Origin of the sequence: Paenarthrobacter sp. AB444 (assembly GCF_028736865.1) — a bacterium.
In the GTDB taxonomy this organism is placed as follows: Bacteria; Actinomycetota; Actinomycetes; order Actinomycetales; family Micrococcaceae; genus Arthrobacter; species Arthrobacter nicotinovorans_B.
The window spans coordinates 110327-166639 of record NZ_JAQZBY010000011.1 but is presented as its reverse complement, the minus strand read 5'-3'; the positions used below and the strand labels follow the sequence as shown (position 1 = coordinate 166639).

The 56313-nt window shown below is 63.5% G+C and carries 54 protein-coding genes (2 of these 54 only partly in view); 28 read left to right on the top strand and 26 right to left on the bottom strand.

What is annotated here, in order from left to right:
• Window positions 1-208: the final stretch of an FBP domain-containing protein gene (locus PQ627_RS14770; RefSeq protein ID WP_274262196.1), read on the top strand. 284 nt of this gene lie to the left of the window's left edge; the window shows 208 of its 492 coding nt (coding positions 285-492); the start codon falls outside the window, past its left edge; the stop codon is at window positions 206-208.
• Between the two features lie 73 nt (window positions 209-281).
• Here the strand turns inward: PQ627_RS14770 and PQ627_RS14765 are convergent, their stop codons facing one another.
• From PQ627_RS14765 to PQ627_RS14755, 3 genes are read right to left on the bottom strand one after another with little or no spacing between them, the layout of a single operon-like run.
• Window positions 282-3743 (bottom strand): ATP-binding protein, encoded by a 3462-nt coding sequence (locus PQ627_RS14765; protein WP_274262195.1) that lies wholly within the window; start codon window positions 3741-3743, stop codon window positions 282-284.
• Window positions 3740-4747: a DUF4194 domain-containing protein gene (locus PQ627_RS14760; RefSeq protein ID WP_274262193.1), complete on the bottom strand. Its 1008-nt coding sequence runs from the start codon at window positions 4745-4747 to the stop codon at window positions 3740-3742. The genes PQ627_RS14765 and PQ627_RS14760 overlap by 4 nt, the downstream gene beginning before the upstream one ends.
• Window positions 4740-6197, bottom strand: coding sequence for a DUF3375 family protein (locus tag PQ627_RS14755; RefSeq protein ID WP_274262192.1), 1458 nt, complete (start codon window positions 6195-6197; stop codon window positions 4740-4742). The genes PQ627_RS14760 and PQ627_RS14755 overlap by 8 nt, the downstream gene beginning before the upstream one ends.
• Window positions 6198-6488: 291 nt before the next feature.
• On the opposite strand from PQ627_RS14755, the gene PQ627_RS14750 reads away from it, so the two are divergent.
• Together PQ627_RS14750 and PQ627_RS14745 are read left to right on the top strand one after the other, a co-directional pair.
• On the top strand, window positions 6489-6791 hold the full coding sequence (locus PQ627_RS14750) for a hypothetical protein (protein WP_274262191.1): 303 nt from the start codon (window positions 6489-6491) through the stop codon (window positions 6789-6791).
• 64 nt (window positions 6792-6855) lie between these two features.
• Window positions 6856-8820 (top strand): acyl-CoA dehydrogenase family protein, encoded by a 1965-nt coding sequence (locus tag PQ627_RS14745; protein ID WP_274262189.1) that lies wholly within the window; start codon window positions 6856-6858, stop codon window positions 8818-8820.
• A 1-nt stretch (window position 8821) separates the two neighbouring features.
• On the opposite strand, the gene PQ627_RS14740 is transcribed toward PQ627_RS14745, so the two are convergent.
• A complete protein-coding gene (locus PQ627_RS14740; RefSeq protein WP_274262187.1) occupies window positions 8822-9229 on the bottom strand; it encodes a YchJ family protein in 408 nt (135 codons plus the stop codon).
• Window positions 9230-9413: 184 nt separating this feature from the next.
• On the opposite strand from PQ627_RS14740, the gene PQ627_RS14735 reads away from it, so the two are divergent.
• Window positions 9414-10307 (top strand): hypothetical protein, encoded by an 894-nt coding sequence (locus PQ627_RS14735; RefSeq protein WP_274262185.1) that lies wholly within the window; start codon window positions 9414-9416, stop codon window positions 10305-10307.
• A gap of 33 nt (window positions 10308-10340) precedes the next feature.
• Here PQ627_RS14735 and PQ627_RS14730 read toward each other — a convergent pair whose 3' ends face one another.
• The gene (locus tag PQ627_RS14730) at window positions 10341-10832 is read right to left on the bottom strand and encodes a flavin reductase family protein (protein WP_144662274.1); all 492 of its coding nucleotides are present in this window, start codon (window positions 10830-10832) and stop codon (window positions 10341-10343) included.
• A gap of 280 nt (window positions 10833-11112) precedes the next feature.
• Between PQ627_RS14730 and PQ627_RS14725 the strand changes: the two genes are divergently transcribed.
• From PQ627_RS14725 to PQ627_RS14705, 5 genes are all read left to right on the top strand, one after another.
• Window positions 11113-12147: an aldo/keto reductase gene (locus PQ627_RS14725; protein ID WP_144662273.1), complete on the top strand. Its 1035-nt coding sequence runs from the start codon at window positions 11113-11115 to the stop codon at window positions 12145-12147.
• Window positions 12148-12310: 163 nt separating this feature from the next.
• Complete coding sequence (locus PQ627_RS14720; RefSeq protein ID WP_274262182.1) at window positions 12311-13414, top strand: sulfite oxidase; 1104 nt, start codon at window positions 12311-12313, stop codon at window positions 13412-13414.
• A gap of 151 nt (window positions 13415-13565) precedes the next feature.
• The gene (locus PQ627_RS14715) at window positions 13566-13943 is read left to right on the top strand and encodes an RNA-binding S4 domain-containing protein (RefSeq protein ID WP_017198775.1); all 378 of its coding nucleotides are present in this window, start codon (window positions 13566-13568) and stop codon (window positions 13941-13943) included.
• A gap of 364 nt (window positions 13944-14307) precedes the next feature.
• Window positions 14308-14820 (top strand): DUF6318 family protein, encoded by a 513-nt coding sequence (locus tag PQ627_RS14710; RefSeq protein ID WP_274262179.1) that lies wholly within the window; start codon window positions 14308-14310, stop codon window positions 14818-14820.
• Between the two features lie 313 nt (window positions 14821-15133).
• Window positions 15134-15772, top strand: a complete 639-nt coding sequence (locus PQ627_RS14705; protein WP_274262177.1) for a PKD domain-containing protein — start codon at window positions 15134-15136, stop codon at window positions 15770-15772.
• A 290-nt stretch (window positions 15773-16062) separates the two neighbouring features.
• Here the strand turns inward: PQ627_RS14705 and PQ627_RS14700 are convergent, their stop codons facing one another.
• From PQ627_RS14700 to PQ627_RS14690, 3 genes are read right to left on the bottom strand one after another with little or no spacing between them, the layout of a single operon-like run.
• On the bottom strand, window positions 16063-16554 hold the full coding sequence (locus PQ627_RS14700; RefSeq protein ID WP_274262175.1) for a DUF3817 domain-containing protein: 492 nt from the start codon (window positions 16552-16554) through the stop codon (window positions 16063-16065).
• A gap of 28 nt (window positions 16555-16582) precedes the next feature.
• Entirely contained in the window at window positions 16583-17047 is a 465-nt protein-coding gene (locus PQ627_RS14695; protein ID WP_274262173.1) for a hypothetical protein, read from the bottom strand.
• Complete coding sequence (locus PQ627_RS14690) at window positions 17044-17178, bottom strand: hypothetical protein (RefSeq protein ID WP_274262171.1); 135 nt, start codon at window positions 17176-17178, stop codon at window positions 17044-17046. Before PQ627_RS14690 ends, PQ627_RS14695 begins: the two co-directional genes overlap by 4 nt.
• Before the next feature lie 192 nt (window positions 17179-17370).
• Between PQ627_RS14690 and PQ627_RS14685 the strand changes: the two genes are divergently transcribed.
• The 5 genes from PQ627_RS14685 to PQ627_RS14665 all read left to right on the top strand — a co-directional run bounded on the left by PQ627_RS14685 (window position 17371) and on the right by PQ627_RS14665 (window position 23130).
• The gene (locus PQ627_RS14685) at window positions 17371-18099 is read left to right on the top strand and encodes a FadR/GntR family transcriptional regulator (protein ID WP_274262169.1); all 729 of its coding nucleotides are present in this window, start codon (window positions 17371-17373) and stop codon (window positions 18097-18099) included.
• The gene (locus tag PQ627_RS14680) at window positions 18096-19196 is read left to right on the top strand and encodes an asparaginase (RefSeq protein ID WP_274262167.1); all 1101 of its coding nucleotides are present in this window, start codon (window positions 18096-18098) and stop codon (window positions 19194-19196) included. The genes PQ627_RS14685 and PQ627_RS14680 overlap by 4 nt, the downstream gene beginning before the upstream one ends.
• Window positions 19193-20608, top strand: a complete 1416-nt coding sequence (gene aspA / locus PQ627_RS14675) for an aspartate ammonia-lyase (RefSeq protein ID WP_274262165.1) — start codon at window positions 19193-19195, stop codon at window positions 20606-20608. Before PQ627_RS14680 ends, aspA begins: the two co-directional genes overlap by 4 nt.
• A gap of 144 nt (window positions 20609-20752) precedes the next feature.
• Window positions 20753-22264, top strand: a complete 1512-nt coding sequence (locus PQ627_RS14670) for an amino acid permease (protein WP_274262163.1) — start codon at window positions 20753-20755, stop codon at window positions 22262-22264.
• A gap of 194 nt (window positions 22265-22458) precedes the next feature.
• Window positions 22459-23130 carry a FadR/GntR family transcriptional regulator gene (locus PQ627_RS14665; RefSeq protein ID WP_144662255.1) on the top strand — a complete coding sequence of 224 codons (672 nt, stop codon included), beginning with the start codon at window positions 22459-22461 and terminating at the stop codon, window positions 23128-23130.
• Between the two features lie 13 nt (window positions 23131-23143).
• Here the strand turns inward: PQ627_RS14665 and PQ627_RS14660 are convergent, their stop codons facing one another.
• The 5 genes from PQ627_RS14660 to PQ627_RS14640 are packed head-to-tail and all read right to left on the bottom strand — an operon-like array spanning window position 23144 to window position 27862.
• Window positions 23144-24013, bottom strand: a complete 870-nt coding sequence (locus tag PQ627_RS14660; protein WP_274262161.1) for an amidohydrolase family protein — start codon at window positions 24011-24013, stop codon at window positions 23144-23146.
• Window positions 24006-24965, bottom strand: coding sequence for an aldo/keto reductase (locus PQ627_RS14655; RefSeq protein ID WP_274262159.1), 960 nt, complete (start codon window positions 24963-24965; stop codon window positions 24006-24008). Before PQ627_RS14655 ends, PQ627_RS14660 begins: the two co-directional genes overlap by 8 nt.
• On the bottom strand, window positions 24950-25264 hold the full coding sequence (locus PQ627_RS14650) for an L-rhamnose mutarotase (protein WP_274262157.1): 315 nt from the start codon (window positions 25262-25264) through the stop codon (window positions 24950-24952). Before PQ627_RS14650 ends, PQ627_RS14655 begins: the two co-directional genes overlap by 16 nt.
• Complete coding sequence (locus PQ627_RS14645; RefSeq protein ID WP_274262155.1) at window positions 25257-26561, bottom strand: alpha-L-fucosidase; 1305 nt, start codon at window positions 26559-26561, stop codon at window positions 25257-25259. The genes PQ627_RS14650 and PQ627_RS14645 overlap by 8 nt, the downstream gene beginning before the upstream one ends.
• Window positions 26558-27862, bottom strand: a complete 1305-nt coding sequence (locus tag PQ627_RS14640) for an L-fuconate dehydratase (RefSeq protein ID WP_274262153.1) — start codon at window positions 27860-27862, stop codon at window positions 26558-26560. Before PQ627_RS14640 ends, PQ627_RS14645 begins: the two co-directional genes overlap by 4 nt.
• Window positions 27863-28002: 140 nt before the next feature.
• Here PQ627_RS14640 and PQ627_RS14635 point away from each other — a divergent pair, with 140 nt between their 5' ends.
• From PQ627_RS14635 to PQ627_RS14620, 4 genes are all read left to right on the top strand, one after another.
• The gene (locus tag PQ627_RS14635; RefSeq protein ID WP_274262151.1) at window positions 28003-28914 is read left to right on the top strand and encodes a fumarylacetoacetate hydrolase family protein; all 912 of its coding nucleotides are present in this window, start codon (window positions 28003-28005) and stop codon (window positions 28912-28914) included.
• Between the two features lie 9 nt (window positions 28915-28923).
• Window positions 28924-29676, top strand: a complete 753-nt coding sequence (locus PQ627_RS14630) for an SDR family NAD(P)-dependent oxidoreductase (RefSeq protein ID WP_274262149.1) — start codon at window positions 28924-28926, stop codon at window positions 29674-29676.
• A 123-nt stretch (window positions 29677-29799) separates the two neighbouring features.
• On the top strand, window positions 29800-31110 hold the full coding sequence (locus PQ627_RS14625) for an ATP-binding protein (RefSeq protein ID WP_274262147.1): 1311 nt from the start codon (window positions 29800-29802) through the stop codon (window positions 31108-31110).
• 117 nt (window positions 31111-31227) lie between these two features.
• Window positions 31228-32472 (top strand): low temperature requirement protein A, encoded by a 1245-nt coding sequence (locus PQ627_RS14620; protein WP_274262145.1) that lies wholly within the window; start codon window positions 31228-31230, stop codon window positions 32470-32472.
• Between the two features lie 17 nt (window positions 32473-32489).
• Here the strand turns inward: PQ627_RS14620 and PQ627_RS14615 are convergent, their stop codons facing one another.
• From PQ627_RS14615 to gluQRS, 4 genes are all read right to left on the bottom strand, one after another.
• Complete coding sequence (locus tag PQ627_RS14615; protein WP_144662235.1) at window positions 32490-33026, bottom strand: HD domain-containing protein; 537 nt, start codon at window positions 33024-33026, stop codon at window positions 32490-32492.
• An 81-nt stretch (window positions 33027-33107) separates the two neighbouring features.
• The gene (locus tag PQ627_RS14610; protein WP_274262143.1) at window positions 33108-33899 is read right to left on the bottom strand and encodes an SDR family NAD(P)-dependent oxidoreductase; all 792 of its coding nucleotides are present in this window, start codon (window positions 33897-33899) and stop codon (window positions 33108-33110) included.
• A gap of 42 nt (window positions 33900-33941) precedes the next feature.
• Complete coding sequence (locus tag PQ627_RS14605) at window positions 33942-35066, bottom strand: serine hydrolase domain-containing protein (RefSeq protein ID WP_274262141.1); 1125 nt, start codon at window positions 35064-35066, stop codon at window positions 33942-33944.
• A 24-nt stretch (window positions 35067-35090) separates the two neighbouring features.
• On the bottom strand, window positions 35091-35978 hold the full coding sequence (gene gluQRS / locus PQ627_RS14600; RefSeq protein WP_274262139.1) for a tRNA glutamyl-Q(34) synthetase GluQRS: 888 nt from the start codon (window positions 35976-35978) through the stop codon (window positions 35091-35093).
• 378 nt (window positions 35979-36356) lie between these two features.
• Here gluQRS and PQ627_RS14595 point away from each other — a divergent pair, with 378 nt between their 5' ends.
• The 3 genes from PQ627_RS14595 to PQ627_RS14585 all read left to right on the top strand — a co-directional run bounded on the left by PQ627_RS14595 (window position 36357) and on the right by PQ627_RS14585 (window position 39011).
• On the top strand, window positions 36357-36815 hold the full coding sequence (locus tag PQ627_RS14595; RefSeq protein WP_186313642.1) for an Lrp/AsnC family transcriptional regulator: 459 nt from the start codon (window positions 36357-36359) through the stop codon (window positions 36813-36815).
• Window positions 36816-36909: 94 nt separating this feature from the next.
• A complete protein-coding gene (locus PQ627_RS14590; RefSeq protein ID WP_274262137.1) occupies window positions 36910-38388 on the top strand; it encodes a WXG100 family type VII secretion target in 1479 nt (492 codons plus the stop codon).
• Complete coding sequence (locus PQ627_RS14585) at window positions 38385-39011, top strand: hypothetical protein (protein ID WP_274262135.1); 627 nt, start codon at window positions 38385-38387, stop codon at window positions 39009-39011. The genes PQ627_RS14590 and PQ627_RS14585 overlap by 4 nt, the downstream gene beginning before the upstream one ends.
• Here PQ627_RS14585 and PQ627_RS14580 read toward each other — a convergent pair.
• A complete protein-coding gene (locus PQ627_RS14580) occupies window positions 39008-39463 on the bottom strand; it encodes an Lrp/AsnC family transcriptional regulator (protein ID WP_144662223.1) in 456 nt (151 codons plus the stop codon). The two genes, PQ627_RS14585 and PQ627_RS14580, sit on opposite strands and share 4 nt — an antisense overlap.
• 102 nt (window positions 39464-39565) lie before the next feature.
• Here PQ627_RS14580 and PQ627_RS14575 point away from each other — a divergent pair, with 102 nt between their 5' ends.
• Window positions 39566-40207 carry a LysE family translocator gene (locus PQ627_RS14575; protein ID WP_274262133.1) on the top strand — a complete coding sequence of 214 codons (642 nt, stop codon included), beginning with the start codon at window positions 39566-39568 and terminating at the stop codon, window positions 40205-40207.
• Here PQ627_RS14575 and PQ627_RS14570 read toward each other — a convergent pair.
• The 3 genes from PQ627_RS14570 to PQ627_RS14560 form a co-directional block, all read right to left on the bottom strand.
• Window positions 40204-40671: an SRPBCC family protein gene (locus tag PQ627_RS14570; RefSeq protein ID WP_274262131.1), complete on the bottom strand. Its 468-nt coding sequence runs from the start codon at window positions 40669-40671 to the stop codon at window positions 40204-40206. The genes PQ627_RS14575 and PQ627_RS14570 overlap by 4 nt on opposite strands.
• Window positions 40668-41033 (bottom strand): ArsR/SmtB family transcription factor, encoded by a 366-nt coding sequence (locus tag PQ627_RS14565; RefSeq protein ID WP_274262129.1) that lies wholly within the window; start codon window positions 41031-41033, stop codon window positions 40668-40670. The genes PQ627_RS14570 and PQ627_RS14565 overlap by 4 nt, the downstream gene beginning before the upstream one ends.
• Window positions 41034-41126: 93 nt before the next feature.
• Entirely contained in the window at window positions 41127-42098 is a 972-nt protein-coding gene (locus PQ627_RS14560) for a hypothetical protein (RefSeq protein WP_274262128.1), read from the bottom strand.
• 156 nt (window positions 42099-42254) lie between these two features.
• Here PQ627_RS14560 and PQ627_RS14555 point away from each other — a divergent pair, with 156 nt between their 5' ends.
• On the top strand, window positions 42255-42734 hold the full coding sequence (locus tag PQ627_RS14555) for a DUF4383 domain-containing protein (RefSeq protein ID WP_144662213.1): 480 nt from the start codon (window positions 42255-42257) through the stop codon (window positions 42732-42734).
• Between the two features lie 138 nt (window positions 42735-42872).
• On the opposite strand, the gene PQ627_RS14550 is transcribed toward PQ627_RS14555, so the two are convergent.
• From PQ627_RS14550 to PQ627_RS14530, 5 genes are all read right to left on the bottom strand, one after another.
• The gene (locus PQ627_RS14550; RefSeq protein WP_274262125.1) at window positions 42873-44921 is read right to left on the bottom strand and encodes a glycoside hydrolase family 28 protein; all 2049 of its coding nucleotides are present in this window, start codon (window positions 44919-44921) and stop codon (window positions 42873-42875) included.
• A 215-nt stretch (window positions 44922-45136) separates the two neighbouring features.
• Window positions 45137-45949: an IclR family transcriptional regulator gene (locus tag PQ627_RS14545; RefSeq protein WP_274262123.1), complete on the bottom strand. Its 813-nt coding sequence runs from the start codon at window positions 45947-45949 to the stop codon at window positions 45137-45139.
• Window positions 45950-46035: 86 nt separating this feature from the next.
• Window positions 46036-47292 (bottom strand): aminopeptidase P family protein, encoded by a 1257-nt coding sequence (locus tag PQ627_RS14540; RefSeq protein WP_144662207.1) that lies wholly within the window; start codon window positions 47290-47292, stop codon window positions 46036-46038.
• 31 nt (window positions 47293-47323) lie between these two features.
• Complete coding sequence (locus tag PQ627_RS14535; protein WP_144662205.1) at window positions 47324-48682, bottom strand: MFS transporter; 1359 nt, start codon at window positions 48680-48682, stop codon at window positions 47324-47326.
• A gap of 778 nt (window positions 48683-49460) precedes the next feature.
• Entirely contained in the window at window positions 49461-50132 is a 672-nt protein-coding gene (locus PQ627_RS14530; protein ID WP_144662203.1) for a GntR family transcriptional regulator, read from the bottom strand.
• A gap of 152 nt (window positions 50133-50284) precedes the next feature.
• On the opposite strand from PQ627_RS14530, the gene glyA reads away from it, so the two are divergent.
• The 5 genes in view from glyA to PQ627_RS14505 are tightly spaced (at most 17 nt apart) and all read left to right on the top strand, a layout consistent with a single transcriptional unit that may run on beyond the window.
• Window positions 50285-51625 (top strand): serine hydroxymethyltransferase, encoded by a 1341-nt coding sequence (gene glyA / locus PQ627_RS14525; RefSeq protein ID WP_274262119.1) that lies wholly within the window; start codon window positions 50285-50287, stop codon window positions 51623-51625.
• Window positions 51622-52842 (top strand): sarcosine oxidase subunit beta family protein, encoded by a 1221-nt coding sequence (locus PQ627_RS14520; RefSeq protein WP_262276374.1) that lies wholly within the window; start codon window positions 51622-51624, stop codon window positions 52840-52842. Before glyA ends, PQ627_RS14520 begins: the two co-directional genes overlap by 4 nt.
• Window positions 52843-52859: 17 nt before the next feature.
• Window positions 52860-53225: a sarcosine oxidase subunit delta gene (locus PQ627_RS14515; protein ID WP_274262115.1), complete on the top strand. Its 366-nt coding sequence runs from the start codon at window positions 52860-52862 to the stop codon at window positions 53223-53225.
• Window positions 53222-56167: a sarcosine oxidase subunit alpha family protein gene (locus PQ627_RS14510; RefSeq protein ID WP_274262114.1), complete on the top strand. Its 2946-nt coding sequence runs from the start codon at window positions 53222-53224 to the stop codon at window positions 56165-56167. Before PQ627_RS14515 ends, PQ627_RS14510 begins: the two co-directional genes overlap by 4 nt.
• Window positions 56160-56313 carry the beginning of a sarcosine oxidase subunit gamma gene (locus PQ627_RS14505; RefSeq protein WP_274262111.1) on the top strand. Its footprint extends 485 nt past the window's final position, so only the first 154 of its 639 coding nucleotides appear in the window; it begins with the start codon at window positions 56160-56162; the stop codon falls past the right edge of the window. The genes PQ627_RS14510 and PQ627_RS14505 overlap by 8 nt, the downstream gene beginning before the upstream one ends.

Genomic DNA, 56313 nt, shown 5'->3' with positions numbered 1-56313 from the left:
CCTCTGGGTTGCGAGGAAGGCCGGGCAATCCGGCAAGGACGGCAACACTGTGGGCACCCTGATCTGCGCCGAGTTCGGTTGCAGCGCCAATGTGCGCAAAGAACCGCCGGTCAATGAGATCAATCCGGACCCTGCAGCCGTGGTCCTGAAGCAGATCGCGGGACTGGAGTCCCGGACCGTGCAGTTCCTGGACCGGGTCCGCAGCTAGAGCAAAGCAACGCGGGGTCACTTATGGCCCATAAAGGGGCTCCCAAAGGGCCATAAGTGACCCCGCGTTGCTCCTAGCGGAGGACGATATCGACCGGGTTGGCTTCGGAGCGCCAGGCTCCGGGCTCACCCTGCCCGGAAATGACCGGTGCCGTGAGAACGCCGGAACGGTTGGTGCGCTTATCCCGCAGGATCTCCGTGACTGAGCCCAGGTGCCGGGAGAGGTCGATCACGTTCTCCGGGGCGGCCAGCAGCAACTGGAAGCCAAACTCGTGAAGCGCCTTGATGCCTGCGCCCGCGAATTCCTCGGACGCCAGCACAAAAGCCTCGTCCATCATCACTGTGCCGTACGTGGTGAAGCCTTGCTCGGCGATGCCCAACTGGTAGCTCAATGCCGCCGCCATGATGAACGCGGTAAACCGTTGACGCTCACCGCCGGACATCGAGCCGGTATCGGCATGCATGAACACTTCGGTCTTCTTCTTGCCTGCTTTGCTGTTCTTGCCCGGTGCCACCTCGCGGTGTTCCTTGCACTGGATGAAGACGTGCCCACGAACATCCAACACTTCAGCACGCCAGCGTCGGTCCTCGGGTGTCTGGGATCCGAGCCGCTTCACCAGGGTTTCCAAGGACTTGTAGCGGGCGGTGAGCTCGGCGTCGTCGTCGGTTTCAGTCGAACCGGCGGCGGCGCCGCGGGACGGCCGCGTGTGCTTGGTCTTCAAGGCGTTCTGGATGGCGTCCTTGAACACCTTGGCCGTTGCGGGCAGTGTCTGTTTGATGTCCAATTCCAGGAAGCTGCCCTCGTGGAAATTGACCTCCGACAAGATGCCGTTGAGGGGAAGGATGCGGCTGGTGATGCTGCGCCGCTCCTCATCCAGCAAGTGCAGGAGGGTGCTGAAGGACTCGTGCGTGCGCTGGTTAAAGAACAGCCGGAACTCGGCCTCCTGCGCGGGCAGGCCATCGCTGACGATTGCGTGGTAGCGGGCCTCGAAGTCCCCGGCCGCGGCGATCGAAGTGCCGTGGTCGGCGCTGATGGCGCTCCCCCAGTCGCGGACGAAGGCCTCGAACATGCGGGTCAGCCGTTCGGCGGTGGCCTGGCCCCGGGATTCCGCAGCGTGCAGCTCGTCAAGGAGCTTGTTGCGGACACTGTTGGCCAAGTTGTCCAGCTCGTGCAGTTCGGAAACGTCCGCGGCGCCGGCAAAGTACGGTTCCAGCGCCGTAACGGTGGAGGCCGACGGCGGTGACTGCTCAAGCTTGAGCCTCGCCGCGTCGAGGAGGCCGTCAGCTGTGGTCATCTGATGATCGAGCGTTTTGTATTCGCTCTGCAGCACAGCCGCCACACCTGTGGAGGACTGGTGCTTTTCGCGGACCGCCTCAATGTTGGCACGCAACGGTTCAAGGTCGGCCTGGGCTGCCAGGGCATCGACCAAGCGTTGCTCAATCCGGGCCAGCTCCTCGGCTGCAACATCGGCGGAAACCTGCTCCCACGGCCGCTCATCTTCAGCCACGCGACGCAGGGCCTCCAGCTGGCGTGCCATACCCTGGTGCGAATCCTCGCGGCTTTGCGCCAACTCCGCGGCCTTTGCAAGCTCGTTTTCCAGCTCGCCAACGCGGGCCGCCACCAGCTCCAGCTTGGAGGCGTTGTCAAAGCCCAGAACGTAGTCCTGCCGGCTGGTGAAGCGATCGTCCTTCTCCACCGTGTGCCGGTTCCGCTTGACCACGCCGCCCAGGCTCAGGCCCTTGTCCATCGCAGCGAGCTCGTCCGGGTTTTCGACGCACGGGTAGGCGAAGTCGAGGGCGATCCGCTCACGGATCCATTCACCGGCGTCGGCGTTCGCGCCCGAGGTGAGGATGCTCAGCTTGGTCAAGAGCTCGCCGTCGGACACGTCCTCCACAGCCAGCGCGCCACCGGCGAGCGGCTTGGAAACATCCACCGCGCGCAGCGCGCCGCGGACAGTGTTGTCATTCAAATACCGTGTCACGGCGGCGAAGTGCTCCCCGGGAACCAGCAACGTGGTGGCAAGGTTCCGCAGGGCCCTTTCGGCGGCAGGGCGCCACTGGTCCTGCCCCTCGGCGAGGTCGATCAGCTCGCCACCGAACGGCATCCGCTCTTCGGGAACGCCCGTGGCGGCCGCAATGGCGGCCCGGTTCTCAATGCTCGACGGCGGCAGCAAAGACTTGCGCGACCGCAGGGACAACAGCTCCTGCTGGGCCGCCGCAAGTTCCCGCTTCTTGGTTGCGTGGCCATCGAAAGCCTCGAAGCGGAGCTCCTTCAAGGCCTCAGAATCGTCCTTCAACTCGATCGAGCGGGCCGCCGCCTGCTCATGAGCCTGGTCCCAGCCCTCGGCCGACCATTCCAGGTTCAACCCGGCGTCCGTCAACGCCTTCTTTGCCGAATCTTCAACCTGCTTGCGCAGCTTCAGGCCCATTTTGGCGTTTTCCAGAGCCTGCTCAATGGCCGAAATGGCGTTGCCGCCCCGGTTGTTGTAATCCAGCTCGAGGTCGCGCAACTCCTTGGCCAAGGCGTCACGAACCACGCGCTCCGCTGCAAGCTCCTGCGCCTTGGACTGCGCCAGCTCCTTGAAACGGGCCAGTGTCTTGGCATGGACCGTGACGGCGAGCTGCTGCCTGTAAGCCTCGAACTCCTCGCCGGCCAGCTCGCGGAGGCGGTTCGCGTCCAGCAATGCCTGCGCGTACTCCTTGTTGAGGGCCGGCACGGGCGCCAACTGGTCGCGCTGCAGCCGGACATCCTCCAGCCGTTGCCGGATGGACATCAGGTTGCTGAATTCCTCCACCACATCGTCCGCAGCGGCCAAGGTAGCCGGGGCGTCCAGGACCTGGTCACGGAAGAACGTGTTGACGCTGCCACCCAAGCCCTTGCCCGCCTGGATCACGCGCAACAACGGGAGTGCTTGGTCGGAGTTGATACCGAGCAAGCGACGGAACCGTTCAGCAAACGCCTTGTGGACATCGAAGACCTGGCCGTCAGGGAAAATCCCCTCCAGAGCGCCCTTGGTAAACCTCTTCTGCGCGATCCCCTCGATCGCCTCGAGATCCAGCGGCTTGCTGTCAATCACATAGAAACGCCCGACGCTGGACTCCGTCCCGTTCTTTGGCAGGTCGAACAGCGCCGAAATCGTCACCTTCGTGCCGGCGGCGTTATCAAACGTCAGGGCGACGGCGGACCACGTGGCACCGGGGCGCTGGAAGGCACTGGCGGAGCTGTCCCCTACCGCCTTATCACCAACCTTGCCGCGCATGTAGGTAAAGGTGGTTCTCTTGTCCTCCACAGCCCCGCCGGCACGCTGGGCAGCGGCCTCATTGGAGCGCGGACGGGCATCGAAAACGCGAAGCATCGCATCAAAGAGCGTCGACTTGCCCACGCCCGAGTTACCGGTCAGCAGCGTCCCCTTGCGGTCCACGTGCATAGTGTGGGCGCCATGGAACGTACCCCAGTTGACCACCTGGACCAGTGCCAGGCGCATCTGGCCGGGGTTGGTCAGTTCGCCGAGCGGGAGCATGGTTGCGATCGTCACTTGTGTGTCCCGTCAGTCGTGGTTGCGTCCGCCTGCGCGATGGATGCCGGCCCCGCCCCTTCGCCGCGCAGCTGATCTTCGATCAGCTCTGCGCGCGGCTTCGACAGGCCCGATGCCACTCCCGGTCCGGCATCCATCGCTCCGGCTTCGGCTCGCACGTCACCGTCACCGTCGTCGTCCGTGTCCTCGTTCGCATCGGAGAGCTCCAGCAGCGGCTCCGTGCCGGATTCGTCTGTTCCCACTGCAACCAGGGCTTCGATGTGGGCCGGGATGTCGCCAATGTTTTCGAACGGGAGGGCCAGGGGGAGGGCGTTGCTGATCGTGTAGCTGTCGTCCAACGGGGTGGGGAGGAGAAGTTGGCGCGCGAGGAGTTTGGTGATCGTGCGGGTCACGACGTCGGAGTCGCGCAGGGCATCTTGCTGGCCGGCCGGGGTGTAGTTGGCTACGAGGTCGGAGATCTCCTCGCGGGTGATCGTGGGGTCGGTCTGGGCTGTGACATGGCGGTCAAGGAGGAGGCGCAGGCGGAGCAGCACGATGGTTTCCACACGGCTGAGGGCCCGTTGCTGGCGGAGGATGCTGGAGCGGGAGCTGGCCCCGATGATGTCCGGATCAACCGGCCGAAGCACGGCGATCTTGCGGTCGTGGTCCAGTTGCAGGGTAAGGAAGAGCTCGGACAGGCGACTGCGGAGGATCAACTGGTTGTCCAGAAGGGTGGTCCACAGTTTTTCGTCACGGCCACCGTCAATGTAGGGACCCTTGAGGAGCTTCACCAGGGCATGGCGGACCTTCATGGGGAGCACGCCGGTATCGCCCGGGAAGAGGGCGGCGCCGTCCACGAAGGTGTCCCGCGGCGTGATGCGGAAGGGGTCGGCGTGCGTGCCCCCGGTCCCGGCTTCAACGACGTCGGCCGACTCTTCGGTGACCTCATCCTGGCCGGCGACCTCATCCGGGCCGGCGACGTCCTCCTCAAAGGTGACGTCCGTCGTCGTGATGTCCTCAGTCATTGGAATCCTCATTCAGCGTGACGACCGGCAGGTATGCCGTGCGGATGCTGCCGTCGATTTGTTCGAAGTCGATGTGTTCCCATGCGGCGCGGTCGAAGGCTGCGCCGCCCTGAAGCGCCAGGGACAGGAGGGTCCGGACGCTGTTGATGTGCCGCTCTTCGGCCGGCAGGTTTTCCCACGCCTCACCAATGGTCGTCGAACCCGCCATGGCGGCACGCACGACGGCGGGCCTCGCCTTGCCGGTGCGGGCGGAACGAACCCGGTCCGAGTCGCTGAAGGCGATGGGGTCGGCCAGCCGTGGGGGTGTTGCGAATTCGTCCGGGTCAAAGAGCTTGACCATGGCAAGCGATTCAAAACCCGCGTTGAACAGCACAGGTCCGGGAACCAGACCTGGCCTGTCACGCTCGTAGGGCAGGGAACGGATGGCTTGCTCGGCCTCGGCCAGGACCTTGCGGAGGCTGACCGACTGCCGGATGTCGTCGCTCTGGATGTAGGTGTTGAGGCTCTCGGAGAGCTTGCCGTAAATCCGCTGGATCTGACTGTGCTGGTAACGCAGTTCGGCCACGAGGTTCTTCAGCGTTTCGCGGTCCTCGTGCGACAGATCATCCGCGAACTGCCGGCTGAGGACCTCGCCGATGGCCGAGCGGAAACGAAGCTGTTGCTGCGGGTCCTCCAGGAAAGCGGTGAAGGAACGGAACGTGCGCCCTTCGGGACTCTGCCGCAGCCGTTTGTCCGCTTCCAGGACCTGTGCCATGGTGGCACCCTTGCTAAGGGACTCCTCGATGATCTGGTTGCGGAGTTCACCCACCAGTTCCTCGATGCGGTCGCGCATCTTCTTGTAGTCCGCGGGAAGGCTTGCGGCCAGGTCGAGGATGTTGCCGGCGGCTTCCACGGCTTCTTCGTCATCCAGCAGGCCGTCGAATTCGCCGGAGCTGATGTCCTCCACAAGCTGCTGGCGCTCCTGGATTTCCTCTTTCAGGGCTTCCAGGCGGGCGCTCTGGTCCGGGTTGGTTTCGTTGGCGAGCTTCTCAACATCGCCCAGCAGGGTGCCCAACCGGGAGCCGTTGAGCGTGGAACGTTCGCTCGAAAGGCTGTCGAGGAACGCAAGCACGCGGGCCGCCGGCTCCGTGACTTCGTAGACGATCTGGCCTGACTGGTTGCGTCTCGTCAGGAACTGCTTGCGCGTCCATTCATCGCCGAAAGCCTTGCCGTTTTGCTGCCCGCCGAGCGCGGGATCCTGGCGACGGAGCTGCTCAAGGAAAGCGTCGACGTCGGCATGGAACTCTTCGAGCGGAAGCTGCGGCCTGGTGCGGGTGAAGGAGGCCTGGAGAACGGCGATGACCCACGGCGCCGATCGCGTCAGTGCCCATGCCGGGCCCTTCGTCAGCTGTTCGAGGTCGCGGAGCCTCGCGCCTATGGCATCGGCCGAGGACATGGCTGAACGGGACAACTACTCTCCTTCAGCTGCTGCGAAACCTGGCTGGCAGCGGAAACTGCCCCGTACAAGGTTAACGCAGAGCGTCGAGGCGGCGTCGAGCGGCCCGGAAGTGCCGCCGTCGGGCGTCTTCCGCAAGGGGGGCCGCAACCATTCCGTGACTTACCCTTCGGTACTGTTTCGATCGCATATCAACGCCCGAATGGCGCGCGTCAGCGCTGGTCGGAAAGCACCCCCGCCCCTAATGTCAGATCATCGACGCAACGACGCCGCGTCGAACCACGCAACGTCGCTCCGGGGGGAACCATGGATTTCGATGTCACTACGCTTGAAACAGGCACGTACGTAGTTATTGGAACGCTGTTCTTCGCTGTCATTCTGGCTGCTTTCATTGCGGCCGCGGCGATGGCAACGATTGTTCTTATCGGCGCCATGGGCATGGTCTGGTACACCGTCAAAGGTGTCTTGGGCGGCCTTGTCCACGGCATCAACTTTGCGTGGGACCGCTTGGTTCACCACGCCGGACAAGTGGAGATTCCGGCAGAATTCCAGCCGCAGGTTTCCTCTGGCACGGGTAGCTACCCGCGGGTAGCATTGAGGGACAGCTGAAGGGTTCCCACCCACGGCGGACCCTGGCTCCATCACCGGCACAACCGGTTAAAGGAGTTGTCCCATGACGTCCGCTACTGACAACAGCCTCACCGCTGCCAGCGTCAACGCCACAGCAGAGGAAGCCCGCGCCGTCGCCGAAGCCGCGCGCGACACCGAATGGAACCGGCCCAGCTTCGCCAAAGGCTTGTATCTAGGCAGTTTCGACCTCAGCCTGATCCACCCTTGGCCGCAAGCCAAACCTGACGACGTGGAGCGCGGCGAAGAGTTCATGACCCGCTTGCTCGCGTTCGCCAAGACGCTGTCCGGCCGGGTCATTGAACGCGACGCCCGGATTCCGGACGAGTACCTGGCAGGACTGGCCGAACTTGGCGTGTTCGGGATGAAAATCCCGCGCGAATACGGCGGCCTGGGCCTTTCCCTGGTCTATTACGGCCGGGCGCTTGCCCTCTTGGGTTCGGTCCATCCAAGCCTGGGAGCGTTGATTTCGGCCCACCAATCCATCGGCGTTCCGGAGCCGGTCAAGGAGTTCGGCACGCCGGAACAGAAGAAGGAATACCTCCCCCGCTGCGCCGCCGGCGCCATCACGGCGTTCCTCCTGACAGAGCCCGACGTCGGCAGCGACCCCGCGCGTATGGGCGCCACTGCCGTACTGTCCGACGACGGCGGTTCTTACGTTTTGGACGGCGTGAAACTTTGGACCACAAACGGCGTCATCGCCGAACTCGTGGTGGTCATGGCCCGCGTTCCCGCTCACACCGACGCCGACGGAACCGAGCACAAGGGCGGGATCTCGGCGTTCGTTGTGGAGATGGACTCGCCCGGCATCACGGTGGAGAACCGCAACGCCTTCATGGGGCTGCGCGGCATTGAGAACGGTGTGACACGTTTCCACCAGGTGCGTGTGCCTGCCGCCAACCGGTTGGGCCGCGAGGGCCAAGGGCTCAAGATCGCCCTGACCACGCTCAACACCGGGCGCCTGTCCATCCCCGGCCTGTGCGTAGCCGCCGGGAAGTGGAGCCTGAAAATCGCCCGCGAATGGTCCAACGCCCGCACGCAGTGGGGCCGGCCGGTGGGCAAGCACGAGGCTGTCGGCAAGAAAATCGCGTTCATCGCTGCCACCACTTTTGCTTTGGAAGCCGTATTCGAGCTCTCTGCCGAGATGGCCGACGCCGGACAGAAGGACGTCCGCATCGAGGCCGCCTTGGCCAAGCTGTGGTCGACCGAACTGAGCTGCCGGATTGCCGATGAGCTGGTGCAGATCCGTGGTGGCCGGGGTTTCGAAACAGCCGACTCGCTGGAGGCTCGTGGCGAGCGGGCAGTCCCGGCCGAGCAGCTGCTCCGCGATCTTCGTATCAACAGGATTTTCGAGGGCTCCAGCGAGATCATGAAACTGCTGATCGCCCGCGAGGCCGTGGACGCCCACCTTGCCGCAGCCGGTGACTTGGCTTCGGTGGATGCGAGCCTGCAGGACAAGGCGCGGGCCGCCGTCGGGGCTTCAGGGTTTTACGCGAGGTGGCTGCCGAAGCTTGTGGCCGGCGCCGGCATGGACCCGCGGTCCTACGCCGAGTTCGGGCGACTGGGCAAGCAGCTGCGGTTCGTTGAGCGGTCCTCGCGGCGGTTGGCGCGGCAAACGTTCTATGGGATGGGCCGTTGGCAAGCCAAGCTCGAGTACAAGCAGGCGTTCCTGGGCAGGATCGTGGACATCGGGGCGGAGCTGTTCGCCATGGCGGCGTGCTGCTCACGCGCCGAGGCACTGCTGCGGACCCATCCTGAACAAGGCGCGGCCGCTTTTGAGTTGGCCGAGGCCTTCTGTGAACAGGCCCGCGTGCGGGTTGACGAATACTTCGACCAGCTGTGGAGGAATACCGACGACGGCGACCACGACCTCTCGCGCAAGGTCCTGGCCGGCGACTACACCTGGTTGGAGGCCGGGATACTCGATCAGTCCGAAGGAACCGGTCCTTGGATCGGCGATGCCGCACCCGGGGCATCAACGAAGGAGAATCTCCACCGCAAGTATCGGTGAACTACTGCCGGACGTCCCCGTCCACGTAGTACCAACGCTTGTCTTCCCGCACAAAACGGCTGATTTCGCGCTGGACTCCGCGTTCGCCGTCGGACCTGTAGTGGGCTGCGAACTCAACGGTCCCCGCGGAGTCCAGTGGTCCGCCGTCGCTCGTGCCGAGGATGTCCAACCGGCGCCATTCAAGGTCCGGGTCGAGGTCCATGGAGGCAGGTCGGGTACTCGAATGCCACGTGCGGATCAGGTACTCGGGGTCAAGAACCACGAATGCTGAGTACCGGGAGCGCATGAGCTGCTCAGCGGTGGGCGCCTCAGCGTCACCACGATGGAAACGGCCACAGCAATCGATGTACTGCTCGCCGGAAAGGCAGGGGCATGCGCCGTTGCGGAGCCGGGTGGTATCAGGAGTCACGACGGGCCAATCCGGGTTGGAAATGAGAGCTGGGCAACATATTTTCCCATGGCAGATAACAGCTTCGAAACAACCCTGTCGGAGCGGGCCTCGACGCGTGATTCCGTCGGTGCCGGACCTTAGGCTGGATAAGCAAGTTGGTGGGCACTGCGCGCATCGCAAAACGACGGCCAGGGGAGGCTAAGTGGAGGATCCGACAACACTCGCCATCAACCTGACGTATTTGGGGACGCTGGGCCTGGCAGTGCTGATGTTCCTGGGCCTCGGGCTGATCATCATCATCACCTTGGTGGTTGCCGGAGTGGGTCGGCTGATATCCGTCATTCTCCTGGCGTTGATCGGGATCTTCCCCAAGAAGGACAACACGCCCATCGTGCACCTTCCTCCGCGGCCGGGTTACGCCCCGGATCCCTCCTTCGACGAGGCCGGAGATTTGGAACCGGAGGCGGCGCCTGTCGCTGTACCGGCCGGCGTTGCTGCGCCGGCCGTCGCGGAGCCTGTGGCTACTGCCGCCACCGCTGCGGCTCCCGCGGCCACCGCTCCCACCGCTCCCACCGCTCCCACCGCTCCCAAGCGGGACCTGCTCGGAGGGGCCCGCCGCAAGATCTCCGGTGCTTCTGCAGCCGTCAAGGACGGTGAATGGAAGAGCAAAGTGGATCCGCGAAAGCTGCCCAAACCGGCGGAGGTCAAGTCAGCGGTCGAGCACCAGACTGCGCACCACCCCATCGTCGTGGCAGCAACCAAGGAACCGCCCGTACTCGCCAAGGATTGGGCCGACGCCGTTGCTGAAGCAGACCGCCGCGAAGCCGAGCGCGCCAAGGCCCAACAGCCGCCGCCCATCAAGGTGACGGTCCGCGACCTCGACGAGCCCGCGCCGTCGTCGAACGGCCAGAAGCCAGCGGACGCAGCCGGTGGCGGGAACCCCGCAAAGCAAGCCAGCCCGGCGAACCCCGCGAAAACAGCCAGCCCGGCGAAAAAGCAGGGCCCCGGCGCTTCCGCACAAGGAAAGCCCCAGGGTCCTGCCCAAAAAAATCCCGGCCAAAAAGGTTCGCTCAGCGGCGTCGCCCGCAACTCCTAGCGGACCCGCAACTCCTAGCGGCAGCGGCTGGTTTTAGGCAGCCAGCTGACGGAACGCGGCGCCGTGGTAGATCAGGGGCTTGGACTCGAGGTTGACGTTGATTGCCTTGACTTCGAGAACCACGATCGCGTGATCACCGGCAGGTGCTTCAGAGACGATTTCGCATTCGAAGCCCAGCACCGCGCCGTCGATAAGCACAGCGCCTGAGTCGCTGACGCTGGTATCGAGACCGGCGAAGCGGTCCCGTGTCTTCGATGCCAGCTGGAGTGCGTGGGCCTCCTGTCCCTCTGCGAGGACAGAAACGCCAAGCCGCTGGGCCTGCCGAAGCTTGGGCCAGGTGGTGGAGGAGTTCTGTACCGCGAACATGACCAGCGGCGGCTCGAGCGAAACACCCACGGTAAAGGACGACGCCACCAGGGCTTCCGGCGTGAAGTCCACCATCGCACTGAAGGCTGCCACTCCCGACGGGAACTGCGCAAAGGCCGCCTTGATGGCCGCCGTTTCTTCCACTGTGGTCTGTGTCATCCCGCTGTCCCTTTCGTGCGTTTCGTAAGTTCCTTTCCCATAATTCACGTGCTTGGAGGAACAGCAATATTTGTTGATTCGCAAGTCATTTGTGTTGCCGTGTGTCAAGAAATGTCGCGAAGTGTGGCCCCTTCCGTTACTCCGCAAGACGAAAAACGAAGAACTTCTACCATTTGCGTTTCTGCCCCACCCCGCCGTGTGTAGCCTCGATTGAACATCCTGTCCATGGCCAACGCCCCCGGCTTGGACAGCAAGCACTATCCCTCCACAGGAAGCCGACATGAGCCTCAACGAGCTACGAACGCTTGGACGCACTGGCGCCCTGATCAGCCCGCTCACGCTGGGTACCCTGAACTTCGGCACCGGCGCCGCGCCCACGGGACCGGCAGAAAGCATCCGGATCATCAAGGCGGCCCTTGATGCAGGTATCACCAGCATCGACACTGCCGACATCTACTCCCAAGGCGAGTCCGAAACCGTCGTTGGCCAGGCCATTCACAGCCGGCGCGACGACGTCTTCCTCGCCACCAAATTCCACGGCCAAATGGGTTCCAACCCGGCGCACGCCGGCAACTCCCGGCGCTGGATCGTCCGTGCCGTGGAGGACAGTCTGCGACGACTGAACACCGACAGGATCGACCTCTACCAGGCGCACCGTCCGGACTACAACACCGACCTGCTGGAAACCATTACTGCCCTCAACGACCTCATCCGCCAGGGCAAGATCCTGTACTACGGCACTTCCGTGTTCAGCCCTGCCCAGTTGGTCGAAGCCCAATGGATCGCCAACACCAACCACCTGACCCCGCCGGTAGTGGACCAGGTTCCCTATTCCCTCCTGGTCCGCGCCAACGAACGCGACGTCCTGCCCATCACCCAGCAGTACGGCGTCGGGGTCTTGAGCTACGGTCCGCTCGACGGCGGCTGGCTCGCCGGCGGCTACCGGGTTGGCGCCGGGCAGCCCGAGAGTTCGCGCTTCTCGGCACTTCCCGGACGCTTCGACGTGACCGCACCCTTCAACCAAGGAAAGTTGCATGCGGCCGAAGCCTTGGCCCAGCTCGCGACGCGGCACGGGTTGACCCTCATCCAGCTGGCGGTTGCTTTTGCGTTGAACCACCCTGCGGTGACCAGCGTGATCATCGGGCCACGGACCGAGGACCACCTGACGGATTACCTGAAGGCGGCCGATGTGGTGCTCAGCGAGGCAATCCTCGACGAGATCGACGACATCGTTGCCCCGGCCGTCAACTTCCTGGAACGCGACGCCGGCACGGTTGCCCCTCACCTTGAGTACCCGGAACTACGACGCCGGTAGCCACCTTCCGTTGTGAGGCCGCCTTTGCGCCCTAAACCCACGCTTTGGCGCGCAAAGCAGGCCTCACAACGAGCTATTGACGGGTCTCTGCCGTGGCGTGATCCTTGAGCTAAGTGCTGCGGCACTCCGCAGCGTTTCGCTTCCAGTAGAACGCCGCCGTCCCATGTCCAAGAATCACACGAAACAAAAGGCTGCACAGGCCGCCACGTCAGGGCAACCCACCGAAGGCCCCCTCACCCACGAGGAACTCCAACTCTCCGGGCGCAACCACTCCATGCCATTGGAAGCCTTGCACGAGGACATCACTCCTGCGGGCCTGCATTACCTTTTGATCCACTTCGACATCCCGCTCGTGTCCGCCGAATCCTGGCGGTTGAGGTTGGGCGGGGCCGTGCACCGCAGCCTGGAGCTGAGCCTCGACGACATCAAGGCCCGGCCCGCCGTCACCATGCCCGTAACTCTTGAATGTGCCGGTAATGGGCGCTCACTGCTCCAACCTCGGCCCCTGAGCCAGCCCTGGGTACTCGGCGCAGTGGGCACGGCCGAGTGGACCGGGACGCCGTTGGCACCCCTGCTGGAGGAGGCAGGTTTGGCGAGTGACGCCGTCGAACTCGTTTTTACAGGTGCCGACAGCGGCATCCAAGGCGGGGTTGAAGAGCCGTATGCCCGGAGCCTTTCGATCGAAGAGGCCATGCATCCCGAAGTCATGCTGGCCTACGCCATGAACGGCCAACCCTTGCCGCCGCAGCACGGCTTTCCCCTGAGGCTGCTGGTGCCAGGGTGGTACGGCATGGCCAGTGTGAAGTGGCTGGCTTCCATCGAGGCAGTGAGGTCGAGGTTCACAGGTTGGCAGCAGTCCGTGGCTTACCACTACCTGCAGGGGCCAGATGGACCGGGCCTGCCCGTTTCCCACATCCGGGTTCGTTCACTGATGGTGCCGCCGGGAATACCCGACTTTTTCACGCGCCGCCGCGTCGTGGACGCCGGTCCGGTGATGCTGGAAGGGCGCGCATGGTCCGGTCACGGCGAAGTGGAACGGGTGGAAGTGGGAATCGACGGGGAATGGATGCCCGCGCACCTCGAACCGGCGCTGGGCGACTTCGCATGGCGGCGGTGGTCCATGGTGTGGGTGGCCAGTCCGGGCGAGCATGTGCTGCGGTGCCGGGCGATGGATACGTCGGGCGCATTGCAGTCGACCGAGCAGGTGTGGAACTACCAAGGACTGGGGAACAACATGGCCCAGCGGGTAGAGGTGACGGTGCGGTAGCTTGCTTGCGGTGGTTGCGCGGGCCGGTTGCGCCGAGTTGGTTGCGCCGAGTTCGCTGGAACACTGCGAGTAAGCCGGAACTTTCCAGCGAATTCGACGCTTTCCCGCGTCCTCGCAGTGCGCTTGCCGCCCCGTTAGACTCGATCCAATCATGAGTATCCCGTCATCATCCCCAGCAAGCGTCCGCGTTGATGCCTGGTTGTGGGCCATCCGCGCCTACAAGACGCGCTCCGCGGCTACTGCTGCCTGCCGCGCCGGGCATATCCGGATCAATGGAAACCCCGTGAAGGCCTCCCAAAGCGTGATCATCGGCGACACCATCCGCGTCCGCGAGTCCGGCTGGGAACGGATCCTCGAAGTCCGGCGACTTATCGCAAAACGCGTTGGTGCCGAGGCCGCATCGCACTGCTTCACCGACCACACTCCCCCGCGCCCCGTGGCACCCAAGCTCGGCCTTCCCCAGCGCGACCGCGGCGCCGGACGACCCACCAAAAAGGATCGCCGCGACATGGAGAAGCTCCGCGGCTGATCTTGCGGTGTTCAGCGTAGATTTTGCTGGATCATCAGGCTGGGCGCCAGCCGGAAACCGCGGAATCCCAAGCTTTTGCGACATCGACGTCCCGATCATCCAGCAGAAATTACCCGGCACTTATCCACAGGAGCATTTTTCTGACGTGAATCCCCTCGCGCCCGCTGCTTAGACTGGCCGGCACACCGCCGGAACAGCTTTGGGGAGCCTTATGTCACGCGTTACGTTTGCCGCTTTGTTGTCTTTACGAGGGCCGGCGGTGGTGCTCACCGTTGGGGCCGCTGTGCTTCTCAGTGGCTGCCAGGGCTCCGCAACACCCAGCGGCTCCCCTTCCGAGACAGGCTCGACGACGGCGTCACCCACCGTGAGCGTTTCGGTTCCGGCTGCTTCGCCTACTTCGTCCTCGTCCGGTGCCTACAAACCCGCTGATGCGCAGGGGAAGGCACAGAACGTTCCGGTTCCGGTGATGCCTGAGCTGGCGAAGGAGAACTCGAAGGCGGGGTTGGAGGCGTTCATTGGGTACTGGTATGCCGTCGGAAATTACGCTGATGAGACCGGCGATGTTTCTGGCCTGATCGCTCTCAGCACCCCCGAATGTAAAGCCTGCGCCCAATTCCAGAAGGCTGCCGTAGATGGCTCTAAATATGGCCGGTGGATTGTAGGCGGGAAAGTGAGCACCCCAAGGATTGAGGTTTCTTGGAACGCTGAGGAGACCACCCACCAAGCCAGAGTCCAAGTTATCCAGGAGGCAGCTACCTACTACAACGCAGACGGCACGGAAGGACGCCCGGCAGACGCGGCAACGAATGACGCGTTTATTATCGTCGCTAGTTTCGATTCGGCGTGGAAAGTTGTGGACACCGGTGTTATTCGTTAACCGGGCCCATCGCGGAATACTAGGCCTTGGTTTATCCGCTGCCCTGCTCGTCATCCCGATGTCAGTTCAAGTCGCTCAGGCAGATGAAGAGTGGGCAACTGCGAACAAAGCAGCCGGAACTATCGATGTGGGAGCTCGCTGGGTTCTCGATTCATCCACCGGAACATCCAGTCCCAGCCTCGGGGGCGCTGGCACTTCAGCAAGTGATCCCTACCAATACAAGCCGGACTTTCGCTGCACTCTCGGTGGCCCCGGGGCACGTGAAATGGGCTGTCTGACCCTTGAATGCCCACCTACAACACCCGGAGGGAAAGTGGGTTCACCGGTTATCTGGTTGAAAGCACCGAAAGCCGTCACTAACCCGACATTCACCGATTGGCAGCCTGTGGACGGTAAACCTGCGTGCCTCTATGACGCAGAGCCGCAGGACGTCCTGGCCGATATCGCTGCCCGGATCCTCACCGACTTCCGGCAACTCCCCGTCAACCCCGGAACACTTCAAGCCCAGCCGTTCCCCCACACCCTCAAAGGCGCACCCACCAACTTCTACACCAGCACAACCGCACAAACCTTCGACGTCACCATCCTCGGCCAAACAGTCCACCTCACCGCCACCCCGACCAGCTACACCTACAACTTCGGCGACGGCACCACCCTCGGCCCCACACCAGCCACCGGATACCCCATCCCCCAAACCGAATGGCTCACCACCGACACCCGCACCAGCCACACCTACACAAACACCGGCAACTACCCAGCCACCGCCACCACCACTTTCACCGGCACCTACTCGGTCAACAACGGCCCACCCCTGCCCATCAACGGAACCCTGAACCTCACCACCCCGCCCATCACCATCCAAGTCTGGAAAACAGAACGAGCCCTCGTCGCCGACACCTGCGAACAAGACCCCCAATCCTGGGGCTGCCCCGGCACCGAACCAACCCACTAAGGCCTCCGCAACGCCGCTTCCTGACCCGTTTTGAACCCGAAACAGCTCGAACCCGCCGGAAAATCACGCCATCCGGCCTCAAATAAGGGCAGGAAGCCACACAAGACCCAGCCGCCGGCCGCCACCACCCACTTTGATCACGAAACCTCCGGTGACACTCCACTCCAACGGCGCGTCCAGGCCATCACAGTTCCAAAATGGGTGGTGGCGGCACACGCAAAGACGGGAACCACGGCTTAAGAGAAGAAAAGCACCAGTTCCGAAGAACTGATGCTTCCCGGCGGCAAACATTAAGAGAACCAGGTCCCTGGAGGGCCCATGAACAGCAGGAAGCTGAACACAACCCCCACGGCAACCAAAGTCACAACAACAGCGAGAACCGGGTTTCGAAGGACCCAGGCCTGGGCCCTTTCAAAGCCCCCACGCGGCGTATCACCACCGGCGGCCAAGCGCCACCCGCCGGCAAGGAGGCCTCGGCGATCGAGCGACTTTTCCATGGGAATAGTGGCATAAGGAATCACAGCCGAGCAGATGGCAAGGATGCCCGTGCGCAGGGACCACTTCTGGTTGATCCAGGTGAAGGCGGCCGTCGCTGCGTAGCAAAGGAACACGAATCCATGGATGCCTCCGGCGATGCTCACCCCAACATCGGTAGTCCGGGTGACGTACTTAAGGAACAACCCGATCAGCAACAACGTCCAGGTCACGGCCTCGGCAAAAGCGACGGTACGGAACAAGGCGCGGGGTTGCATGGGAGTCCTCAGGTAGGAAACGGGAGACACTTCCAAACCTACCGTGACCGGCCAGCCCCTAAGAATCAGCAGCCGGCAGCGACTCACGGTGACGGATCCGCGAATCGCCGAACTCAAGTGCCACCGGCGCAATCTCCGTGGGTGGTTCGTGCCGTGACTTCGCCTTTCCCACAGCAATGTGCGGCAACCACCGCGGCGACCTGTACCCCAAGGCGGGCGAGCCCAGAATGAAGTCGTCAATGTTGTCGAGGCCCAGCTCATCGAGCAGCACATGCAAACCCTGAACCAGGAGGGCTTGATAGTCATGAACCTCTTGGGGAACATCCACCTCAAGCCCCATCAGACGGCCGCCACCCAGTGGCACCAGCTTGTCGGACTTCCCCAGAAAGCCCTGCAAAACAGGCAGTTCGGTCAACCAACTACTGATCTCAGGCAGCACCTTCCCGGGCTCTGCCCTTCCGTTTGTCCACGCTGCGATGTCCACGGCGAGCTCGTCCAGAATTCCCACGTGCAGCAAAGTCATATGCAGCCCTTGCGGCTTGCGCAGTGAATCAACGAACCGCTCAAGGCCCTGGTAGTCGGCGGGTCCGGCACGACGCGAAGAACCGGCACCTCCACGGTGACGCGCGGCTTGTCCGGGTTGCTGGCCGTCATGAACGCCATTATGCGCCGATCACGCACGCAACGGGAGGCCGACGGCGGAACCCGCCTGCCGCCGTCGGGCGCCGTGACGTCACCGGGCACAAAACCTCACCACCCGCCGTCGGGCGCTTCTACCAGTCGCCAAACCGTGAAGCAAGCCTTTCAGCGTTGACAGCGTCTTGTGACCCGTGCCATATTCGAAACGTGAACCTGTCAGACAGCCGGACAGCCGGACAGCAAGAGTCCCAGAGCGGCCACTCAGCGCATATGCCTATTTCGCGGATTTCCGCGGCTGAGGCCGTCTTTGCCGCACTCCGCCGGGCCATCGAAGGCGGACAGTTCGACATCGGCACCAAGCTGAGTTCTGAAGCGACCCTGGCTGCCCAGTATGGCGTCAGCCGTTCAGTGATCCGGGAGGCTCTGAGGTCGTGCAATACCTTGGGCCTCACTGTCACCAAAACCGGCAAGGGCACTTTCATTGTGGCCAACAAGGTTGCTAATGACCTTACCTTGGGCCAGTACAGCGCGCGCGATCTTAACGAAGCACGTCCTCACATCGAGATCCCGGCTGCCGGCCTGGCGGCTGAGAGAAGGACGCAAGAAGAGCTTGAGCACCTGAAGGACATCATCCAGGAAATGCTCAACGAGAACGACCCCGAAGCCTGGGTAAACCTTGATGCCAGCTTCCACTCGGCCGTTGCGCGGGCCAGTGGGAACCGGGTGTTCGCGAGCGTGGTGTCGGACATCCGCGAAGCGTTGGCACACCAGTCCGAAACCTTGAACCTCGTCGCTGACCGGCAACACCGTTCGGACCAGGAACACGTCGCCATCCTCGACGCCATCGAGGCGGGCGACTCCCACGCCGCAAGCAAGGCGATGGCCGCCCACCTGCAGGCCGTCAGCGTGGCACTGGACACAATCCTCAGCAAATGACACTCCCAAAGGACACCGACACCATGCCCGCCCCCAAAGCACCGGCACACGAAGCACGGGCACACGAAGCCGCCGCACACGCCACCCAGGCGCCCGCCCCGGCACCTGCCGCCCACAAAGCGACGGCCCCCAACCACGTCCCCCTGGTCGAAGTGACCCGGGACGGACTGCTGGAAAGCGTCCACTACGGTTCACTGATCGCGCTTGCCGCAGATGACAGCAGCATCGTCGAGGCCGGCCAGCCCGACGCCCCCATGTACCCGCGCTCAAGCCTGAAGCCATTGCAGGCTGTCGCGCTGCTCAAGGCCGGCCTGGACATCCCCGAAAACCTCCTGGCCCTCACGGCTGCCAGCCATTCCGGCGCGAAAATGCACCGCGACGGCGCTACCGAAATCCTGAAGCTCCACGGCCTCACCGACGCGGCCCTGGCAAACAGCACGGACATCCCCTACGGCGTGGCCGAGCGCGAGGAGTGGCTCCGTGCAGGAAACGGCCCCACCCACATCACGCAGAACTGCTCCGGCAAGCACGCCTCGATGACCGCAGTGTGCGTCATCAACGGCTGGCCTGTGGAGGGATACTTGCACCCCGAGCACCCGCTGCAGGTGCTGGTCCGCGACACCATCACCGAGCTGACCGGCGAGGAAGCCGCCGCCGTCAGCACTGATGGCTGCGGCACTCCGCTGTTCGCCCACTCCCTGCACGGCATGGCCCGCGCTTATGGCCGTCTGGCCGCCGCGGACGAGGACACCCTCGAAGGCAAGGTGGCCCACGCCATGCGCCGCTTCCCGGAGATGGTGGCCGGCGAAGGCCGCGACGTCACAGCCCTCATGCGAGCCGTACCGGGCCTGCTCGCGAAGGACGGCTTCGAAGGGCTGCAACTTGTCGGCCTCCCGGACGGCACCGGACTGGCAGTCAAGATTTCCGACGGCGGCGACCGCGCCCGCATGCCCGTCACCGTTGAGGTCCTCCGCCGTCTGGGTGTCGACGGCGGCAGCCTGGACACGCTTCAAAGCCCCCCTGTGCTGGGCGGCGGCCTTCCGGTCGGCGAACTCCGCGCATCAGATTTTTCAGCAACCAACCAAGGACAGCTATGACCACCGTCGATCAGGCGATCCCCCTCCGTTCCGAACACGACCTCCTGGGCGACCGCGATGTACCCGCGGACGCCTACTGGGGCGTCCACACACTGCGTGCCATCGAGAACTTCCCCATCACCGGGCAGCCGCTCTCCACCAACAAGCACCTGGTCCGCGGGCTGGCTGCAGTGAAGCAGGCAGCCGCCCGGACCAACCACGAGCTCGGCCTCCTGGACTCAGAACGTGCCAACGCCATTGAGCAGGCCTGCCAGGACATCCTGGACGGCAAGCTGCAGGAACAGTTCATGGTGGATGTGATCCAGGGCGGAGCCGGCACCAGCTCCAACATGAACGCCAACGAGGTCATCGCCAACCGTGCGCTGGAGATCCTGGGACACCCCAAGGGCGACTACTCCAAGCTGCACCCGAACGACCACGTGAACCTGAGCCAGTCCACCAACGACGTCTACCCGACGGCGGTCAACCTCGCCACGATCTTCTCCGTCAAGGAACTCCTGACAGCGCTGGAAGAACTCGAAGAGGCCTTCGCCGAAAAGGGCCGCGAGTTCCGCACCGTCGTGAAGATGGGCCGTACGCAGTTGCAGGACGCTGTTCCGATGACCTTGGGCCAGGAGTTCGGGGGCTACGCCGTCACCATTGGCGAGGACCGCGCACGCCTGGACGAGTCCCACATGCTCATCCACGAGATCAACCTTGGCGCTACGGCGATCGGCACCGGCTTGAATGCCCCGGTCGGTTACGCCGAGGCCGCCTGCCGCCACCTGGCCGATATCACAGGCCTGCCGCTGCTCACTGCCGCCGACCTCATCGAGGCCACCCAGGATGTGGGAGCGTTTGTTCACCTCTCCGGTGTACTGAAGCGTGTGGCAGTGAAGCTTTCCAAGATTTGCAACGACCTCCGCCTGCTGTCCTCCGGACCGCGCGCGGGATTGGGTGAGATCAACCTTCCGGCCGTGCAGTCCGGTTCGTCGATCATGCCCGGCAAGATCAATCCGGTGATCCCGGAAGTGGTCAGCCAAGTGGCGTACGAAGTCATCGGCAACGATGTCACAGTCACCATGGCCGCGGAGGCAGGCCAGCTTCAGCTGAATGCCTTCGAACCGATCATTGTGCACAGCCTGCACAAGAGCATCTCCCACCTGGAAGCAGCGTGCCGCACCCTTACGGCACGCTGCGTCCGGGGCATCACCGCAAACACCGAACGGCTACGGCTTACCGTGGAGCAGTCGATCGGTCTCGTCACGGCATTGAACCCCCACATCGGTTACGCCTCCGCCACCGCCATTGCCCAGGAGGCGCTGGCAACGGGCAAGGGTGTGGCAGAACTTGTTTTGGAGCACGGCCTTTTGACCGCTGCCCAGCTCGAAGAATTGCTCAGTCCAGAACGTCTGGCCAACCTGAGCAAATAGGCCCACAACGGCCAAAAGCCCAGCGGCTTAATTCAGCCGTCCCGCCCGATGAGGCATACCCCAATCGAGGCGCTGTCTTGTGTGCCCGGAACCCCGACCGGCTGCGCCCAAGACAACCCCAACAGGACACTCCTAAGGATTCCAATGACCAATCCCATCACTGACCACACGGTTCCGGCCCAAGCGCACGCCAGTGAGAAAGCCCTCCACAAAGAGGACACTGGCTACCACAAGGACCTCAAGCCCCGTCAGATCCAGATGATCGCTATCGGTGGCGCCATCGGCACCGGCCTGTTCCTTGGCGCAGGTGGCCGCCTCAACGCCGCCGGCCCCTCCCTGGTGATCGCGTACGCCGTCTGTGGCTTCTTCGCTTTCCTGATCCTCCGCGCACTGGGCGAACTGGTGCTGCACCGCCCTTCGTCGGGATCGTTCGTCTCCTACGCCCGTGAGTTCTACGGCGAGAAGGCGGCCTTCGTCTCGGGCTGGTTCTACTGGATCAACTGGGCCACCACCACCATCGTGGACATCACGGCCGCAGCCCTCTACATGAACTTCTTCGGCAAATACGTGCCGTGGATGGGCGCCGTGCCGCAATGGGCGTGGGCCCTCATCGCCTTGGTAGTGGTGCTGAGCCTGAACCTGGTCTCCGTCAAGGTCTTCGGCGAGATGGAGTTCTGGTTCGCGCTGATCAAGGTTGCTGCCCTGGTGGCCTTCCTGCTCGTGGGCACCTACTTCGTCATCTTCGGCACCCCGGTTGATGGCCAAACAGTCGGCTTCAGCCTAATCTCGGACAACGGCGGCATTTTCCCGAACGGCATCCTCCCCATGATCATCCTCATGCAGGGTGTCCTGTTCGCGTACGCTTCCATCGAACTCGTGGGTACCGCGGCGGGCGAGACCAAGGAACCCGAGAAGATCATGCCCAAGGCGATCAACTCCGTGGTCTTCCGTATCGCAGTTTTCTACGTCGGCTCGGTCATCCTGCTGGCGCTGCTGCTCCCGTACACCTCGTACCAGAAGGGCGTCAGCCCGTTCGTGACGTTCTTCGGATCCATCGGTGTCCAGGGCGTTGACGTGATCATGAATCTCGTTGTCCTCACCGCCGCACTGTCCTCCTTGAACGCCGGCCTGTACTCCACGGGCCGTATCCTCCGCTCCATGTCCGTGGCCGGTTCCGCTCCGAAGTTCGCACAGCGCATGAACAAGGCCGGTGTGCCCTACGGCGGCATCGCCATCACCGCCGGTGTTTCCCTGCTCGGTGTTCCGCTGAACTACCTCGTCCCGTCCGACGCTTTCGAGATCGTCTTGAACGTCGCCTCCGTAGGCATCATCGTCACCTGGGCCACCATCGTCCTGTGCCAGATGCAGCTCAAGCGCTGGGCGGACAAGGGTTGGGTCAAGCGCCCGTCCTTCCGCCTGTTCGGTGCCCCGTACACCGGCTGGTTGTCGCTGCTCTTCCTTGCCGGCGTCCTGGTGATGGTGTTCATCGAGTCGCCGCTCACCATGCTGGTCACGGCAGTCGCCTGCGCGCTGATGGTCTGGGGCTGGTTCATGTGCCGCAAGCAGATCCACGAACTTGCGGCCACCCGCGATGGCTACACCGGCAGCGCTCCGGTGATCGCCAACCGTCCGCTGCCTGGCGGCGGCGACAAGTAAAGCAACGCCTGACTCACGACGGCGGCACCCGGGTTCCGTAACAGCGGAACGTGGGTGCCGCCGTCGTCCGTTAACGCCCCAACTGGGGGACAGCACATGTCGCAATGACGCCCCAATACGACATTTGCTGTCCCCCAGTTGGGTGGGGACGCGGCGGAGACAGACATCCGATCATTCGTGGCTACTATTGGTCCATGGCTGTGACAGACGAGGCGATCAGCAAGATCAAGGACATGCTGATCCGGGGCGAACTCAAGGCCGGCGATCGGCTTCCGCCGGAGAAGGAACTGAGCGAACGGCTCGGCCTGTCCAGAAGCTCGCTGCGCGAAGCGGTAAAGGCCCTGGAGCTGATCCGGGTGCTGGATGTGCGCCGCGGTGACGGAACCTACGTGACCAGCCTCGACGCCAAACTGCTCAACGAGGCCGTAGCGTTCGTGGTGGATCTGCACCAGGACCGCTCCATCCTGGAGCTCTTCGAGGTCCGACGAATCCTTGAACCCGCCACGGCCCACCTCGCGGCGGCGAAGATCACCCCGGAAAAACTCTTGGCCCTGCGCGCAACGATGGACGGAATCGACGAGAACACGGACGTTGAGGAACTCGTCGCCCACGACCTCGAATTCCACAGCATCATCACCGAAGCCGCCGGGAACGACTACTTGGGCAGCCTCCTCGAAGCCCTGTCCAGCAGCACTGTCCGGGCGCGGATCTGGCGTGGGCTGACCCAGGAAAAGGCTGTGTCACACACCTTGGCGGAGCATCGGGCCATCGCCGACGCACTGGAACGCGGGGACGCGGAGCTGGTGCGCGCGCTGGTCACTGTGCACATCAGCGGCGTGGAGAACTGGCTGCGCCAAGCTCTCTAGGCATCCAAGCTCTCTAGGCATCCACCATCGGGTTGGCTGCCAGCCCATAGGTACGGATCGCGGTCCCCTCCAAAACCGCGTCCTGCTCAGCCGGGCTCAGCGCGGAGACGAGTTCCAGCAGCACATCGAGCGTCCGGCCATACGGTGCCCCGAGGGTGCTCACCGGCCAGTCGCCGCCGATCATCAAACGCCCGGCCCCGAAAGCCTCCATGGCGGTTTCGAAGAGCGGCCGCAACGCCTCGCTGGTGTACGGCTGCCCCGCGACGTGAAGCCCGGAGAGTTTCGCCACGGTGTTCGGCTCACGTCCCAAAGCGAGGAAATCCTTGCGCCACGAGTCCATGAGCACCGGGTCGGCCAAAGGTGGCTTGCCCAGGTGGTCAAGGACAACGATCAATTCTGGAAGCTCCCGGGCCAGCCGGACCGTCGCACCCAAATGCCGCGGGAAAGCATCGGGAACGTCGAATGTGAGGCCACGGCGCGCCACCAAAGCCAACGATTCCCGCACGGAGGGAAGGTCCAGGAAATCCGGCCGGGGATCGTTATGCACCAGATGCCGCACGCCCCGGAACACCGGGTTCGCTGCGAAGCGGTCCAGCTGGAAAGCCGCCTCGGCCGGAGCATCCAGCCGGATCCAGCCAACCACCCCCACAACCCAGGGGTTCCGGGAAGCCACGGCCAGCATGCTCTCGGTATCGGCAACGGTGTCATCAGCCTGGACCAGCACCGCTCCCCTGACACCAGCGGCATCGAGTGTCTCCCATGCTTCGTCCTCGCCAAAGCTGCGGAACAGCGCCCCATGGTGAGGGCCGAGCCAGGAGTAGGGCCGCTCACCGCCCGTGACGAAGGTGTCCAAGGCCCACAGATGCAAGTGCGAATCAATCACTGCCCAGTCCCTCCAGCGCCGCCCACAGCTCCTCGGGAACCGGCTGGTCCATCCGTTCCGCGTTGGTGACCATCTGTTCAGGGGAGGTTGCCCCAGCCGTCACGTTCACGACTGCCGGATGCCGCAGCGGGAACTGGAGTGCCGCCGTCGGAAGTTCCACGCCGAAATCGCGGCAAAGGGCCGCGAGCGCCCGGGCCCTCTCCAGCACAGCCTGCGGTGCTTGCCCGTAGTTGTAGTGCGCATCATCAGGGACCTCGGGACGGGCCAGGAGACCAGAGTTATAGGCGCCAACGCTTATGACGCCGGTGCGGCGCTGCCTGCAGCGTTCAAGCAGGGGAACGTCGGGCTGCTCCAGCAGGGTGTAGCGTCCAGCGAGCATCACGAGGTCAAGGTCGGCCGCTTCGATGCACTCCAGGGCGGCTTCGGCGGAGTTCGTGCCGACCCCGATGGCCGAGACAAGGCCCTCGGACCGGAGTTTTTCCAGCGCGGGCAGCCCCTGCGTGATTCCGGCGTGAAGGTCATGGACGTCGGGATCGTGCAGGTAAACGATGTCCACGTAGCTCAGCCCAAGCCGCTCCAACGATTCTTCGATGCTGCGCCGGATGCCTGCCTCGCTGAAGTCCCAGACGCGTCGAGTTGTAGCCGGGACGTCGAAGCCCTCGGAGTCGCGCCCGCCGGCGGGGTTGGGTTCCAGCAAACGGCCAACCTTGGTGGAGACGACGAACTCATCACGCGGCTTGTCCCGCAGGACGGCGCCGAGTCTCTGCTCCGACAGGCCAAGGCCGTAGTGCGGCGCGGTGTCGAAGTATCGGACTCCTGCGTCCCAGGCGGCCAGCACCGTGGCAAGGGCTTCACCGTCCGGGATGGCGCGGTAAAGGTTACCGATCCCGGCCCCGCCGAAGCCGAGCCTGCCCAGCCTGTGGAGGTCGAGTGAGTTCACGGCAGTTCCCATACTTTCGGGATACCCGTATCCGTCCCTGAGTAATCGTCCTGGACGTCCAAAAGTTCAGCCATCCGGGTTTGCCACGGCACATTGGCTGGATGGTCGGCGAGGGCATGCCGCATCGCCTGGTAGTCGTCCACGTCCACTACATGGAAGAGGTCGAGTCCGCTGCGCCAGATCCGCCAGTTCCGAACGCCGGCTTCCTTCAGCGCGGACACGAGTTCCGGAGGGATGTGCGCGTGGGCGTCGGCGTACTCATCTTCCGTGCCCGGTTTGAGCCTGGTGTGCAGGGCGATGCTCTCAACCATGGCTGACCGTCGGTTCCACGGAGGGCTTGAGGAAAAGTTCCAGCACCGGGACTGCCGCGTCGGGCCTTTGCACCGGCAGCTTGATGGTCAGTGTTCCTGGCGGTTGGCCTCCCGGGGTCATGTTCATGGCCTGCTGGTCCGGGTCCACCTCGCGAAGGAACACTTCCGACGCGTCATTGAGCAGCTGGGCGTACTCCACCTTCCCGGCCAAGCCGGGCAGGTGCACGTATTCGAACGGCCAGGCGAACAAATGCACATAGAGCCGGTCCCCGCGTTGGGTGTACCGGACGTCCGAGGGAGCGGTGAACGGGGAAACACCCGCGCCGTAAATGGAGCGGGAATGCAGTTTCATCCACTCCCCTATTTCCTCCAGCGACTCCAGCGCCCGCGGATCAATGGTTCCCCTCCCCGTTGGGCCCACGTTGAGCAGCAGGTTTCCGCCCTTGGACACCCCGTCGATCAGCATCCGGATGAGCAGGTCCACTGACTTGTAGTTTTGATTGTCCCGGTCGTACCCCCAGCTGCCGTTCAGCGTCTGGCAAGCCTCCCAGGTGACGGGTTCGCCGTCGAGCATCATGGGGCCGGCGGGCTGGTACTGCTCCGGCGTGACAAAGTCTCCCGGGATGTCCAGGCGGTCATTGACCACGATGCCCGGCTGAAGCTCGCGCACCATCGTCAGCAGCTCTTCCGAGTCCCAGTCCTTCCGGCCCTTGCCACCCCAGAACTGCCCGTGGCCGTCGCCGGCATAGGAGAAATCGAAGAACAGATAGTCAATGGTGCCGTAGTTGCTCAAGAGTTCGCGCACCTGCCCGTGGAGGTACTCACGGTAGCGGTCCATGTCGCGGCCACTGTTCAAACGTTCGACGTCGGCCGCGTTGCGTTGCGGATGTACCCCGTCGATGGTGAAGTCGGGGTGGTGCCAGTCAACGAGCGAGTGGTAAAAACCGACCTTCAGCCCCTCGGCGCGGAGTGCTTCCACATACGGCCGGATGAGGTCCCTGCCGGCGGGGGTATTGGTGGCCTTGTAGTCGGTGAGGGCCGAATCCCACAGGCAGAATCCGTCGTGGTGCTTGGTGGTGAGGACGACGTACTTCATCCCGGCGGCGCGGGCGGCTCTGGCCCATTCGCGGGGGTCGTACAGGTCAGGATCGAAGCGCCGGAAGTACTTCGAGTACTCCTCCACGGTGATCTCTTCCCTGTTCATGACCCATTCGTGCCGTGCGGGCAGGGCGTAGATGCCCCAATGCACGAACATCCCGAAGCGTGCTTCCTCGAACCAGGGGGCATGCTGGATCACTGGTCTTCCTTCCATACCGGGCCGTCAGGAAAGCTGTACGCGGCCAGTGTTTCACGGAGCATTTCGTTTCCGGCACCTGGACTCGACGGCGGCCAGTACGCGCCGCTGTGGACCTCCACCGGGCTGATGAAGTGTTCGTGGAGGTGGTCAACGAACTCGATGGTCCGTCCCTCCTTGGTTCCGGACACCGCGACGTAGTCGAACATGGACAAGTGCTGCACGGCTTCGCACAATCCCACCCCGCCTGCATGCGGGCAGACACGGACACCAAATTTGGCGGCCAAGAGCAGAATGGCAATGTTCTCGTTGACGCCGGCCACGCGGGCCGCGTCGATCTGGAGCACCTGCAGGGAACCTGCCTGCAGCATCTGCTTGAACACCACCCGGTTCTGCACGTGCTCCCCTGTTGCCACCGGAATCGGCGCAACAGCCCGGGCGATCGCGGCGTGGCCGAGGATGTCATCCGGGCTGGTGGGTTCCTCGATCCAGGCGATGTCGTAGGGGGCCAGGTGGGCCATCCAGTCGATGGCCTCCTGCACGTCCCAACGTTGATTGGCATCCACGGCGATCCTGATATCCGGACCAACGGCCTCCCGCGCAGCACGGACCCGCCGGATGTCGTCCTCCAGGGACGCCCCCACCTTCAACTTGATCTGCTCGAAGCCGTCAGCCACGGCTTCCTTGGCCAACCGCGTCAGTTTCGCGTCGCTGTAACCCAGCCAGCCCGGCGTCGTGGTGTAGGCGGGGTAGCCTTCGGCGCGAAGTGCCACCTTCCGCTGTTCCCGTCCGGGTTCGGCGGCGCGAAGGATGGCCAGTGCTTCATCCGGCGTGAGGGCATCCGTGAGGTAGCGGAAGTCCACCAACGCCACGAGTTCTTCGGGCGTCATGCGTGCGAGCAGTTCCCACAGGGGCAGCCCCGCGCGCTTGGCTTTCAGGTCCCACAGGGCGTTGACGACGGCGCCGATCGCCATGTGCATGACGCCCTTTTCGGGTCCGAGCCAGCGGAGTTGGGAGTCGTGGGCCAGGAGTTTCCAAGTGGCTCCCATGTCGTCGAGGAGTTCTTCGACGCAAAGGCCAAGGATGTGCTCCTTGAGGGCGCCGATTGCTGCGGTCTCCACCTCGTTGCCGCGGCCAATGGTGAACACGAAGCCGTGGCCCTCGTGCCCGTCGCCGGCGTCCGTGCGGATGATCAGGTAGGCGGCGGAGTAGTCCGGGTCCGGATTCATGGCGTCGGAGCCGTCGAGGTTCAGGGATGTGGGGAAACGGATATCGAACGTTTCCACTGCGGTGATGAGGCTCATGGGGCTCCTGGCTGGATTAGCTGTTCTTCGTTGAAGCTAAACATCGGATGTATGTCTTGTCAATGGGTCACATTTCCGTATTATGGGAGGAAACATCACACTAGAGCTCGGATGTTAGTCCCGAACGCACGGAGGAAGCCATGACCTTGAAATTCGCCAGGCTGGGTACGGCCGGAAACGAACAACCGGCAGTCATCGCCGAGGACCCCAACGGCGACGAGAAGTACTACAGCCTTGCGCCCCTGACCAAGGACATCGACGGCGGCTTCCTCGCCTCGGACGGTATCGGACGCACCCGCGAGGCCTTGGATAAAGAGGAACTGCCGGAAATTCCGGTTGAGGGACTGCGCATCGGAGCACCTGTTGCCCGGCCTGGATCCGTCATCGCGATCGGCCTGAACTACACTGCGCACGCCGCCGAATCCGGCGCGACACCGCCCGAAGTTCCGGTCGTATTCCTGAAACCAAGCAACACCATCGCCGGACCGTACGACGCCGCTCCCATTCCGCCGTCGTCGGAAAAGTACGACTGGGAGGTGGAACTGGCCATCATCATCGGCAAGGAAGCGTCATACCTTTCCACCCTGGAAGAGGCCGAAGACAGCATCGCCGGTTATGCGGTGGCCAACGATCTCTCCGAGCGTGAGTACCAGATCCCCGGGGCTGCCGGACAGTGGACCAAGGGCAAGTCGCTCCCGGGCTCGACTCCCCTGGGTCCCTGGCTGGTCCCCGCCTCCGAGATCGATCCAGGCAACCTTCGCCTCCGGACCCTGGTCAACGGCGAGGCCCGCCAGGATTCCAATACCTCGGACATGATCTTCGACCCCGCAACGATCGTCCACCACCTCAGCCAGTACATGGTCCTTGAACCCGGCGATGTGATCATCACAGGAACCCCCGAGGGCGTGGCGTTGTCCGGCCGCTTCCCGTTCATCCAACCCGGTGACGTGGTGGAGCTGGAAATCGACGGCCTCGGAAGCCAGCGCCAGGAGTACTTCCGCGCGCACGCCGGGTCAGCCCGCCCGGTTGCCGTCGCCGGCACCAACGCCTGAGGCCGGACCATGACCACCACGGAATTTGATGGCCTCGCGGCAATCGTCACAGGTGGGGCTTCCGGGATCGGGGCGGCCATCGCGGATCGCCTCGCTGCAGGCGGCGCCCAGGTCGCGGTCCTGGACCTCACACCGGAAGCCAGCCCGCACTTCGGCGTGCAGTGCAACGTGGCCGACGACGCCTCGGTGCGAACCGCCGTCGAGCATGTCGCCCAGCGGTTCGGCCGACTGGACATCGTCATCAACAACGCCGGAATCGGGGCGCAAGGCGACGTTGCCGCGAACGATGACGACGAGTGGCTGCGCGTCCTCAACATTAACGTCGTGGGGATCGCGCGCGTCAGCCGGGCGGCGCTGCCGTATCTTCGCGAGTCGCCGGCCGCTTCGATCGTCAACACCTGCTCCATCGCCGCAACGGCGGGCCTGCCGCAGCGTGCGCTGTACTCAGCGTCGAAGGGCGCGGTCCTGTCCCTGACATTGGCGATGGCCGCGGACCACGTTCGCGAAGGCATCCGCGTGAACTGCGTCAATCCCGGCACCGTGGACACCCCATGGGTGGGCAGGCTGCTGAACTCCGCCGCTGATCCCGCCGGCGAGCGCGCAGCCCTCAACGCCCGCCAGCCCCACGGACGCATGGTGGATCCCGCCGAAGTAGCCGGCGCGGTGGCTTACCTGGCGAGTCCGCTGTCAGGCTCGACGTCGGGTACGTCGCTGGCAGTCGACGGCGGCATGCAGGGTCTGCGGCTTCGCCCGGTTCAGTAGGGGGCCGGTTCAGTATGGGGTTCCGTAACGCAACGAAGCCGCAACGTTCCCCGGCAGTGATTCGCTTATGCTCAACTCCAACGAATCAATGGCGACTCACTGACAGCCCCAGGAGAAGAACTCATGACCAATTGGCGCATCCGGGACTTCCACTCCTCTGATCTCGACGGCATACTCCATCTGTGGGAGTCCCTCAAGGCCGACGGCGTGGAGCCCGTCTACGCATTGTCCGAAGTCCTGGCGTCCTGCGAGAAGGACCATGCCGTGGTCGCGGTTCAGGGAGAGCAGGTGGTGGGTGCCGCCGTCGGACGTGCCGCCCATGACCAAGGCTGGATCGTCTTCCTGGCGACTCTTCCCGAGTTCCGCGGCCGGGGCATCGGCACCTCGCTGCTGGCCGCCGTCGAAAACCGGATGGCTCCGCACGGCCTCAATAAACTCTCCGCGCTGATGCCGGAGACCGAAACGCGGGTCGAGGCCTTCCTCGGCCGCGGGTTCGTGGTGAAGAAGAACCTGCGCTATTTCGAGCGGACCATTCCCGTGCAGCGCCAGGAACTCGGTGCGCTGGGACTGCTCGGTGGGCGCGTCCTGGCGCGCGACCTGTGGGAGAACGTGGCCGGTATGCGCCGTGAGAAGGAACTGCTGGAGCGGCGGCTGGTGCTTCCCCTGGCCGAAGCCGACCTCGCCGATGAATACGGCGTTGTTCCACCGCGGGCCGTGGTGCTGTTCGGTCCACCTGGCACGGGCAAGACCACGTTCGCCAAAGCCATCGCCTCACGCCTGGAGTGGCCCTTCGTTGAGGTATTCCCGTCCCGTTTGGCCTCCGATCCCAAGGGTTTGGCGGGCGCCTTGCGGGAGACCTTCCTGGAGATCGCCGAGCTGGAGCACGCCGTCGTGTTCATCGACGAGGTGGAAGAGATCGCCTCCCAACGCGCCGGTGATCCGCCGTCGCCGCTCCAGGGCGTCACCAACGAGCTCCTCAAAATCATCCCGGCTTTCCGCGAACAGCCCGGCCGCTTGCTGGTGTGCGCCACCAACTTCATCCGTGCGCTCGATACTGCGTTCCTCCGGCACGGGCGCTTCGACTACGTCATCCCCATTGGGCTTCCGGACGTCCATGCCCGGGAGGCCATGTGGCAACGGTTCATCCCGGCGTCGGTGGTCGACTCGGTGGATGTTGCGCAGTTGGTCGAGCGGACCGAGGGCTTCTCGCCCGCGGATATCGAGTTCGCCGCGCGCAGCGCCTCCCAGCGGGCCTTGGAAAAGGCCGTGTACGACGACGGTGCTGCCGCCGGCTCTGCCTCGGACGGCGCCAACGGGCGGAAAGGCCCGGTCACCCAGGACTACCTCGACGCAATCGCGGACACCCGCACAACTGTCAGCCCCGAAGTGCACCAGGACTTCCTGGAAGACATCGACGTCCTGGGCCGCGTTTAGGGACTTGCGCAGCGAGTTCGCGGGAAACGCTGCCAGATCGCCGCTATTTTCCGGGCGCACTGGACGCGTTCCCGCGAACCCGGCGCGGGCTCGCCGGGCACCGGTAATCTTTGAGCCATGTCCACGAATCCCCTCCGCCATGCCCTCTCCCGGATGGGCGGGCGCGATCCCCATGAGAAACACCGCACCGCCACCCCGCTTGAGCTGTTCTTCGACCTGACTTTCGTCATCGCCTTCGGAGTGGCAGGCAACCAATTTGCCCACGCTGTTGCCGAGGCGCACTTCTGGCCAGGTCTCCTTGCCTTCTCCTTCGCGATGTTCGCGGTGATCTGGGCCTGGATCAATTTCACCTGGTTCGCCAGCGCCTACGACACCGATGACTGGGTTTTCCGCGTAGTCACCATGGTGCAGATGGTGGGTGTCCTCATCCTGGCCATGGGCATCGAGCCGGTGTTCCACTCCATCATTGACGGCAAGCACGTGGACAACTTCACCATGGTGCTCGGCTACATCGTCATGCGCGTAGCCCTGGTCTTTCAGTGGCTGCGCGCTGCCCGCCAAGACCCCGAACGCCGGGAAACGTGTTTGCGCTACGCAAAGTACGTCTCGATTGTCCAAGTTGGCTGGGTTGCTGTCCTGTTGATCGACGCCGGCGTTCTCACCACGTTTCTCATGGCAGCGCCTTTGTTCGTCCTGGAGATGTCAGTTCCCGGACTTGCTGAACGCAAAGCCCGGACGCCTTGGCATGCCCACCATATTGCCGAGCGCTACGGACTGCTTGCCATCATTGCCCTGGGCGAGTGCCTGATCGGTGCCATTGAGACACTGCGGGCGATGGTTGCCCTGCATGGCTGGACGCTGGACACCGCGTTGGTTGGCTTCAGCGGCACGGGGTTGGCCTTCGCCATGTGGTGGATCTATTTCATCCTGCCCTCAGGTCCGGCGCTCCATCTCCAAAGGCACCGCTCATGGGTCTTCGGTTATGCGCATATGCCGGTCTTTGCAGGCATTGCTGCCACTGGTGCCGGCCTACACGTAGCTGCCTACTACATCGACCATGAGGCCAGCATCAGTGCAGCCGCGGCCGTGGCATCGATAGCCATCCCCATCATTCTTTTCAAGGCGTCGCTGACAACGCTTTACGGGTTCATGCTCAACCCGGACCGCGAATTGTTGTGGAGCACTGTCCTTGTGGTGCTTGGCTTGGCGGCCAGTATCGCCATGGCCGCAGCGGGTGCATCCGTGCCCGTGTGCATGCTGGAGATGATGCTGGTCCTGGGGCTCTCCATTGCCTACGACGAACGGCGTGGACACAAGGGGCGGGCGGCCGCATTGCGTCGGCTGGAAGCTGCGGCCGGCTAGCGCCTGGGGCCGGCTGACTAATCCGGAACGATCTCGTCCAGCTCCTCGAGCAGGTGCGGGTTGATCCGATGGAGGATCAGCCGGACCTCCTCTTTGGGAACGGCCGCGTAGAGCACCGGACGGGCATCGGCGTACCGGGTCACCGGTGGTTTGTCGGGCCACTTCTCCGCCAGCGCCCGGACGCGTTCCGGCAAGGAATTGTGGGCATTGTCCGCAATTTTGACCAACGTGGCGTCGTGGTCCTCCGCGACGTACCGGATGCCGGCGTCGTAATCATCGGGGTCGTCGTGGAAGCGCCGGGTGACGCGCTCGATAATGGCGAGGGCACGCTCCGAAACGCCCATATCCAGCAGCGCTTGCCGGGTGATGGGGGTGTCTTCGGCGATGTCGTGGAGGTAGCCCGCAATCTGGATGTCCTCGTCGAAGTCGGCAAGGGCATCGCCGACAGCCAGGACGTGCTCCCGATACGGACGCTTGAGTTTGTCCTTCTGGCGGTTGTGGGCCACCTCCGCCAGGACCTGGGCTGTCTCTACGGTGAAGCGTGGTTCAGTCATTGTGGCCTCCGGATTGGCAATGGAGCTTCAGGGATGGTCCTCCCGTTCAGGCTATCCGTTGCGGCGGCATGGATGTACCGCCTACCAATCCTGGACAGCACGTGCGGCGATCGCCACGGTGACTGCCCGGGGCAAACGCTGGGCGAACCCCGCGGCCACCCGGTTCATCCACCCCGAGACGACGCTGCCGGGTGTTACCTTGCGGTCGAGTGCCTTAAGGGCCGTCTCCACCACCTGGGCCGAGGTTTGCATAGGGCCAACCGCCGCCGACTGGCTCCCCAGGACGTCGAAGAACTCCGTCTTTGTGGCTCCCGGGCACAGTGCCAGGACGTTTAGCCCGGAGTCCTTGGTTTCGTGGGCTACGGCCTCCGTGAAGCTCAGGACGAAGGCCTTGGTGGCGCCGTAGACAGCCATGCCGGGGATCGGCTGGAACGCCGCAGTACTGGCCACATTCACCAGCGCACCTTTGCCGGAAGTGAGCATCGAAGGCAGGAAAGCCCGTGTGATATCAACCAAGGCAGCAACGTTGAGCGCGATCTCCGACGCTATGACCGCTGGATCTTCCTCCACCAACGGCCCATGGGTACCGAAGCCTGCGTTGTTGATGAGGGTGTCCACGGCGATGCCGCGTCCAGACAGTTCATTGAAGAGCTCCGCCCCGACGCCTGGCCGGCCGAGGTCCATGGGGAGCACTGTCACAGTGATGCCGTGCTCGCTACGCAGTTGCTGGGCCAGCTCTTCCAGACGATCAACACGCCGGGCAACCAGCACAAGGTTGGAACCCCGGGCTGCGAAGCGCTGCGCGAACTCGGCCCCGAGCCCGGAACTGGCTCCCGTGATGAGCGCGGTGGTACCGGAGTAGGTCATGGTCATGATGGTTCCCGTCGTTGTATGGGGGACTGATGTAGTCGCTGTCTACATGGTAGGCAGCTTCCCGGCGATGACTTCCCGCACGGCGGCGCTCAACTGGAAGTTGCGGCATCCCACTCCCCCGGGTTCGGCCTGCTGGGGTACATAGCCAAAACCGAGCTCGTAAACGGGATCGGCAAACCCCAGTGATGCACTGGCACCGTCGTGCCCGAATGCGCGGTAGCTGCCGAAGGGCATCCTGGAGTGCGACTTCATGAAGACAGTGGCAAAGCAACCCGTCTCCCCGAAAACCCTGTCGATGCCAAAGACCCGCTCGGTGGTCACCGTTGTGATGGTGTCCTCCGTCAGAAGGGGTGCTACGCCGGCGTCCCCGGCCAAGCCGGTCAGGGCGGCCGCGTAGATCCGAGCCATGCCATCTGCGCTGGACACGCCCGCCGCGGAGCTCAACCCGGCAGCCCGTACTTCCGGGATATTCGGCAGGTCCAGAATGTCACCCACGGCGGCGTTTGTTGTCAGGCCGAAGTGGCTGGCCGGGTCCACCCAAGGCCACGAAGGATCAGGTGCCCAACGGAAGGGCGCAAAACGGGATTCTTCTGACTCCGGCAGCCCAAGATAGAAATGCGCACCGGTTACCTCCCGGATGCGGTGCTCGAAGACCTCTTGAAGAGTCGACCCAGTGATCCGTCGGCACAGCTCCTCCATGAAGATCCCAATGCTGAGGGCGTGGTAGCCGAACGCCGCACCGGGCTTCCACAAGGGCCGGAGCTTGGCGAGCTTGGCGGCAGCGAGCCTGGAACAGTTGACCTCCTCCAGCGTCAGGCCACCCTCCGGACCCAACAAGCCCGCCTGGTGCGACAGGAGCTGGGCAACGGTAATCGAGGCCTTGCCTTCGACCCCAAATTCCGGCCAATACTTGACCACCTCGGCGTCGAGGTCCAGCTGACCGTCCTGCACCAGCAAGGCCATGACCAGACCGGCCATTCCTTTGGAACAGGAGAACACGCCGGTCACTGAGTCTGGGCGGATGTGCGGACCACCACTCAGGTCCAGCACCTTCACGCCGCGATGATACGCAGCGACCTGGGCCGAGTACTCGGGATCCTGATCCAGGAAACGGCCAAAAAGTTCGGCGACGGGTTCGAAACCTGGGGCGACCATCTGTGCATGCATCCAGCCAGCCTACGTGGTGGACCTTCAAGCACGCGGAGTTATCCACACCCAAGGCTCCCTGGGGAGCCGCTGCGGCTCGAAGGCCGGAAGGGCCTCCTGCAAGGTCCCGGCGGGCAAGCCGAGGGACTCAAGGATCAGGGCCCGCACCCGTTCGGGAGGAATTCCGACGGCGGCGAGGTCGTCCAGCGTGACGGCACCGTCGCGCTTTGCCAGCCTCACGCCGTCGTGGTTTACCACCAACGGAACGTGCGCATATTCGGGGACGGGAAGGCTCAAAAGCGTGGCAAGGTACGCCTGTCGCGGGCTGGACGGGAGGAGGTCGTCGCCGCGTACCACCTGGTCGATTCCCTGTGCGGCGTCGTCGACCACCACGGCCAGGTTGTAGGCCGTGACGCCGTCATTTCGACGCAGCACAAAGTCGTCCACCATCCCCACAAAAGTGCCGTGCAACTGGTCCTCAACAGCCCACTCGGTAACCTCGGACCGTAAGCGGATGGATGCTGGACGCGAAGCACGCCGTATCTCCCGCTCGGCAGCTGAAAGCCGCCGGCACGTGCCCGGGTAGGCCCCTTGGGGAGCATGCGGGGCGGATGGCGCTTCCTGGATTTCCCTGCGGGTGCAGAAGCATTCATAGGTGCGCCCTTCCAACGCCAGGCGCTGGATCGCCGCGTCGTAGAGGCCCGCGCGCTCGGTCTGGCGTACGACGTCGGCGTCCCAAGTGACGCCGATGGCTTGCAGGTCCCGGAGCTGTTGCGCCTCAGCGCCGGAGCGGGCCCGGTCAAGATCTTCCACCCGCAGCAGGAAATCGCGGCGGCTGGACTTTGCGAACAACCAGGCCAGGACGGCTGTACGGAGATTGCCAACGTGCAGTTCACCCGAAGGGCTCGGGGCAAATCGCCCAGCGGAAGTCATGGTCCAAGCCTATGCGTGCAAGCCGCTGGGTGCGGGCGGGGCTGCGGCCGCCCGGCCCCACCGGGCAACACAAGAGCCCCTCAGCTACCGCAACGATCCGGTGGCTCAGGGGCTCTTGCTGTGCTGCCCGACCAGCGGGCGAGTGCAGAATGACAATGCTGTGAACAAGAGTCAATCAGCGGCTGCTTCCTTGCGGGAAACCTGCGCAGGACTCCGGGTGGTGTTCCGGGGGCCTGGTGCCGGCGGGCTTCGGCGGTGGCCTCGACCTGCTTCGTTGCCACTATTTCAGCAGTGGACATACAGTAGGAGCAATAGTCCTCTCGATGATTAGTCGATCTGACTACTCATCTGTGAAAAACCGAACAGGAAGTGGTCATTTTGCAAGAACTCGACGCTACGGACCGCCGGATCCTGGCCGCACTCGACGACGACCCCCGCGTTCCGATCATGGTGCTGGCGCAGAAATTGCACTTGGCACGCGGGACCGTGCAGTCGCGCCTGGAACGGATGACGGCGTCCGGTGCGTTGCGGGCGAACAGCAGCCGGGTCCTGCCGTCGGCACTCGGGCGCGGAGTGGCTGCGGCTGTGAGCGCAGAGCTCGACCAGAGCCATTTGAACCAGGCCATCGCCGCCCTTCGCGAGATTCCGGAAGTTCTTGAGTGCCATGCCCCCGCCGGGGATACCGACCTCATCATCCGGGTGGTGGCCAAGAGCCCTGATGATCTCTACCGGGTGTCGGAGGAGATCCGCTTGTGCCCGGGCATCGTACGGACGTCCACCAGCATGTTCCTCCGGGAAGTGATTCCCTACCGGACTACCGGACTGCTCAGCGAGTAGTTAGTTATGCACATAGGGAAGTTGTGCCCATGTGCCCGGTTGCGGCGCCAGCCTAGGATGGGGTCAGGCAACGGCACACTACATTGGGGGCAACGTGGCGGGTAACTTCTACGGCGCGGACGTCGCACAGTTGCGGCAGTTGGCCAAGGAGCTTGCCCGCAACGCGGACAATCTCACGAATCTGGGTCAACAGTTATCCGGCACCATCACCGGCAGTCAGTGGCGGGGGAACGACGGCGACCGCTTCCGTCACGATTGGAACAGCTCGCACCTGCGCGCCCTCCAAAGCGCGGCTTCCGGTATTAAGGCAGCCTCCCGGAATCTGTTGCAGAACGCCGGGGAACAGGAAACCGCGAGTACCCAGGGCGGGGCGGGCGGCGCCGGCTCCGGAGGCCCTGGTTCCGGCGGAAGCGGCCAGGAGCTCACGGATCTGTTGAACGGGATGACTCCCGAAGAGCGCGCGGATTACCTGCGCAGCGACGAGTTCAAGAAGTGGGCGCTCGAGCACCCCCAGGAAGCCAAAGCGGCCATGGACGCGGCGGCCGACTCGGGACTCATAGAGAAAAAGTCTCCCGAGTACTCCCAATTCCTCAGCGACTATTGGAACCAGCAGGCCATGCGGGAGATGGGTATAGACCCCTCCACGTGGGACACCAGCAAGGGCACTGAATACAACTGGGAGACCATCAAAAAGGTCTACGACTTCTACGGTCAGGCATTTCTGGCCAATCCGGACCTCCAGTGGGCCGGCATGGCGAATATGATCGGCCCTTCCTTCGCCGGCGGCTTCAAGGACATGGCCATGCTGCGCGATCTGGCCCGGCAGATCGCCGATAATCCGGCTTCCGATGTCCCCCTCCCGGTACTCGACCAGATCGAGCAGCTCGCTGGCATGACCGACGCCGAGATCAAGTTCTACGAGACGTCCATGCTGGACATGAACAAAGAGATCTTCCTGGACCAGGCCCGCCAGCACCAGGCCTACATGAACGGCGGCATTGACGAGATCAACCGCCTCCGGGACTCCGGCGCAATCGACCCAGCTACCGCAAAGGCGTGGGCGCAGATTGATTCCGGCGACCCGGCGCAGGTCAAGGAGGGCAATACGGCCCTGCTGTACCGGGAGCAGAACGAGATCATCGCCGACGATTACGACACCATGCGCAGCCATCCTGGAGGGGAAGCCGTGACCTACATGGTCACCCTGGCAGGTGAACCCTCCATCCCCGGAGCAAAGAGCTACCCCGAAGTGTTCCCGTACAAGTTCAGCGTGGAAAGTCCCGGCCCGGAAAACATCCCGTTCACCAACTGGGACAACCCAACGCAGTTCCGCACGGACTTCACCACCGGATTCCCGGACGGCAACATTGCCGACGCCGATCAACGCTGGGCCCTCATCAAGCAGGACACCCTCCCGGCATACCAGGAGCTGCTGGCCAGCAATCCCCAGCAGGCCCGGGACATCGTCGGTTCAGATTTCAACGATCGCGTTGAGCAGTACAGGCCAACCAACAACATTCCGGGCATCATGGACCGTTTCCTGGACGGCTTTGACGCGGAGGTCCACCAATGACCCGGATCATGAGAGTCCTGGGACTGGCAGCCGCATGCGTGGGCATCCTCACCACCACGGCCTGCCAGGTCCCCTTCCCCGCTTCACCATCAACGTCCCAAGGGAGCACAGTGATTACCTCGGAATTTTCCACGCTTGATGCCTCAGGTGTTGACCGGATCAGGACAGACAAACGGGCCAAGCTGGACATGAGCGGTGGCACCCTGCAGAAATCGGCTGTGCGGGTAACGGACGACAGCTACGGCCCGGAAATCAACACCCAGAACTCGGGGAAGATCGAGCTAACGATTGTGGGACCCAGCGGAGAGATCCACGCCCAAACAGACCGCATCCGGTTCAAGACCACCGATGCCCGTCCTGATTTCACCGAAGTCACCTACTTCCTCACGGCGGATTCCGCAGAGGACTTCGCTGCGCTGATCCGTGACGGCGTGGAAAAGTACGGTATCGATGCCGACGACGCCGAGCGATGGATCTCCTCCACCAGCAAGGACTCATCCGCAAAAAGCGACTACTCCCTGACCTCGGGAACCAGTACCGGACTGGAGGTCAACTACGACCTCCGCTTCGATGGCTCCAAGGAAACCCAGGTCATCATCGTCCACGTAACTCCGGTCAGCTAAACCGGCGGCCCGATGTTGGTCTTCAGGTTCTTCATGACCAGTGTCGACGTGAGCCGCTCCACCGCGGGCAGGGCGGCAAGCTCGTCGTCGTAGAAACGCTGGTACGCAGGCAGGTCCGCGGCTATGACCTTCAACAGGTAGTCGGGTGAACCAAACAGGCGCTGTGCTTCGACGATGTTGGGGTTGGCAGTAACCCTGGCTTCAAAAGCGGCCATGGTTCCCCTATCAACCTGCCGCAAAGTAACGAACACGATCGCTTCGAACCCCAGCCCCACCGCCGCCGGGTCGATGTCCGCGCGGTATCCGCGGATCACCCCCGTCGACTCCAGATCCCGGAGCCTGCGATGGCAAGGAGCCACCGTCAAACCGACCTTGGATGCCAGGGCTGTGGCAGTCATTCGACCATCCTCTTTGAGGTGGCGCAAAATACTTCTATCGATGCCGTCAATCACGCAATAATCTTACGCAAGACCTGGCCTTCAGAGCTAAATAGGCGAACACTTACGGGCTAAATTTCCCTAGAGTTTTCCCTACCAACCAACTCTGGAGAGATCGTGAATCCGCAACTGTTCCTCGCCTTTATCCTCGTGGCAGCCACGCTGGCCTGCACACCCGGCGTCGACTGGGCGTACTCGATTTCAGCCGGTTTGCGTCAACGCAGTTTCGTGCCCGCAGTTGCCGGCTTGTGCAGCGGCTACATCATCCACACCCTCCTGATGGCGGCCGGTCTGGCCGCACTCCTTGCCGGCGTCCCCGGCCTTCTGGGTTGGCTGACGATCGCGGGTGCGGCCTACCTGCTGTGGCTCGGCATCGGAACCATCCGCTCGTGGCGAGGTGCGAGCTTCAGTGCGGAAGACGGCGTCGTGCATTCCGGAAACCAGCTCCGCACCTTCCTCCAGGGCATGGGCACCAGCGGCATCAACCCCAAAGGGCTCCTGTTCTTCGTCGCCCTGGTGCCCCAATTCGTCAGTCCCGAGGCCGCACTGCCCGTGCCGGTCCAGTCCGGCCTGCTGGGGCTGACCTTCGTGCTCCTTGCCGGCGTGGTTTACACGGCTGTTGCCCTGACGTCGAGGAAGCTGCTCGCGTCCCGGCCCGGTGCCGCGCGGGCTGTGACGCTGACCAGCGGGATCATCATGATCGGGCTGGGGACTGTCCTGTTGTCGGAGCAGATCCTGCCCCTGCTGCCGCACGTTTAAGCGGCAAGCAGCTCGTCGAGGCGCTCGTATCCCTCCACTACTCCGTAGTTCATGCCGGTGGCCAGCGCCATGTCGCGTGCTTCCACGGTCGGATAGACCTCGTGGGCAACGATTCGCGTGCGGCCTCCGGTTTCCTCAAAGGTGGTGGTGCTGATACCCACTTGGTTGGGGGCGCCGTCGAATTCGAACGTCATGATGATCAGTGCGTCGGTTTCGACAGTGTGGAAGATGCCGCGGAAACCGTACATGGCGTCTTCGTGCCCGCTCTCGTAGTGCCAGCTGCCGCCCGTGGTGGCGTCGTACTTGGTGACGTTCAGCGTGGCGTTGCGCGGCCCCAGCCATTTGGCCAGGAGGTCGGGGTCAACGTGGGCTTTGAAGACCGCACTGACGGGCGCGTCGAATTCCCGGACGGTGTCGACGAACGGGACGCCGTCATCTGCGGTGATGGTGGTTGGATTGCTCATTTCAGTTCCTCTTCCTTTCCTTGTTCCTGCCGGGAGGTGGCGAGCAGTTGGTCGAGGCTCCTGTAGCGGGACTCGGCGATCAAGCGGTACTGGTCGATCCACGCCGTCATGCGTTCCAGGGCGGCGGCGTCCAGATGGACGGGCCTGCGCTGGGCATCGCGGGAGCGGGTCACCAGGCCTGCATGTTCCAGCACCTGTATGTGTTTGGACACCGCCTGCTTGGTGATGGCGAACGGTTCCGCGAGCTCGTTGACGGTGGCATCTCCCCGTGAGAGACGGGCAACGATGGCCCGCCGGACCGGATCCGCCAGTGCCATGAACGCCCTGTCCAGGGTTTCGTGACCTGGAACGTCGTGTGCCATCTACCCTCAAACCTTCCGTAATCAACCAGATCCTTTATCAAAGATTTGGTTGATTAAGAGCGTACGCCGCTTCCGAGGTCAGCACAATAGTCCCTATTCGCCGCCCAGCTGCCGGAAGTCGTTCTCCCAAAGCCGCCGCATTTCTGCGTCTTTGCGGATGACCTCCATGGACTCCAGCTCAGCCGGCGGAGCGTGCCGCATGGATCGCGGCGTCAGCGTCCGGCGGCCCTGGTCCAGCGCCAGAAGAGCCCGGTCAGTCAGGGCATCGTTCTTCAGCGCCAGATTCGTCTTCCTGCGGCGAAGGACCTCCTTCAAGGCCACTTGGGCTGAATCAAAGTCGCCCCTGGCGCGCTGCGACCGCGCCCGGATCAGCAACAAGGCCGCCGAAAGATCGTCGGTGTTCAGCAGGCCCTCGGTCCACACCACCACGTCACGGTGGCGCTCCAGGGAAAACGCCGCTGTGCAGCGGGCCAAGGCAGAAGGCAACGACGGCGGCAAACCCACCACAGCTTCAAGGGCGGCTTCGGTCATCCCCATTTCCCGGAGACAATGGGCCAGCGCCAGGAACACGGATTCCTCGCTGAACAGCACGGGGACCTCGATGCGTTCGGCGACTTCAACCCGGGTGACCACCTGCCCAAGGTACGTCGCCGAGAACTGGCTGGCGTCGTCGTCGATCCTGGTAGTCAACCCGCGCTGCAGCAGTTCGGACGCACGCAAGTACCCGCCATGTTTGTAGACCAGCAACCCGGCCATGATGTGGCACAACCCGGCCCAGCCCGGGTTCGCCCGCGCGAAGGCGAGGAGGCGGTCCGGTTCTGTGGAGGAAAAGACGGCGTCATGCATGGCTTTCGCCGCCTTCGAAGACAACAGCTTCAGCCTCGGGACGCTGCCCACAACGGACAAACGTGCATGGTCCCGGCCACTGAGGACTCCCGAAAGAACATCGTTCACGCCGTCAGCCAGGCCGCGCACAGGCGTCCGGACATAGCCCTCCCGGAAGGGCGTCAGATCCCGGACATCATAAAAAATGGTGTGCACGCGACCGTTCGGCACTTGGCTCATGAATCCATGCTAACCGGCTCCTGAACCGGGCCGATCCCCTGCTATCCGGAGCATTTCAGGAGTATTATGGCGGCGTCGGCAAGGTTTTGCCACACCCCTTGCCGCAGGTCGGCTCTCCAGCAGAAGAGCCGCATAACCGCGTGAAAGGGAGGACTGATGACCACCGCTTCGCACCCTGCCGAACACCACCACATGATGGGGTTGACACTTCGCAACACCGCCATGGGCGTTGGCATAGTATTTCTGCTGGTAGGCGTCCTGGGCTTTATCCCGGGAATCACCACCAATTACGGCGCCATGACCTTTGCGGGACATGAATCCGGCGCCATGCTGCTTGGAGTCTTCCAAGTGTCCATACTCCACAACATCGTTCACCTGCTGTTCGGCGCGGCCGGATTGGCCATGGCAAGGAACGACCGCATGGCCCGCCTGTTCCTTCTGGGCGGCGGCGCAGTGTACATCGTCCTCTGGATCTACGGCCTGGTTATCAACCAGGGAACGGGCGCCAACTTCGTCCCGTTCAACACGGCCGATAACTGGCTCCACCTGATCCTTGGCGTTGCCATGATCGGCCTCGGCGTCTGGCTCGGCAGGGATGTCATGGACGAAACAGCCGCGACTCGAAGGAAGATGTAGCCCTCAATAGTTGCGGAAACAACGACGGCGGCCGCCCCTTTGCGGGGACGGCCGCCATTTCATAGCGCCGAGATGGCATTTGATGACAATGTCGATGCCGGCGATTGTCATTAACTGCCAACTCGGCGCCGCCAAGCTCTACTTCCCGGGCGGTGCAGGGCTCACGTTGGTAAAAGTGTTGCCTGTGGAGTACTGGTCCAAGCGCCAGGGGTTGGCGTTGTTCCGCACGCTCTGGAACGTCACGTTATCGAAGGAGGAATCCGTCAGGCCCTTGATGTTGGCCGGGTTGACGTTGCGGAACACCACATCCTGGAAAGTGAAGGCACTCAGGGCCGCCGTTCCTTCGCCGAGCGCGGGACCTGCCTGGATGTCGATGACCGGCTTGCTGTCGGACACAGCCATGCCGCACGTGGGCGAATTGTTGCCGTCCACGGAAACGTTGCGGACCTGCACATCCTTGAACGTGGCCGAGTCCGCAGCAAGATATCCCGACGGCGACTGGTTGTAGCTCAGCGTCATGATGAACGCGCTGCTTCCCATGCACGCCATGGCGGTGTCGCGGAAGAGGAAATCACGACCTCCGCCGGCCATGTCCGAGGTACTTTTCATACGCAGGCCGCCGGTTTCAACTTTGTACATGACGTTGTCTTCAGCAAGCACGCGTTGCACCCAAGCCGCCGTGTTTGAACCGACGGCAACGCCGCCGTGGCCCATGCGCATGTAGTTGTTGAAGATCCACACGTCCTCGCTCGGCCTTCCAAGGGCTCCGTACTTACCCTGGCCTGCCGCGAAGTTGACCTGGTCATCGCCGGTGTCAAAGAAATTGTTCAAGACGATCCCGTTGCTCGCACCACCGAACTCCAAACCGTCACCGTTGTTGGCGTTGTACGTGGTGTGCCGCATCGCGTTGACAGTGCTGTTTTCGGTGTCCAGGATCATCACCCCGTGGAACGCCGGGTTGTCGGCCGTGACCCCCTCGATGTACAGGTTCCTCACTCCCATGAAGGTCATCAGGCTTGAACGGTACTGCCCGTAGAGTACGGAGTCATCCAGCGCTTCAGGCTTGTTGATAACTCCGGTGAGGGCTTCCGGATTCTCCTTGGCCTTGCGGAACTGATCGGCGGCAAGCACGCCGTCGTCCAGGACCTTGCTTGCCGAACTCGCCACATACTGGGGTATTTCGTTGCCGGCTTCGTCCACTATCGATCCTTCGGCGGTCCGCTTCCAGCCGTTTCCGTCCACGACGCCTTTGCCGACGATGCGCACGTTGCTTGCAACCGCGCCCGGCTCGCGATTTCCGGCGGACCTGCCGTTGTCGTCCGGAAGCACGTTAATGAGCGACGGCGGCCTCCGGTAGTTTCGGTATTCAGCCTCGGTTGGGAGGGGGTCGGGGACGGGATAGAGGTAGTAGCCCTTATCCAAGGGATAGTCCTCAGCAAGGTCGGAACCGAGCAAACGGGCTCCTTCCCGAAGCTCCAGGGTCATGTCCGAGTGCAGGAAGAGCGCGCCGGTTTTGAAGGTTCCGGCGGGAACCACCACAGTACAGCCAGGTGTGCGGCAGGTGTCGATTGCCTTTTGGATGGCCTTGGTGTTGAGGCTTGCCCCATCGCCCACTGCCTTGTAGGCCGGATCTGTGATGCTGACTTCGTGGCGCGCCGGCGTGGTGGTCACGGTGATCGGTCCACTCGCGGCAGACTCGCTGCCATCGGCCCTGATGGCGGTCACAGCGAACTGGTAGCTGGTGCGCGGAGACAAGCCCGTCACGGTGTAATTGTGGGCAACGGTCCGAACGTGGAATCCGTCCTGGTCGGCGGCGCGGAATGCCTCCACGTATTCCTGGGCAGGCGAGAAGGTCCGCGCGTTTTCCTCGGCGGTTCCCACAGCGCGTCCGTTCAGGTAGACGCGGTAGTCCACAACGTCGTCGTAAATGTCCGGTTTGTTCCACACCAGCAGCGTCTTGGTACTGTCCGTCGCCTGCGCCGGAACGCACAGTTTTTGCGGGACCCTGCCGCTTCCGCCGCTCAGGAGAATGCTGGTGCTGGAGCACGCCGGGCTGTCCACCTTTCCTGCGGGGGCGGCACTTGCCGGCAAGGCGACGGCGGCAACGGACGTCATCCCCATCACCGCTGCCAGCATGGTGCCTGCCAGACGGTGCCGGGACTGCGGTTTTCTTCGGGTCGATCTCATGGAAATCCTTCCCGGGGCACAACGATGTACCCCAGTACTTGGAGGCACAGAGCTCTCCAGTGGGTGCTTGAGATGGTTAAGAAAACGTTTTCTCAGGAAACCCTAGGAAGGATTGGGCGCGCGGTCAAGAACCGCACCCGCCGACTTGGCAGTTAATGACAGTGTGGGGGCGCTGGATTGCCACTAACTGCCATCTCGCTGACGCCCCGGGCCGGCTACTGAGGGGTGCGGCCACCCAGGCGGGTCGTGACCTTGGCCGCCGCCGCCGCGCAAGCCTCGCCGAGGCCGGCCAGGACTTCCTGCGAAACGCGGAACTTCGGAGCCGGGATCAACACCGAGGCCACGATGCTTCCCCGGTGGTCGTACACGGGGGAGGCAACGCCAACCTCTTCGATGGACGTTTCGCCGAAGTTGACGGCCCATCCGCGTACCGCGCTTTCCTTGAGCCGGTCAAGGTACGTCTCCACGGAAGCATCATCCAGCCCAGGCAACGTGATGGACCCGCCACGGAGCAGGTGACGGACCCGTTCCGGGTCTTCGGCTGCCAGAAAAACCTGCACGGAGGAACTCAGCGCCTCCTTGTATCGGGCCCCGAGCGGAGCAAGATGCTTGACCTGGTGTCGGCTGGGGATCTGCTCCACACACATGGATTCGACGCCGTTCCACACCATGAGCGCGCTGGTCTCGCCGGTGCGTTCGGTCAGCTCCTGCAAAACGGGGTAGGCAACCCGCCGCTCATCGAGTTCCGCCAGGAGGGGGCCCGACATTGCGATCATGCCCAGCCCCAAGCGGAACCTGCGCGAATCGACGTCGCGCTCCACCAAACCCTCTTGCTCCAAAGTGGCCAAAATCCGCGAGACGGTGCTCTTGTGCAGACCGATACGGCCTGCGATTTCCGTGACTCCAAGGAGGGGTTCGCCCGCAGAGAAGCTACGCAGCACTGCAATGGCGTTCACGATGACCGAGGTGCTCTTGCTGTCACCGTTACCGCTGGTGTCAGGCGTCTCGCTGGATTCGGAGGGAGTCATAGGTTCACTATATTTCGCTGCGGGCTGCTGGCGTTGCGTCGACGGAACCGGTGGGCGCCGTACACTGCGGCCACCGGTCCCATCACTTACGCTCCGATGATGTTGTGCTCGGGGCCGAACGGGAACTTGGTGATGTTCTCCGCGCCGTCCTCGCCCACCACCAGGATGTCGTGCTCACGGTAGCCGCCTGCGCCCGGCTGGCCATCCAGCACAGTGATCATCGGTTCCATGGATACCACCATGCCCGGCTCCAGTACCGTCTCGATGTCCTCGCGCAGTTCAAGGCCGGCCTCACGCCCGTAGTAGTGGCTGAGAACGCCGAACGAGTGGCCGTAGCCGAAGGTCCGGTTGGCGAGCAGTCCGTGGCTGACGTAGATCTCGTTGAGCTCCGCGGCGATGTCCTTGCACACGGCGCCGGGCTTGATTAGTTCCAGTCCCCGCTTGTGGACTTCAACGTTGATGTTCCACAGCTCAAGGGAACGGGCGTCGGGTTCACCGTAAAACAGGGTGCGCTCAAGGGCGGTGTAGTAACCGCTGGTCATCGGGAAGCAGTTCAGGGACAGGATGTCGTGTTCCTGGATCTTGCGGGTCGTTGCCCAGTTGTGGGCGCCATCGGTGTTGATCCCGGACTGGAACCACACCCAGGTGTCGCGGATTTCCGAGTCCGGGAACGTGCGCGCGATTTCATGGACCATGGCTTCAGTGCCGATCAGCGCTACCTCGTACTCCGTGATCCCGGCTGTAATGGCGTTGCGGATGGCTTCGCCGCCGAGGTCACCGATGCGGGCGCCGTGCTTGATGACCGCGATCTCTTCCTGCGACTTGATCATGCGCTGCCGCATTGCCGCCTGGGCAACGTCAACCAGCGTTGCTCCGGAGAAGGCCGCCTGGATCTTGTTGCGGTTATCCAACGGCAGGGAATCATCTTCGACGCCGATGCGGCGCGGGTTGATGCCGCGGGTCCGCAGGACTTCCTGGATGGCATGGATGTAGTTGTCACGGCGCCAGTCGGTGTACACGAGGTTCTCGCCGTAGCTGCGGCGCCAAGGCATACCGGCGTCGATATTTGCCGTGATGGTGACCGTGTCGTCCTTGGTGACCACCATGCCGTACGAGCGTCCGAAATAGGTGAAGAGGAAGTCGGAGTAGTACTTGATGGAGTGGTAGCTCGTGAGGATGACGGCGTCGAGGTCTTTCTCGGCCATGATGCTGCGGAGGCCTGCGAGACGGCGTTCGAACTCGGCATCGGAGAAGGTCAGTGAGACCTTTTCGCCGTTGTTGAGGACCTTGGTGCGCTCGAGCTTGGCGACGTCGTTGACGGACTCGTGTTCGGTGATGGTCATGGTGATTCCTTTCAATGGGTGTGGTTGTTTCTCAGTCCTGCTGCAGCGGCTTCTTTGACGTTTCTGCTGCGAAGAGGACTGCGACGAGGGAAACCAGGGAGGCAGCCACGAGGTACCAGCCAGGTGCCAGCTGGTTGTGGGTCATGCCAATCAGGAGTGTCGCCATGAACGGGGCGGTACCACCGAACAGGGCGTTGGAGAGGTTGAAGCTCACGGCAAAGCCGGTGTAGCGGACCTTGGTGGGAAAGAGTTCGGCGAGGAAGCTCGGCAGGGTGCCGTCATTGAGAGTGAGCATCCCGCCCAGCAGGATCTGCACCAACACGATCACGAGGAAGTTTCCCGTATCCAAGAGCATGAAGGCCGGCACAGTCAGCAGCACGAACAGGACGGACGCGGTGAGGAGCATCTTCTTCCTGCCAAACCTGTCCGATGCAATTCCCGTCAGGAAAATGAAGCCGATGTAGCTGGCCAGCGCGATCGTGGTTGCCAGGAAGGACTCCGTGGCGCCGAAGCCAAGTTCTTCCGAAAGGTACGTCGGCATGTAGCTGAGGATGACGTAGAAGCCCACGGCGTTGAGCAGCACAGCTCCCGTGGCGATGATGAGCTGCTTCCGGTAGGTCCTGAACATGGCGAAGGCCGGCGCCTTGACGGCATGGTCCTTCCCCGCCAACTCCCGGAATGCGGGTGTGTCCTCGAGCTTGGTCCTTATGTACCGCCCGATCAGGCCCATGGGTGCTGCGAGCAGGAAGGGCAGGCGCCAGCCCCATTCGTTCAGCTGCTCAGCGGTCAGGACTGAACTCAGCAGGGCGGCAAGCAAGGAGCCCAGCAGCAGTCCCGCTGCGGTACTTGCAGGCACGACGGCGGCATAGAGTCCGCGCCTGTGTGCCGGTGCGTACTCCACGAGGAACGCGGAGGCACCTGCATATTCGCCTGCCGCCGAGAAGCCTTGGACCACCCTGACGAGCAGGAGCAGGATGGGCGCCATGACGCCGATCGTCGCGTATCCCGGAATCAGCGCGATGCAGAACGTGGCAACTGACATCAGCAGGATGGACAGGGACAGTGCCTGCTTTCGTCCAAGCCTGTCGCCAATGTGGCCCCAGATGAAACCGCCAAGCGGCCTCACAAAGAAGCTGATGGCGAAGACACCGAAAGTTGCGAGCAGGGCGGTTTGCCGGTCCGACTCGGGGAAGAAAACTGAGGAGATGATGCCGGCCAAGTATCCATAAACGGCGTAGTCGAACCATTCGACAAAGTTGCCGATGAAGCTCGCAGTGACAACTCGCCGTCGAGTGTCCTTACTGACCGTGCTATCGGGGCTGGGTGTGTGGTTGTAGCCGGAGGCGGTTGGGTTGCCTTGCTCGGCTGCCACAGAGGATTCATTGCTCATGTGTCCACCAAAATCATTGGGGTTGCATTCAACGCAACGCTGTTGCATCAGACTACGTGTGTGGTGGATCACGGTCAAGAGTTTATTTTTAGGGCCACGTGACTTGCCCGGGGAAATTCACAGGAGAGAACGAGTCATGACTGAAAACGACTTAACGTTGCAGTGAACGATTCCCGGTTGCGACCAACGCCCAAATGACCTCCATCATCACTCACATCCCCCACCCTTCAACCCAACCCCCACTCACATCCCCCACCCTTCAACCCAACCCCCACTCACATCCCCCACCCTTCAACCCAACCCCCACTCACATCCCCCACCCTTCAACCCAACCCCCACTCACGCAAAGCAAGAGCCCGACGTCGGCACCGGCCTGGGTGCCGACGTCGGGCTTTTGGCCCGCCTATGAACAAACGTCGTCCGCCTCGAGCAAGTTGGTCGGGGGTGTCGGAACAACGGAGATTCGGGGTTGGCCTGACATCGCCGGGTTTAGCCTGGCGGAGGGACTGATCGTGAGAGAGCGTCACCCCAAACAGGCGGGATGTGAGCGAGCGTGCGCAGCAAGCACGCGGGATGTGAGAGAGGGTCCGCAGCAAGCGCGCGGAATGTGAGAGAGCGTCCACCCCAAACAGGCGGGATGTGAGAGAGGGTCCGCAGCAAGCGCGCGGAATGTGAGAGAGCGTCCACCCCAAGCAGGCGGGATGTGAGAGAGGGTCCGCCTCAAGCAGGCGGGATGTGAGAGAGGGTCCGCCTCAAGCAGGTGGGATGTGAGAGAGGGTCAGAGGACCTTGCGGATGGTCTCTTCAAAGCTCACAACGTGGTGCGTGGCCAGCTTGGCGGCGAGTTCTTCGTCGCCGTCGGCGATGGCGGTGAGCAGCTCTGCATGCTCGGAGATGTGCCCCGAAACGGAAGGCATCTTTTCCAGCATGTGGCACCAAATGCGGGTGGCGAGGTTGTCGTACCGGATGAGGACGTCTTCGAGGTGCGCATTAGCCGAGGCTTTGTAGATAAGGCGGTGGACCTGGATGTCGTAGCGCATAAGTTCCGCGGAGGACGCATCCTGGCCCTCAAGGTCACGGATGGCGGCAGCGACGTCACGCAACTCGGACCGCATGGCTGGGCTTGCCATACGCGCAGCCTTGCGTGATGCGAGTGGTTCCAGGAGTTCGCGGATTTCGGAGACTTCAGCGAGCTGGGTGATGTCCACGCCGGTGGCGAAGGTGCCGCGGCGGGGGTAGGAGACCACCAAGTGATCGCCCTCAAGCCGCTTGATGGCCTCACGGACAGGCGTCCGACCGATGCCGAGTTCGGCGGCGATCTGACCGTCATTGATGGGGTCGCCGGGCTTGATGTCCAACATGATGAGCCTGTCGCGCAGGAGCAGGTAGGCGTTATCCGCCAGGGACGTACCCTGCGGGACTGTTTCCAAAGCTTCCAGTGCTGTGCTCATCGCCTTCTCCCAACGCCGTACTCCCCCAGTCTGCACGAGGACTTTCAGCAGATCTGTTGACGACTATGTGATCTCCAACATACCATGGCAACAGTTCTAATATATTAGTTGACTAACAGTCGGCCACTACCCGTACCTCTAAGGAGAACACCATGGTTGCACCGTTGATCCGCCCGCTCGCCCAGGCGGACCCGGAGGTTGATCAGGCGATCGCCCAGGAACTGATCCGCCAGCAGTCCACGCTGGAAATGATCGCCTCTGAGAACTTCGCCCCTACGGCCGTCATGGAGGCCCAGGGCTCGGTGCTCACCAACAAGTACGCCGAGGGTTACCCGGGCAAGCGCTACTACGGCGGCTGCGAGCACGTGGACGTCATCGAGCAGCTCGCGATCGACCGTTTGAAGTCCCTCTTCGGAGCCGAATACGCAAACGTCCAGCCCCACTCCGGTGCCCAGGCCAACGCCGCAGCCATGCACGCGCTGATTACGCCCGGCGACACCATCATGGGCCTGAACCTGGCCCACGGCGGCCACCTCACCCACGGCATGCGGATCAACTTCTCCGGCAAGTTGTACAACGTGGTTCCATACAGCGTCCGCGAAGACACCCACACCATCGATATGGCCGAGGTGGAGCGCCTGGCTGTTGAGAACAAGCCGCAGCTGATCGTTGCAGGCTGGTCCGCTTACTCCCGCCAACTGGACTTCGCCGAGTTCCGCCGGATCGCCGACTCCGTTGGCGCGTACCTCATGGTGGACATGGCCCACTTCGCCGGCCTGGTCGCCGCGGGCCTGCACCCAAGCCCGGTCCCCCACGCCCACATCGTCACCAGCACCACGCACAAGACCCTCGGCGGTCCCCGCGGCGGCGTGATCCTGACCAACGACGCCGACATCGCCAAGAAGGTCAACTCGGCCGTCTTCCCCGGCCAGCAGGGCGGACCGCTGGAGCACGTGATCGCGGCCAAGGCCGTCGCTTTCAAGTTCGCCGCCGAGCCCGAGTTCAAGGAGCGCCAGGAGCGCGTCCTTGAAGGTTCCAAGATCATTGCTGACCGTCTCCTTAAGGAAGACGTCGCAGCAGCCGGCATCTCCGTCGTCAGCGGCGGTACCGACGTTCACCTGGTCCTCGTCGACCTCCGCAATTCCGAGCTCAACGGCCAGCAAGGTGAAGACGCACTGCACCACATCGGCATCACCGTGAACCGCAACGCCGTCCCGTTCGACCCCCGCCCGCCGATGGTCTCCTCCGGCCTCCGCGTCGGCACCCCGGCACTGGCCGCCCGCGGTTTCGGCGCCGAAGAGTTCACCGAAGTTGCAGACATCATTGCGACGGCGTTGATCGCCTCGGCGGCCAGCGGCACCCTGGGTGACCAGACCGCCGTCGAACTCCGCGGCCGCGTTACCGCACTCGCGGAGAAGTTCCCGCTTTACCCCCACCTCGGCAATGGTGCCGAATCCGTACTCGAAGCAGAAATGATTGGAGCAGCCCAGTGAGTGTCGACCACCTCCCCGAACACCCTGACTTCCTCTGGCGCAACCCGGAACCCAAAAAGTCCTACGACGCAGTGATCGTTGGCGGCGGCGGGCACGGCCTGGCCACCGCGTACTTCCTGGCCAAGAACCACGGCATGACCAACATCGCCATCCTGGAAAAGGGCTGGCTGGCCGGTGGCAACATGGCCCGCAACACCACCATCATCCGTTCCAACTACCTCTGGGACGAGAGCGCCGCCATCTACGAGCACGCCCTCAAGCTCTGGGAAATCCTGCCCGAGGAACTCGAGTACGACTTCCTGTTCAGCCAGCGCGGTGTCATGAACCTCGCCCACACGCTGGGTGATGTCCGCGAAAGCATGCGACGCGTCGGTGCCAACCGCCTCAACGGTGTGGACGCCGAATGGCTCGAGCCGGACCAGGTCAAGGAACTCTGCCCCATCCTGAACACCAGCGACAACATCCGCTACCCCGTCATGGGCGCCACGTACCAGCCGCGCGCAGGCATCGCCAAGCACGACCACGTTGCCTGGGCGTTCGCACGCAAGTGTGACGAGCTGGGCGTGGACATCATCCAGAACTGTGAAGTCACCGGCTTCATCAAGGACGGCAACCGCGTCACCGGCGTCAAGACCACCCGCGGCACCATCAACACGGAAAAGGTTGGCCTCGCAGCCGCTGGCCACAGCTCGGTGCTTGCCGAGATGGCCGGTTTCCGCCTCCCGATCCAGTCCCACCCGCTGCAGGCATTGGTCTCCGAACTGCACGAGCCCGTCCACCCGACGGTGGTCATGTCGAACCACGTGCACGTGTACGTCTCGCAGGCACACAAGGGCGAGCTGGTCATGGGTGCCGGCGTCGACTCCTACAACGGCTACGGCCAGCGTGGTTCCTTCCACGTGATCGAGGAGCAGATGGCAGCAGCCGTGGAGCTCTTCCCGATCTTCGCCCGGGCACACGTGCTCCGTACCTGGGGCGGCATCGTGGACACCACGCTGGACGCTTCCCCGATTGTCGGCGTGACCCCGGTGGAGAACATGTTCGTCAACTGTGGCTGGGGAACCGGTGGCTTCAAGGGAACCCCCGCAGCGGGCCTCACCTTCGCCCACACCATCGCCACGGGTGCACCGCACGAGCTCAACGCCCCGTTCGCACTGGAACGCTTCGAAACCGGTGCCCTCATCGACGAACACGGCGCCGCAGCCGTGGCCCACTAAGACAGGAAGGCAAGGACATGCTCCTCATTTCATGCCCCAACTGCGGGCCACGCGACGAAACCGAATTCCACTACGGCGGACAGGCACACGTCCCCTACCCGGAAAACCCGAACGACCTCTCGGACCGTGAATGGGCTGAATACCTGTTCTACCGCGAGAACACCAAGGGCACCTTCGCCGAGCGCTGGGTCCACAGCACGGGTTGCCGCCAGTGGTTCAACATGCTGCGCGACACCGTGAGCTATGACATCCACTCCATCTACGCGATGGGCTCACCGCGGCCGGACACCACCGGCCAATCAGCAGAAGGCCAAGCCGGCGGACCCGGCCTGGCCCCAGGCGCCCCCACCACAACCACCTCCCCGGAAGGAGCCCAGAAGTGAGCAGCCAGAACGCCCGCCTCGCTGCCGGCGGCCGCATCGATCGCAGCATCTCATGGCGCTTCACGGTGGACGGCCAGGAATTCACCGGCCACCCGGGAGACACCATTGCGTCAGCCCTGCTGGCCAATGGCCACATCAACGCCGGAAACTCCCTCTACGAGGACCGCCCCCGCGGCATCATGGCCGCTGGCGTGGAAGAGTCCAACGCCCTGGTCAAGATCGCACCCCGCTTCCCGGGCCACGTTGCCGAGTCGATGCTCCCGGCCAGCGCAGTTTCCCTGGTTGACGGCATGGACATTGAGCTCCTGTCCGGCCTGGGCAAGCTGGACCCCAACGAGGACAAGGCGGAGTACGACAAGAAGTACGTCCACACCGATGTCCTGGTTGTAGGCGGTGGCGTTGCCGGCTTGGCAGCAGCACGTGAAGCAGTCCGCACCGGCGCCCGCGTCATCCTGATCGACGACCAGCCTGAGCTTGGCGGCTCGCTGCTCTCCGGCTCCACGGCCCCCGGGCTGCAGGAAACCATCGAAGGCAAGCCCGCCCTCGAGTGGGTGGCAGACGTTGAGGCCGAACTCGTTTCCGCCGCCGAATGCACGGTCTTGAACCGGACCACGGCCTTCGGCTCTTACGATTCCAACTACGTCATCGCGGCCCAGAACCGCACGGATCACCTGAGCGTCCCGGCAGCCCCGGGCGTCTCGCGCCAGCGGATTTGGCACATCCGTGCTGCACAGGTAGTCCTTGCTCCCGGCGCCCACGAGCGTCCGTTGGTTTTCGAGAACAACGACCGCCCCGGCATCATGCTCGCCTCGGCAGCCCGCACCTACCTGAACCGCTACGCTGTGGCCGCCGGCTCGCGGGTCGTCATCAGCACCACCAACGACTCCGCTTACGCACTTGCCGCGGACCTGAAGGCAGCAGGCGTACCGGTTGCCGCCGTCGTCGATGCCCGTCCGCAGATCAGCGCGAAGGCCGCAGCCGCCGTCGAAAGCGGTATCCGGGTCCTGATCGGCAGCGCCGTGGCGGACACCAGCGCAGATGAGTCGGGTCGCCTGAACGGCGTCACCGTCCGCAGCATCAACGACGACGGCGAACTCACCTCGGGCGTCGAACAGCTGGCTGCCGATCTGCTCGCCGTTTCCGGTGGCTGGAGCCCCGTGGTCCACCTCCACAGCCAGCGCCAGGGCAAGCTGCGCTGGGATGACGAACTCGCAGCGTTCATCCCTTCCAGCAAGGTCCGTGACCAGCAGGTGGTGGGCGCAGGCCGTGGCAGCTACGAACTGCAGGATTGCCTGGCTGAGGGTATCTCCGCAGGTGCAGCCGCTTCGATCGCTGCCGGCTTCGAATCCGCAACCACTCCGTCGGAGCTGCAGGCCCCGGTAGCAAGTGCCCCAACCCGCCAGCTGTGGCTGGTGCCGGGCCAGACCGGCGAACCCGGCGAGTGGCACAACCACTTTGTCGACTTCCAGCGCGACCAGTCCGTGGCCGACGTCCTCCGCTCCACCGGAGCAGGCATGCGTTCGGTGGAACACGTCAAGCGGTACACCTCCATCAGCACGGCAAACGACCAAGGCAAGACCTCCGGCGTCAACGCGATCGGCGTCATCGCCGCAGCGCTCAAGCACGGCGGCGCGGACTCTGTTCCGGGCATCGGCGAGATCGGCACCACCGCATACCGTGCCCCGTTCACCCCGGTCGCCTTCGCAGCCCTGGCCGGCCGCCAGCGCGGCGAGCTCTTCGACCCCGCCCGCGTCACGTCCATCCACCCGTGGCACGTTGCCCAGGGTGCCCTGTTCGAAGACGTTGGACAGTGGAAGCGCCCCTGGTACTACCCGCAGGACGGCGAGGACATGGACACCGCGGTACTGCGCGAGTGCGCCGCAGTCCGCGACTCCGTGGGCTTCATGGACGCCACCACCCTCGGCAAAATCGAGATCCGTGGCAAGGACTCCGGTGAGTTCCTGAACCGTGTCTACACCAACGCGTTCAAGAAGCTCGCACCGGGTTCGGCCCGCTACGGCGTCATGTGCACGCTGGACGGCATGATCTTCGACGACGGCGTGACCCTGCGCCTGGACGAAGACACCTACTTCATGACCACCACCACCGGTGGCGCAGCCAAGGTCCTGGACTGGCTGGAAGAGTGGCACCAGACGGAGTGGCCGGAACTCGATGTGGTCTTCACCTCCGTGACGGAGCAGTGGAGCACCATCGCCGTCGTCGGTCCCAAGTCCCGGGCAGTCCTCGCGAAGGTTGCGCCGCAGCTGGCCGAAAACGGTGGCCTCGAAGCCGAAAACTTCCCGTTCATGACGTTCCGCGAGACCACCTTGGCCTCCGGAGTGCAGGCCCGCGTCTGCCGGATCTCGTTCTCCGGCGAACTGGCCTACGAAATCAATGTGCCGTCCTGGTACGGCCTCAACACCTGGGAAGCCGTTGCTGCCGCTGGTGCCGAGTTCAACATCACCCCCTACGGCACCGAAACCATGCACGTGCTCCGCGCCGAGAAGGGCTACCCGATCGTCGGCCAGGACACCGATGGCACGGTCACTCCGCAGGACGCCGGCATGGACTGGATTGTTTCCAAGGCCAAGGACTTCATCGGCAAGCGTTCCTACCTCCGCCAAGACGCCAGCCGCGAGGACCGCAAGCACCTGGTGAGCGTCCTTCCGGCCGACCACTCGCTGAGGCTTCCCGAAGGCACCCAGCTCGTGGAGAAGGGCATCGCGGTCAACCCCGCCAACGGCCCCGTTCCCATGGAAGGCTTCGTGACCTCGAGCTACCACAGCGCCGCCCTTGGCCGTTCCTTCGGCCTGGCGCTGATCCAGAACGGCCGCAACCGCATCGGTGAGACGCTCCAGGCATCCCTGGGCGACCAACTGGTGGACGTGGTTGTTGGCGAAACCGTACTTTTTGATGCTGAAGGGACCCGCAAAGATGGCTGAAACAGCAGCACCCGCAGAAATCGTGAGCAGCCTCCGGGGCGCCCGCCGCAGCCCGGCAGAGCACCTCAGTGACGCATTCACCTCCGGTTCCGTTCCCGGAACGGTCACCCTCACGGAGATCCCGTACCAGACCATGGTGGGCGTGC

Bases quoted from the DNA above. Each gene is read 5' to 3' on its own strand.
- PQ627_RS14615 (WP_144662235.1), bottom strand. From the start codon at position 33,026: ATGACTGAACCACGCTTCACCGTAGAGACAGCCCAGGTCCTGGCGGAG.
- PQ627_RS14605 (WP_274262141.1), bottom strand. From the start codon at position 35,066: ATGCATGCACAGATGGTCGCCCCAGGTTTCGAACCCGTCGCCGAACTT.
- PQ627_RS14535 (WP_144662205.1), bottom strand. From the start codon at position 48,682: ATGAGCAATGAATCCTCTGTGGCAGCCGAGCAAGGCAACCCAACCGCC.
- PQ627_RS14635 (WP_274262151.1), top strand. From the start codon at position 28,003: ATGACCTTGAAATTCGCCAGGCTGGGTACGGCCGGAAACGAACAACCG.
- PQ627_RS14640 (WP_274262153.1), bottom strand. From the start codon at position 27,862: ATGAGCCTCATCACCGCAGTGGAAACGTTCGATATCCGTTTCCCCACA.
- PQ627_RS14550 (WP_274262125.1), bottom strand. From the start codon at position 44,921: ATGAGATCGACCCGAAGAAAACCGCAGTCCCGGCACCGTCTGGCAGGC.
- PQ627_RS14650 (WP_274262157.1), bottom strand. From the start codon at position 25,264: ATGGTTGAGAGCATCGCCCTGCACACCAGGCTCAAACCGGGCACGGAA.
- PQ627_RS14730 (WP_144662274.1), bottom strand. From the start codon at position 10,832: ATGACACAGACCACAGTGGAAGAAACGGCGGCCATCAAGGCGGCCTTT.
- PQ627_RS14750 (WP_274262191.1), top strand. From the start codon at position 6,489: ATGGATTTCGATGTCACTACGCTTGAAACAGGCACGTACGTAGTTATT.
- PQ627_RS14610 (WP_274262143.1), bottom strand. From the start codon at position 33,899: ATGACCATGACCTACTCCGGTACCACCGCGCTCATCACGGGAGCCAGT.
- PQ627_RS14760 (WP_274262193.1), bottom strand. From the start codon at position 4,747: ATGACTGAGGACATCACGACGACGGACGTCACCTTTGAGGAGGACGTC.
- PQ627_RS14515 (WP_274262115.1), top strand. From the start codon at position 52,860: ATGCTCCTCATTTCATGCCCCAACTGCGGGCCACGCGACGAAACCGAA.
- PQ627_RS14555 (WP_144662213.1), top strand. From the start codon at position 42,255: ATGACCACCGCTTCGCACCCTGCCGAACACCACCACATGATGGGGTTG.
- PQ627_RS14725 (WP_144662273.1), top strand. From the start codon at position 11,113: ATGAGCCTCAACGAGCTACGAACGCTTGGACGCACTGGCGCCCTGATC.
- PQ627_RS14720 (WP_274262182.1), top strand. From the start codon at position 12,311: ATGTCCAAGAATCACACGAAACAAAAGGCTGCACAGGCCGCCACGTCA.
- PQ627_RS14560 (WP_274262128.1), bottom strand. From the start codon at position 42,098: ATGAGCCAAGTGCCGAACGGTCGCGTGCACACCATTTTTTATGATGTC.
- PQ627_RS14620 (WP_274262145.1), top strand. From the start codon at position 31,228: ATGTCCACGAATCCCCTCCGCCATGCCCTCTCCCGGATGGGCGGGCGC.
- PQ627_RS14670 (WP_274262163.1), top strand. From the start codon at position 20,753: ATGACCAATCCCATCACTGACCACACGGTTCCGGCCCAAGCGCACGCC.
- PQ627_RS14625 (WP_274262147.1), top strand. From the start codon at position 29,800: ATGACCAATTGGCGCATCCGGGACTTCCACTCCTCTGATCTCGACGGC.
- PQ627_RS14695 (WP_274262173.1), bottom strand. From the start codon at position 17,047: ATGACTTTGCTGCACGTGGGAATTCTGGACGAGCTCGCCGTGGACATC.
- glyA (WP_274262119.1), top strand. From the start codon at position 50,285: ATGGTTGCACCGTTGATCCGCCCGCTCGCCCAGGCGGACCCGGAGGTT.
- PQ627_RS14545 (WP_274262123.1), bottom strand. From the start codon at position 45,949: ATGACTCCCTCCGAATCCAGCGAGACGCCTGACACCAGCGGTAACGGT.
- PQ627_RS14680 (WP_274262167.1), top strand. From the start codon at position 18,096: ATGACACTCCCAAAGGACACCGACACCATGCCCGCCCCCAAAGCACCG.
- PQ627_RS14715 (WP_017198775.1), top strand. From the start codon at position 13,566: ATGAGTATCCCGTCATCATCCCCAGCAAGCGTCCGCGTTGATGCCTGG.
- gluQRS (WP_274262139.1), bottom strand. From the start codon at position 35,978: ATGACTTCCGCTGGGCGATTTGCCCCGAGCCCTTCGGGTGAACTGCAC.
- PQ627_RS14530 (WP_144662203.1), bottom strand. From the start codon at position 50,132: ATGAGCACAGCACTGGAAGCTTTGGAAACAGTCCCGCAGGGTACGTCC.
- PQ627_RS14665 (WP_144662255.1), top strand. From the start codon at position 22,459: ATGGCTGTGACAGACGAGGCGATCAGCAAGATCAAGGACATGCTGATC.
- PQ627_RS14540 (WP_144662207.1), bottom strand. From the start codon at position 47,292: ATGACCATCACCGAACACGAGTCCGTCAACGACGTCGCCAAGCTCGAG.
- PQ627_RS14565 (WP_274262129.1), bottom strand. From the start codon at position 41,033: ATGGCACACGACGTTCCAGGTCACGAAACCCTGGACAGGGCGTTCATG.
- aspA (WP_274262165.1), top strand. From the start codon at position 19,193: ATGACCACCGTCGATCAGGCGATCCCCCTCCGTTCCGAACACGACCTC.
- PQ627_RS14690 (WP_274262171.1), bottom strand. From the start codon at position 17,178: ATGACGGCCAGCAACCCGGACAAGCCGCGCGTCACCGTGGAGGTGCCG.
- PQ627_RS14630 (WP_274262149.1), top strand. From the start codon at position 28,924: ATGACCACCACGGAATTTGATGGCCTCGCGGCAATCGTCACAGGTGGG.
- PQ627_RS14570 (WP_274262131.1), bottom strand. From the start codon at position 40,671: ATGAGCAATCCAACCACCATCACCGCAGATGACGGCGTCCCGTTCGTC.
- PQ627_RS14655 (WP_274262159.1), bottom strand. From the start codon at position 24,965: ATGGGAACTGCCGTGAACTCACTCGACCTCCACAGGCTGGGCAGGCTC.
- PQ627_RS14585 (WP_274262135.1), top strand. From the start codon at position 38,385: ATGACCCGGATCATGAGAGTCCTGGGACTGGCAGCCGCATGCGTGGGC.
- PQ627_RS14745 (WP_274262189.1), top strand. From the start codon at position 6,856: ATGACGTCCGCTACTGACAACAGCCTCACCGCTGCCAGCGTCAACGCC.